The organism is Serratia sp. LACPHL-BACT-2024-00286 (assembly GCF_043109535.1).
GTDB classification, from domain to species: Bacteria; Pseudomonadota; Gammaproteobacteria; order Enterobacterales; family Enterobacteriaceae; genus Serratia; species Serratia sarumanii.
The window spans coordinates 114,517-171,835 of record NZ_JBICNA010000008.1; the positions used below are offsets into that span (position 1 = coordinate 114,517).

Below are 57,319 nucleotides of genomic sequence, written 5' to 3' on the forward strand. Positions count from 1 at the left end.
GGTGTTGGCCCGCTACGGGCTGGAGGCCGTGCCCCTGGAAGGGGATCAACGCGTCGTGCTGGCGACGGAGGCTACCATTTTAATCCGCAGCGATGACCGAAGCACCGGGAAACTGCTGGATACTTTTGTCGATACGCATCGGGTTCGCCAGCATCAGCGCGCCGTGGTGTCAGAAGAGATTGAGCCCAGCTATTGAAGGAGAGATTGTGGAAGAGAAGATGAAGCTGCTTTGCCAGGCCGGAGTGATAGATGAAGATATCTTCCGCGGCATGTTGCAAGTCATTGACGATCTGGAAACGCGCTGGGGGCGCCCGCTGCCCGAGGAACAGGGATGGATGGCCATCGCGCATATGGCGAACGCGCTGATGCGTTCACGGCGCGGCGAAATCATCGCACCGCTGGGCGAGGATTTTCTGCAGGAGATCGCCGCATCGGGTGAACTGCCCCACCTGCGGCGGCTGAATGATGGGCTGCTGGCAAAGTTCAGCGTACGGCTGCATCCCAACGAGGAAGGTTATCTCTTGGCCAACCTGTTCGGCTTGTCTCCCCAACAGCGGCATTGATTTTTTCGCAACAAATGTTCAAAAAAATGAATATTTAAACGACGGCCAATCTGATGTTCCGGAAACCGCTGTCTTAAGGAGTCGCCAACCCTATGTTTTTAGATGCGCTACGCAAACAAAATCAACCGCTGATTGACGCGTCGATCGGGCTGCTGCGCCAGCACAAACTCACGCCGGACACCTGGGTGATCGATGTGGATATGGTGAAACAGAATGCGCGCCGCATTCTGCAAACGGCGGAAGAATATCGTGTGACGCCGTATGTGATGAGCAAGCAGTTCGGCCGTAATCCCTGGCTAACCCAACAAATTATCGACCAGGGGTTCAGCGGAGCGGTGGCGGTGGATTTCCGCGAGGCGCGATGCCTGGCCAATAACGGCGTGCCGCTTCGCCATCTGGGGCATTTAGTGCAAATTCCGGACGGGGAAATCGAAAGCGCGCTGCGATGCCGGCCGGAAGTCATCACGGTTTTCTCATTTGAGAAAGCGCGCAGGATCGCCGAATGCGCCCGGCGTCTCGGCATGCGGCAACGCCTGCTGCTGAAAGTATGCCAGACCGGCGATATCGTCTACCCCGGTCAGGAAGGCGGCTTCCTGCCTGACGAGCTGGTCGATGTCGCGGCGCGCATCGCCGCGCTTGGCGGCGTGGAGATCGTCGGCGTCACGAATTTTCCTTGCGCCCTGGCGTCGGCAACGGCGGGCGAAAGCCTCACCACGCCGAACTTTACCACGCTGGTCAACGCGGCGAAAACGCTGCGCGCGGCGGGCTTTCCTATCGAGCAGGTTAACGCCCCGTCGGCCAATAGCTGCAACACCATCCCTGCGCTTGCCCGCGGCGGCGCGACGCATATTGAACCTGGCCACGCGTTTACCGGCACCATTCCGGCCAATGAATACGGCGATCAACCGGAACGCATCGCCATGCTGTATCTGTCGGAAGTGTCTCATAACGCAGGATCGAACAGCCTGTGCTTCGGCGGCGGCTATTACCGCCGCGGCCGCCTACGGAACGCGCTGGTTTTCGCCGGGGATACCCCCAGCGAGACGCGGACACTGCCGTTCAAATCGGACAATATCGATTACTACCTGGGGCTGGAGGGCAATTTCGCGGTTGGCAGCCCGGTAATCATGTGTTTCCGCACGCAGATCTTCGTCACCCGCAGCGACGTAGCGCTTATCCAGGGCATCAGCGCAGGCCGGCCAACGCTGGCCGGGCTCTACGACAGCCTGGGCAATCCCATCGTCTCGCGGCAATAGCCAAACGCCGTCGGCGTCTCAGCCGCCAATATCAGGGGGGAACACAGCATGAACAAATTTGTAGTCCTGGTGATCGACAGCTTTGGCGTCGGCGCCATGGAGGATGTGCCGCAAGTCAGGCCGAACGACGCAGGCGCCAATACCTGCGGCCATATCTTGCAGCAATGTCCCGACCTGCGCCTGCCCGCAATGGAAAGATTGGGCCTGATCAACGCGCTGGGATACCGGGCCAACGTGATGGAGCCCAATCCGCAGGCAAACGTCGGCAAAGCGGCTCTGCAACATGAAGGCGCCGACTCGTTCATGGGGCATCAGGAAATTATGGGAACTCAGCCCAAACAGCCCTTCAGAATGCCGTTCGGCGAAATCATGGATAAAACGGCTGGCGCCCTGCGGAAAGCGGGCTACCGGGTGCAGCGGCTCCCGGTGACGGCGAATACGGCATACCTTTGGGTCAACGACGCCGTGGCCGTCGGCGATAACCTTGAAACCGACCCCGGCCTGGTCTACAACGTGACCGCCAATCTGAACCTGATCGATTACGACACGGTCAGAAAAATCGGCGCCATCGTTAGGCGATGCGCGCCCGTGAGCCGCGTCATTGTCTTCGGCGGAGAAAGCACCAGCAACGAAGCCATCGCCGCAGCGGCGCAAAGCCGGCAAGACATGTACGCCGGCATCGATGCCCCGCGTTCGGGCGTCTACCGGCAAGGCTTCCGGGTCGTTCATTTGGGTTACGGCGTCGATGAGGCCGTACAGGTTCCCGCCTGTCTGCAACGTCAAGGCATCCCGACATCCCTGATAGGGAAAGTGGCGGATATCGTCGCCAATCCCGACGGCGATAACTTCGGCGGGATTGTCGATTCCGCGCAAATCATGGCGCTGACCCTGAGCGAAGCGCAACGACCGGGCCGGCGATTTATCTGCACCAACATTCAGGAAACCGATCTGGCCGGGCATGCGCAGGATGTGGCGCGTTATGCGGAGCGCCTGCAACTGGTGGACGGATATCTGGCGCATCTCATGTCGCTGCTGGATAAGGACGACGCGTTAGTGGTCATGGCCGATCATGGCAACGACCCGACGATCGGGCATTCACAGCACACGCGCGAGTGCGTGCCCCTGCTGGTCTGGCGCCCGGGCGTCACTGGCGTCCGGCTGGGAGATCGGGCCACGCTGTCCGACGTGGGCGCCTCCGTTTGCGACGCCTTCGGCGCTCCCGCACCGCAGAACGGCACCTCTTTTTTCTCATTATTGCAGGGGAATTCTCATGGCTGATCAGATTGAATGGCTCAACGCCGACGGCTACACCTATGCGCATGAACATCTGCACATCGATCTTTCACCGTTTAAGCATAACGATGACTGTCGCCTCGACAGCTATGCTCTGCTGCGCGATGAAATGGAGGCGTTGATGGCGCGGGGAGTCCGCAACATCGTCGAGGTAACGAACCGCTATATGGGGCGGGATGTCCACTTCATCGCGCGCCTGATGCGCGACACCGGTATCAACGTGCTGCTCTCCACCGGCTACTACCAACAGGATTTCTATCCCGAACACGTCGCCACCCGAGACGCGCAAACGCTGGCCGCCGAAATGATTGCCGAAATTGAATGCGGCATCGACGGCAGCGGCCTGTGCGCTGGCGTGATTGCCGAAATCGGCAGCAGCGAGGGCCGAATCACGCCCGACGAATCAAAAATGTTCCACGCCGCCGCCCTCGCTCACCACGCCACGGGGCGGCCAATCTCCACGCATACCAGCTTCAGCACCATGGGGCCGGAGCAGCTCGCCCTGCTGCAATCTTACGGCGTGCCGGCCGACCGCATCGTGATTGGCCACTGCGATCTGAAAGACAATCTGGAAACTGTCTTGCACCTGATCGATCGGGGAGCGTGGGTGCAGTTCGACACCATTGGCAAAAACAGCTACTACCCGGATGAAAAACGCGTGGCGATGCTGACCGCGCTGTCGCAACGCGGCCTGCTCGAGCGGGTGATGCTGTCGATGGACATCACGCGCCGTTCGCATCTGCGCGGCAACGGCGGCCCCGGCTTCAGCTACCTCATGGACAGTTTCGTTCCGCTGTTGCTGGAGGCGGGGATCGGTCAGCAAGCCGTGACCGCAATGCTGCAACACAACCCAAATCGGTTCTTCAAATAATAAGGTGATAGCCATGAAAAAAATCGGAATTGCAGGTTTACAGCGGGAACAGATCAAACAGGCCATCGAGAGCGCCGCCCCAGGCATTTTTGACGTCAGCATCTTAAGCGACATGGACGCCGCCGCCCGAGTCAAAAACGGCGAACTGGACTATTTCATCGGCGCCTGCAATACCGGCGCCGGCGCTGCGCTGTCCATCGCGATAGCCATCATCGGCTTCAACAAATGCTGCACGATCGCCAAGCCGGGCATTCGTGCGAAAGAAGAGCAAATAACGAAGTGGGTGGCGGAAGGAAAAGTCGCGTTTGGCCTTTCGGTCGAGCACGTCGAACATGCGATCCCGCTGTTGATTCGGCAACTGTCATAAGGAGGCGAAAATGGACCCTATCCTTTCCGTCATTCTGGTGTCCCTGTTGACGGGCATGACGGCGCTGTTATCTCACCGTTCGGCGGCAGTCTTTCATGACGGCATTCGCCCTATCCTTCCGCAACTGGTGGAAGGCCATATGAACCGTCGGGAAGCGGGCAGCATCGCTTTTGGCCTCAGCATAGGGTTCGTGGCCTCCGTCGGCATTTCATTTACCTTGTCCACCGGCTTGCTGAACAGCTGGCTGCTGTTTCTGCCTACCGACATCATCGGCGTGCTGGCCGTCAACGTGTGGCTGGCATTCATTCTCGGCGCCATCTGGGGCATTCTGGTCTTCACCAGCCTGCAGCCCATCAACCAACTCCTGACCTCGCTGCCGGTAGACATCATTGGCGCGCTGGGGGAACTGAGTAACCCGGTCGTGTCGGCCTTCGCGCTCTTTCCCCTGGTCGCCATTTTCTACCAGTTCGGCTGGAAACAGAGCGTGGTCGCGGCCCTGCTGGTGTTGCTGTCGCGCCTGATCGTCGTGCGTTATTTCCCGCATCTGTTCCCGGAGTCGATCGAAATCTTCGTCGGTATGGTTTTGCTGTTGGGCATCGCGATTTTCCGCGATCTGAGAGATCGGCGGACTTCCCCAACGGGTGAAGAGGCTTCGGCCCCGTCGATGTTTGAGGAGCGCACACAGCGCATTATCAACAACCTGCCGCTTATCGCCGTAACCGGCGCGCTGATTTCTGCCGTCGCCAGCATGAAGATCTTCGGAGGCTCCGAAGTCTCGATTTATACGCTGGCGAAAGCCTACGCGCCCGGCATCTCGCCCGAAGAATCAGACGCCCTTCTGCACCAGGCGGCGCTGGCCGAATTCATGCGCGGGCTTGGATTCATTCCGCTGATCGCCACTACCGCGCTGGCGACCGGGGTATATGCGGTGGCGGGCTTCACGTTCGTCTTTGTCGTCGGCTACCTTTCCCCCTCGCCCTGGCTTGCCGCACCGGCGGGCGCCATCGTCATCACGCTGGAAATCCTGCTGCTGCGCTATATCGGCAAATGGCTGGGCCGATATCCTTCGGTGCGCAATGCATCCGACAATATCCGCAACGCGATGAATATGCTGATGGAATTCGCCTTGTTGATCGGCTCCACTTTCGCGGCCATCAAAATGGCCGGGTACACGGGCTTCAGCATGGCGGCGGCGCTCTATTTCCTTAACGAAGCGCTCGGCCGCCCGGTGCTGAAAATCGCCGCGCCGGTGGTGGCGGTCATTATCACCGGCATTCTGCTCAATATTTTCGGCTGGATCGGCCTGTTTGTGCCGCAGTGATCAAACCGTCGTCATTACTGAAACAGCGTCATGCCAGGAAGGGAATATATAACGATGGCTATATTCACTCTGAACATAAAACGAAGCGCCGTTACAGGGCTCGCCCTGATTTGTCTGCAAAACGCGCCGGCGCATGCCGAGTCCATCGCGCCCAACAGCGATACCCGCGAGCGGTGGCGGGTAGACTATTCGGATATCGGCTATCCGAATGTAGGCTTTTCTCCCTACATAGAAGGCTGGATCAACGGTTATCTTACGCCCGCAGACTATCCGGACGGCGCGGCAATCCTGCCGGCCCCGCCGATTGAAGGCAGCGCGGCCTGGAAAGCCGACGAGGAAACCTTTTACCAGCTCCGCAAACTGCGCGATACGCCCCGGGGCAGGTTGGCGGTGGAGGATGCCAATCTGTCCTTCAATGCCATCGGTCGGGCTTTCTCCGCAGCGTTGGGGACGGAGATATCGCGCCAGCGCACGCCGCATACCCACCTTTTGCTGAGCCGCCTGCTCACGGACGCCGGCTATGCTTCCAACGGCGCGAAAAAGGCCCACGCCCGCATTCGCCCCTACTCCGCGCTGCGGGTGGAGAGCTGTACCCCGCAAGAGCACAGTGCGCTCAGCAACGATGGCGGTTCCTATCCCTCCGGGCATGCCGTAACCGGTTTCGTATGGGCGATGACGCTGACGGCCATGGTGCCGCAACGTGCGACGGAGCTCATGCGCAAGGGTTATGAGTTTGGCCGCAGCCGGCTGATTTGCGGCGTACACTGGGCCAGCGATGTCGAAGCCGGCCGCGTGTTGGCGGCCGGTGCCTTTGCTCGATTGCAAGCCAGCGCGGAATATCAGCAGCAATTTCGGGAAGCAAAACGAGAGATAGATCGGCTGTTGCAGCAGCAAACGGAAGAACGCTGACCCTTAGCCCGCGTCGATTCCCCCGCGCTTGCGCGCGGGGGAATCATGCCATTCCGCGGCGACTATGGAAGAGCATTAGGGGTTAAACGGTGTGTCATAGCCTGCGAACTGATAGACATACTGCAAAATCGCCGTGCCGTTTTCATCCGCCCGATTTTCACGATCGACCAGCAGGGCGGTAATGCCCTCCGCACCGCGCAGATGGGCGCCGCCGAGTAAACCCGACAGCGTGATTTCCACCGCATCCGGCACGCCCGGCGGCGGCGTCAACACGGGATGGCATTCAGACCAACGAATAGTGGTGCCCAAATAATCATTCAGGGTTTTGCCTCTCTCCGCCAGCAAACGCACCATGCCCTCGTACTTATCGACAAAATGATCTTTGGCGACATAGTCCTGTTTATCCGGATCGAGAACATCGTCAAAACTATTAATGCCGTGTTTGCCGGTAAAGGTCCCTTGCCAGGTATTCACATCCGTGACATGCACTTCGCCTTTGCCAGGCAGATTCATGACCTTATCCCGCACGCCGTTGGCCCAATTTGACACCGGCACGTCGGAATAATATTTAGGGAGATGGTTTTCATCATAATGCGTGTAATATCCCAGATCCCAGAAGTCTTGTTCGCTGAGCTGGTAACCGATAAAACCGAGATAGTTCATCGTCGCATACTGCATTTGCTTGAACATCTGAGGATCCGTTGAACCTTGAGTATAGTATTTGCCGATACCCAAACGCTCGAAATATTCTCTTATCGAGACATTGCTTTTGGTTGTCGTGCCATCCTGGGCCCGAATAACCCGGCCGGGATACTCCACATCCTGATAAGATGTCGCGGTTGGATTATCATAATTTTCCGCATAATATTGCGCTTTTTGCGGATCGATCGTGCTTTCGAAAGTGAGTATCGCATTTAAGAAATCATCATAAGTGCCGTTACGTTCATTTTTAATTTTCATCATTTTTCCTCTACCTCCAGGTATGAGATTGTTTTCTGCAATGGCATTCAGCGTGTCGAAAGCCCGTACGCGTGAGCTCGGACGCCCCTCTGTGGCGCGATTGGAAAACCAAAAAATAAACTGACGAAAGAAATTAAAAATATATTTAGCACGCAACCCACTGAGCGGCTATCGTCCAAGTCAAAAAATCAGCCACCGCTCTGGCACTCATTTCCGGACCGTTTTATTTACGTATTTCAGCCCGTCAATATTATTTGACCATCAGTTCACAGACGCCCTACCTGAAATTAACATCATGCAAACACAAACAATGGCATTGCCTTTGCAATTAATACGTTATCAGGAAATGATTTATTTATATAATAATTCTAAATCCTTTATTAAATCGCTCGATAAACAGACAGGCTGTAAATATTATTATCAATAATGTAAAGCCAGATTAATTTAATCGTTGCCGCTCTCATGTCAGGCGTATAAAAATCACACAGCGGCTCCAGAATTAACTTTCTTGCTCAAAAGAAGGCAAACACTTTTTGCAGCCTGGCGCGAAGGAAACGCCAGAAAACCGAGGAAATAACCGGGCCATAACAAGAAAACCAACCCGCACTCCAGGCTAAGCCTGAAGCACCAGGTTGGTCATATTGCGCCGCCAGCCGCATCAGCGGAAGGCAACAACTTGATATTTACCGCCTAATCACACCGACGGCAGATCGAACAGCAGGATTTCGCTCTCTTCGTCGGCCTGAATCGTCAGACCCGATTCATCCCACACCGCAAACGCGTCGCTGATGCCGGCGGCCTGGCCGTTGACCGAGACCTTGCCGCGCACCACCTGGATCCAAATGCGACGGCCGGCGGCGATCGGATACTCACCCTGCTCGCCTTTATTCAGCGCCCAACGCGACAACGTCATATCCTGGAACACCTTCAGCGAACCGTCGCGCGCATCCGGCGACAGCACCAGCTGACGGCCCTGCGGCGCGTCGAACATGCGCTGCTCGTAGCGCGGCTCCAGCCCGACCTGATCCGGAATGATCCAAATCTGGTACAGGTGCAGCGGACGATCCTGATTGGCGTTGTACTCGGAGTGACGTACCCCGGTGCCCGCGCTCATGATCTGGAATTCGCCGGCCTGGATCTGCTCCTTGTTGCCCATGCTGTCCTGATGCTCCACCGTGCCGCTCAGCACATAGGTCAGGATTTCCATGTCCTTATGCGGGTGGGTGCCGAAACCCTGCCCGGCGTCGATCACATCTTCGTTGATCACACGCAGCGCCGAGAACCCCATAAAGTTCGGATCGTAGTAGTCGGCAAATGAGAAGGTGTGCCAGCTATCCAGCCAGCCATGATTGGCGTGGCCGCGGTCTTCCGCTTTACGTACATAAATCATATTCAACTCTCCTCAATGTTTTTTTACAGTCTAGTCCTGCGGGCAGAATAAGAAAGCGTAAAAAACTCATGCCTCTGTTCAAAAATTTCGATGGAATGAAACGGCGGATGGGCAACGGATTTGTTGAAGGCGGAAGCGGTTGAAAAAGGGCAAAAAAAAAGCCAGCACCCGAGCTGGCTAAGTAAACACTGGAAGCAATGTGAGCAATGTCGTGCCTTCGCAGCGAGAGTATCAAGGGTTGATGCCCTCCCCGGAACGCATCGCAATAATAATCATTATCATTCGCACCTGTAAAGCGTTTTTTTTGACCCGTTGAAATAATATTGACTCAAGGCAGTAAACGGATAAATTCAGAGGTTATTCAACCGGTAAGCAACAGGAGCAGCGAGATGAGCGAGATCGTGATACGCCACGTGGAAACAACGGATGCGCAGGCCCTGCATCATCTTTATTCGCTGGCGCCCGTCTACCGCGATACGCTGCAGCTACCGCTACCATCCGTCGAGTCCTGGCAGAAGCGCCTCGCCAATCCCGAACCGGGCACGTATAACCTGGCGGCCGTTATCGACGGGCAGCTTGCCGGCCAGTTGGTTGTGATGCTGAATCAGCGCGTGCGCCGCCGCCACGTGGCCACCTTCGGCATCGGCGTCGATCCGCGCTACCACGGTAAAGGCGTCGGCAGCCGCCTGATGCAGGCGATGATCGACCTGTGCGACAACTGGGCGGCCATCGAACGCATCGAGCTGACGGTATTCACCGACAACCCGGCGGCCATCGCGCTGTACCGCAAATTCGGCTTCGAGATAGAGGGCACCAGCCGCGCCTATGCCATGCGCGACGGCGTACTGGTCGATGCCTACCATATGGCGCGTTTTCGCTCCGGGCAGCCGCGCGGCGATGCGTAATCTTCCCCACCCGCAGGGGCCGCTGCGCCGGCCCCTGAACATCAACCGCCGAACCTTTTTACAAGCGCTGGCCGGCCTGACCGCCGCCGTCGGCATATTCTCTCCTCTCACCCCATTAGGTGCCGCTATGCCAACTTCCGCCGCCGGACGCCCAGGCGCCCGCAACCTGATTACCGATGTGCCGGGCCTGAAGGTCGGCGTGGCGCAGGACAGCCGGGTGCGCACCGGCGCGACGGTTATCCTGCCGGACAGCTCGGCGATCGCCGCCGTGGACGTGCGCGGCGGCGGCCCCGCCACCCGGGAAACCGACGCGCTGGGCGAAGACAATTTGGTGCAGACCGTCGATGCGCTGACGTTCAGCGGCGGCTCGGTTTACGGCCTGGCGGCGGCGGACGGCGTCGCTGCCTGGCTGGGGCAACAGGGTAAAGGCTACGCGCTGCGCCCGGCGCCCGGCGTGCCGGTCTCCCCGATCGTGCCCACCGCCTGCCTGTACGATCTGGCCAACGGCGGCGACAAAAACTGGCAGCTCACGCCGCCGTATCGCCAGTTGGGCATCGATGCGGTCGGCAAGGCCGGGCTGAATTTTCCGCTCGGCACCGTCGGTGCCGGCTATGGCGCCATGACCGGCATGGGCAAGCTGAAAGGCGGCCTCGGCTCGGCATCTATCATTGCCGCCAACGGCGCTACCGTCGGCGCGCTGGTGGCGGTCAACAGTTTGGGTGCAGTGGTAGCGCCCGGCACCCGCGCCTTCTGGGCGACGCCCTATGAAATTGACGGTGAATTCGGCAACGGCGGCACGGCGGCGCTGGCGCAACTGCGCGCCCAGGGCGAAGATTGGATGGAACAAGAGCCGCAGGGCGGCAGAAAGAACACCACCCTGGCCTGCATCGCCACCGATCTGGCGCTGACGCGAGTGGAGTTGAAACGGGTGGCCATCATGGCGCAAGACGGCATGGCGCGCGCTATTCGCCCGCTGCACAGCCCGTTTGACGGCGACGTGGTGTTCGCCCTGTCCACCGGGCAGCGCGAGGTTCAGGGCAGCCGCGAACTGGCGGTGCTGCAAATCGGCGCGCTGGCGGCGGACACCCTGGCCCGGGCGATCGCCCGTGGCGTGCATGCCGCCACGCCGTGGCCAGGCAGCCAGGTCGCAACCTGGCAAACGCTCGGCGGCTAACACGCCGCCACCAAAAAAGGGGCGCTGGCGCCCCTTAATCATGATTAACCCTCGCCGCTTAAATGCCGGCGGTTTCCCGAATATAACGGCGCGCTTTTACCGCATACTCGAACGGGTTGGCCAGCGCCGGATCCTGCTCGGCCTCCACCACCATCCACCCTTTGTAACCGCGCTCGTCCAGCAGCTTGAACACCGGCCTGAAGTCGATCACGCCATCACCCGGCACGGTGAAGGTGCCCTTCTTCACGCCATCGAGGAAGCTCAGCTTGTTGGCCTTCACTTCCGCCACCACCTCATCGCGCACGTCCTTCAGATGGACGTGGTTGATGCGCGGCAGATACTTCTCCAGGATCGCCATCATCGCCTGCTGGCTGCCTTCCGAATAGTAGGCGTGGCCGGTATCGAACAGCAGGTAGACGTCGTCGTTGACCATGCTCATGTAGCGATCGATTTCGGCCGTGGTTTGAATGCCGGTGCCCATGTGGTGGTGCAGACATACCTGCATGCCTTTACCGGCGGCGATCTTCGCCAGCTCGTTGTAACCGTCGGCCACCCGCTGCCACTCTTCATCGCTGAAGTACGGTTTCTCTTCGAACACGCCTTTGGTGGTGCCCTGAATGCTCTTGCTCTGCTCGGAGCAGCCGATCACCCTGGCGCCCATGGCATGCAGGAAATTCATGTGGTTGATAAATTCATCGATGGTTTTGTCTTTCTGGCCGTCGGCGAAAAAGGTGCTGAACCAGGCGTTGCAGATCTGGATACCGCGAATGTCCAGCATCGGTTTCAGCACCGCCGGATCGCGCGGGTATTTGCTGCCCACTTCGCTGCCGGTGAAGCCGGCCAGCGCCATTTCGCTGACGCACTGCTGGAAGGTATTTTCCTTGCCCAGATCGGGCATGTCGTCGTTGGTCCAGCCGATCGGCGCAATGGCCAATTTCACGTTGTCTTTATTCATGGTCTGCCTCGGTGCTTGGAGGGCCGCCGGCGCAAACGCCGCCGGCGAGCCGAATAAGATTATTTGCCCAACAGCTCTCTTTCGATGCGCTCTCTGGTCGCCACCGCCTGGCTCGGCATCTTTTCCGGGTAGCCGAACAGCGAAGTGCAGATGATCGATTCGCCGCCGACCTTGAAGCTGCGGTTGGCAAACTCCATGTCGCGCAGCGTCTGAAACAGGGCGTCGAAATTCACCTCGCCTTCGCCGATGCCGACGTGCTGATGCACCGCTGCGTCTACCCCCGGCGGGTTGACGATATAGCGGCAATGCTTGGTGTGGTTCATGGTGTCGGCAATCAGCACGTGGGAAAGATCGTCCCCGGCGTACTGCAGCATGCCGGCCACGTCGCCCTGCCCCTTGTCGTAGTAGAAGGTGTGCGGCACGCTGTAGAGGTATTTGACGTGATCGCTGCGCAGCGATTTCACCAGATCGGCGGTTTCGTTGCTCAGTTCGCAGAAGTCCCACGGGTGCGACTGGATCTCCATACGGATACCCTCGCGCTCGACGATCGGCAGCAGCTCCTCCATCGAGCGATACCACAGCTCCTCGCAGATCTCCGGCTCGTTGGGGTTGCCCGCCAGTTCGGTGTTGATCACCTGCACGCCCATTTCCACCGCGATTTCGATCATCCGCCGCCAGTTTTTGACCGCCGCCTGGCGGCGATCCTCCCCCGGCCCGGACCAGCGGTACACCACGATAAATGAGGAGATCTCCACGCCGGTCGCTTTCAGGGCGTTTTTATACTCCGCCATGATTTCGCGGCTGGCCTTCGGATGCTTGTAAAACGGGTTGATCTGCGGGTGCGGCGACTGCTCGATGTATTTGTAGCCCCAGTCCGCCACCTGTTGAACCATTTTGGTGACGCCCAAATCCCGGATAACGTCAACATCAAAAGCGATCTTCATGGTCACTCCTCTGCAATCGTGGGTAGGTGGTGCAAGCCGGTTATTTGTTGTAAAACGCCGGGCGCGCCGGCAGGGTCACCGGCACGATTTCGCCGCTGAGCTGGGCCGCCACGCAGGCGTCGGCGGTCACCGCGGCGGCGTAGCCGTCCCAGGCGGAAGGCCCGGTCAACTTGCCCGCGGCCACGTCGTTGATGAAGCCCTGTAGCTCAACGTCATAGGCGTCGATAAAACGATCCTTCCAGTCGGTCAGGATTTCGGTCGACAGGCGGGCGCCGCTGCGCATCTGCACCGAAGACGGCTCCGGCAGTTTGGCGATGCCGGTTTCCCCTACCACTTCACACTGAATGTCGTAGCCGTACTGGCAGTTGACGAAGATTTCGACGTCAATGCGCGTGCCTTTGGCGGTTTCGAACAGCACAATCTGCGGATCTTTTAGGTGTGGGAACGCCTTCGGGCTCTTGCGCGGGAACACCACCTGCACCGACACATAGTCGTCGTCGAGCAGCCAGCGCAGCACGTCGATTTCGTGGATCAGGGTGTCGGTGATCGCCATATCGGTGGTGTAGGCTTCGCCGACCGTCGGGTTGCGGTGCGCGCAGTGCAGCATCAGCGGCTCGCCGATCTGGCCGCTGGTCAGCACCTGTTTCAGCGCGCGATAGCCCTGGTCATAGGGGCGCATAAAGCCGACCTGCACCAGCCGTTTGCCGTGCTTCGCTTCGGCATCGACGATGTTTTTGCAGCCCTGCGCGGTCACCGCCAGCGGCTTCTCGCAGAACACCGGTTTGCCGGCGGCGATGGCCGCCAGCACGAACTCTTCGTGGCTCGGCCCCCAGGAAGTCACCAGCACCGCCTGCACGTCGGCGGCCTTAATCAGATCGTGGCCGTTGTCATACACCCGCGCATCCAGCTGCAGATCGCTCACCACCTTGGCGGCGTTGTCGCGGTTGATGTCATTCACCGCCACCACCCGTGCGCCCTGCAACACTTTGCTGCAGCGACGGATATGATCGCGGCCGATGGCGCCGGTGCCGATAACCCCAATGTTCAATGTCATTTTCGCTACCCTCGAGATTTATGTATGAAAACGAATCAGTAATCGCGCGCCTTATCGATGTTTTCCTGCAGCTTGCGCGCCACTGCGACGATTTTCTCGCTGTCGGCCACCTGAGCGCCGCCCACGCGCCACCAGCTGAGATACTTGTGCACCATGGTCTTCGGCAGCACCTTGATGTCCAGCAGCGTGGACACGGTCTGCCTGCGGGCGTCGGCCAGCGCATCGAGCAGCTGCTGCTCGGTGGTGACGCGATAGGTTTTGCAACCGTAAGCCGCCGCCAGCATGGCGAAATCGACCGGCACCAGTTTGCCGTCGAGCTTGCCGCCCTGTGGATTACGGAAGCGGAATTCGGTGGTGTAGCTGTCCATGCCGTGTTCCATCTGCAGGTTGTTGATGCAGCCGTTGGTCATGTTGTCGAACAGCATCACGTTGATCTTGCAACCTTCCTGAATCGAAGTGACCAGTTCGGAATGCAGCATCATGAAGGCGCCGTCGCCCACCATCGCGTACACCTCGCGCTGCGGCTCGGCCAGCTTGACCCCCAATGCGGCGTTCACCTCATACCCCATGCAGGAGTAACCGTACTCCACGTGATAACCGTGCTCGCCGCGGTTGTGCCACACCCGCTGCAAATCGCCCGGCAGGCTGCCGGCGGCGGCGACGATCACGCTGTCCGCCGGCAGCTCGCGGTTCAGCACCCCCAGCACCCGGCTCTGGGTCAGCGCGGAATCGGTCTGGGCGATAAATTCGGCGAACACCCGCTCGCGATCGAGGTGATCGTCTATCTCCGGCACAAAGCCTGCGCCGCCGTATTCCACCGCGTAAACGCGCTCGGTCTCTTCACGCTGGGCGCTGCGCGCCGCGGCGATGGCGTCGCCCCAGCCGGCGCGGTACTCGGCCTGCGCCAGCAGCGCGCCCAGTTCGCTCAGGGCCTCGCGGGCGTCCGCCAGTACCTGCACGCCGTCGAGCTTGCCGGCGTCAAAGGCGCTGACGTTGATATTGAGGAAGCTGACGTCCGGATTTTGGAACAGCCATTTGGACGAGGTGGTGAAATCGGTGTAACGGGTGCCGACGCCGATCACCAGATCGGCCTGACGAGCCAGCGTATTGGCCGCCAGGCAGCCGGTTTCGCCAATGCCGCCGAGGTTGAATTCATGGTCGCTCGGCACCGTGCCTTTGCCGGCCTGGGTTTCGGCGAACGGAATGCCGAAGCGCTCGGCGAATTCGCGCAGCGCCCGCCCGGCCTGCGAGTATTTCACGCCGCCGCCGCACACCAGCAGCGGTTTGCGTTTGGCCGCCAGCAGCGCCAACGCGTCCGCCAACATGCCGTCGGTCGCCGGGCGGCGATCGAGCCGATGCACGCGTTTTTGGAAGAAATAGTCGGGATAGTCGTAGGCTTCACCCTGCACGTCCTGCGGCAGACACAGCGTCACCGCGCCGGTTTCCGCCGGATCGGTCAGCACGCGCATCGCGTTGATGCAGGCGCTCATCAGCTGTTCCGGCCGCACGATGCGGTCCCAGTATTTGCTCACCGCGCGGAACGCGTCGTTGGTGCTGATGCTGAGATCGTAAGACTGCTCGATTTGCTGCAGCACCGGATCCGGCTGGCGGGATGCGTAAACGTCGCCCGGCAGCAGTAATAAAGGAATGCGGTTGGCGGTGGCGGTGGCCGCGGCGGTGATCATATTGGCGGCGCCGGGGCCGACCGATGAGGTGCAGGCGTAGATCTGCCGGCGCAGCTTCTGTTTGGCGAAGCCGATCGCCGCATGGGCCATCCCCTGCTCGTTGCGGCCCTGATGCACCCGCAGATCGCCGCTATCCTGCTCCAGCGCTTGCCCCAGCCCCAGCACGTTGCCGTGGCCGAAAATCGCAAAAATGCCCGCGACGAATTTGGTTTCCACGCCGTCGGCCAGCAGATACTGGTTATCGAGGAATCTGACGAGCGCCTGCGCCATGGTTAGCCTGATCTTGCCCATTTACTCACCCTTTAGATTGAGGGCCGCCCCGGAAAGGGCTCGCGCCGAGCCGACAATTCCGTGTTTGTGTTACGCGGCGGCAGCTATTATCTTGAGCAGGCGATGCCCGCTGCTCACGAAGTCGACAACCTGAAACGTGAAGCGATTATAAACAAATATATTTTTCATAAAATCACATTACAGAAGAAACATTTCATTTTGCGATAAAGATCGCATAATGCATGAAAAGCCCGTTTCATCTCGTGATTCAGCCTTCACTGGCTTCGCGCCACGCACCGGCCAATAAAAGCCGTTGGCTCATGGGTTGACCGCCTTTTACCCTGTCATTTCCCCTCTTTTATGCGTGCCCCGGCCCCCCTCCCGTAGCCGTTTCACCGCCTTTTCCCACGCCTCTGTCGATGTTTTAAATGCATCACATTTTTGGGGTGTAAATTTCATTCTATATTGAAATTGAAATTTTCATTCCCCATACTGTCCACATGCTTCCTGCAGGGCGCCACGCTCGGGCCGCCGCCGGAGTTTTGCTTAAACAGAAGGAAACGGGTATGGCTACACAAGAAAAACAGCTTGATGTCATTTGTCTCGGGCGCATCGCCGTCGATTTCTATGCTCAGCAGATCGGCGCGCGGCTGGAAGACGCCGGCACATTCGCCAAGTACCTCGGCGGTTCTTCCGGCAACGTGGCCTACGGCACCGCCATTCAGGGGTTAAAATCCGGCATGCTGGCGCGCGTCGGCGACGAGCACATGGGCCGCTTTCTGCGCGAAGAACTGCAGCGCGTCGGGGCCGATACCCGCTGCCTGATCACCGACAAACAGCGATTAACCGGCCTGGTGATCCTCGGCATCAAGGACCAGGAAACCTTCCCGCTGATCTTCTACCGCGAAAACTGCGCGGACATGGCGCTGACGCCGGACGACATCGATGAGGCCTACATCGCCTCCTCGCGCGCGCTGGCCATCACCGGCACGCACCTGTCGCACCCGAACACCCGCGCCGCGGTGCTGAAGGCGCTGGAATACGCGCGCCGCCACGGCCTGCGCACCGCGCTGGACATCGATTACCGCCCGGTGCTGTGGGGGCTGACGTCGCTGGGCGACGGAGAAACCCGCTTTGTGGAATCGGACCAGGTCACGCGCGAGCTGCAGGAGGTGCTGCACCATTTCGATCTGATCGTCGGCACCGAAGAAGAGTTTCATATCGCCGGCGGCAGCACCGACACGCTGACGGCGCTGAAAAACGTGCGCCGGGCCACGGCGGCCACGCTGGTGTGCAAGCGCGGCGCGCAGGGTTGCTCGGTGTTCGAGGGCGAAATCGCCGATGGCTGGGAACAGGTGAAACTGCACGCCGGCGTGCGGGTTGAGGTGCTGAACGTGCTGGGGGCCGGCGACGCCTTTATGTCCGGCCTGCTGCGCGGCTACCTGAACGATGAGGGCTGGGATCAGGCCTGCCGCTACGCCAACGCCTGCGGCGCGTTGGTGGTCTCGCGCCACGGCTGCGCGCCGGCGATGCCGACCAAACGGGAGCTGGACGACTACCTGCTGCGTGAACGGCAGGTCACGCGCCCGGACCGCGATGCGCGCCTGAACCACCTGCACCGGGTCACCACCCGCAAGCAACAGTGGCCGGAACTGTGCGTCTTCGCCTTCGATCACCGCAAGCAGCTGGCGGACATGGCACGCGAAGCCGGCGTCGGCGAGGAGCGCATTCCGCGCCTGAAAACCCTGCTGCTGACCGCGGCGCAACAGGCCGCCGCGCAGGCCGGCCTCAACGGCAACAGCGGCATTCTGGCCGACACCACCTACGGGCAGGCGGCGCTGAACGAGATCACCGGCCAGGGATGGTGGATCGGCCGGCCGGTAGAGCTGCCCAGTTCGCGCCCGCTGCGCCTGGAGCACGGCAATATCGGCTCGCAATTGATCGACTGGCCGCAGGAGCACGTGGTGAAGTGCCTGGTGTTTTATCACCCGCACGACGCGGCGGAACTGCGTCGCGAGCAGGATGAGCTGATCGCCGACGTCTACCGCGGCTGCTGTAAGTCCGGCCACGAGCTGCTGCTGGAAGTGATCCTGCCGGACAACAACCCCGACAAGGACGAACGTTATTACCTGGAGATGATTGAGCACTTCTACCAGTCGGGCATTCAGCCGGACTGGTGGAAACTGCCGCCGCTGAGCGCGGAAAACTGGCGGCGGGTCGGTGCGCTGATCGATACCTACGATCCCTTCTGCCGCGGCGTGCTGATCCTGGGGCTCGACTCCCCGGAAGCGGTGCTGAAGGCGGGCTTTGCCGCCGCCGCGGATGCGCGCTGGGTGAAGGGTTTCGCCGTCGGCCGCACTATCTTCGGCCAACCTTCGCGCCGCTGGCTGCAGGGGGAAATCGACGACGCCGCCCTGATCGAGCAGGTGAAACAAAAATACCTGACGCTGATCGGTTTCTGGCGCCAGTACCGCCCGCAGGCGGGCGGCGCGCACTGACAGCGAGAGCAGGTTCACGTCCCCTTAAGGCCATTTCGCCGCTTTAAGGGGATTTTTTTGCCTATTTTCTGTGAAGTCGCGCAATGTGCGATCGAATAAATCGCTTTTTGAGGAAATGAAATTTCCGCTCCGTCTGTTAAAATACCCTGTCAATATTTCAGGCGTCAGGCCAATGCGCCTTCACCCCACTGCGAGCCGAATGGATGAACAACCCAACTCAACTTTCGCTGTTACAGGACGAGATCCGCCACCGTTATGAAACGCTGAGCAAGCGTTTGAAGCAGGTGGCGCGCTATATTTTGGATAACAGTAACAGCATCGCTTTCGATACCGTTGCCTCCATCGCCGCACAGGCCAGCGTGCCGCCTTCCACCCTGATCCGTTTCGCCAACGCCTTCGGCTTCAGCGGCTTCAACGAAATGAAGCAGGTGTTCCGTCAGCATCTGATGGAAGAGACGGTGAACTATACCGAGCGCGCGCGCCTGTTCCGCCAAACCTCCACCGACGACAACGTCGCGCCGGAGAAACCGGCGGAAATTCTCAACGTATTCACCATGGTCAACGCGCAGGCGCTGCAGCAGCTGGCGATGCAGATCGCCCCCGAGCAGCTGGATCGCGCCGTCGAACTGCTCAACAACGCCGAAAACATCTACGTGATCGGCCTGCGCCGTTCGTTCAGCGTCGCCTCCTATCTCACCTATGCGCTGCGCCATCTGGAGCGCCGCGCGTTTCTTATCGACGGCCTGGGCGGCATGTTCACCGAACAGCTGAGCATGGTGAAACCGAAAGACGTGGTGATCGCCATCAGCTATTCGCCGTACGCCCGCGAGGCGGTGGAACTGGTGGAATTGGGCGCCAAGCGCGGCGCGCAGCAGATCGCCATCACCGACAGCCAGGTCAGCCCGCTGGCCGCCTTCAGCGACGTCTGTTTCGTGGTGCGCGAAGCGCAGGTGGACGGGTTCCGTTCGCAGGTGGCCTCGATGTGCCTGGCGCAGACGCTGGCGGTTTCGCTGGCGCTGAATAACGCCCGGGACGAGTAAGGCTGACAAAAAAGCCCGGCAAGCCGGGCCTCAGGCGCCTATTGCGCGGCGGGATAGCCGTCGCCGTTAATCCAGGCGTGGTCTTTTTCCCAGGTGAATTTCCATTGCCGCACCGGCCCGGCCATCACGTTGAGATAATAGTTGTCGTAGCCCGCCAGGGTCGCCACCGGGTGATAACCGCGTGGCACTTTCACTACGTCCCGATTGTAGACCGGCATGCACTCGTCGAGCGTGCGATCGTCGGTATAGACACGCTGCATGCAGAACCCCTGCTCCGGCTGAATGCGGTGATAATACGTCTCTTCGAGATAGGTTTCGTCCGGCGAGTCTTCCCGATCGTGCTTGTGGCTCGGGTAGGAACTGGTGTTGCCCTCGTCGGTGTAAACCTCCACCACCAGCAGGCTGTCGGCCGGCTCGCTGTCCGGCAGAATGTTGTGCACCAACCGCTGGTTACGCCCCTTGCCGCGCCGCTCCACGCCGATATCCGCCGGCGTGATCAGCCGTGAAGGCAGGTGGCCGCTGCCGGGCGCGCTGCACACCGCCAGCTCCAGATCGGTTTCTGCCCGCACGTCGATGCGATCGTGGTGCGGCACATACACCGCGTAAGGCGGCGTGCGCTCGAACGGGCTCATGCGTTTGCCGATATGCGGGTATTCGGCGCGCAGCGTGGCGACGGAGGCGATACCGGCCACCAGCACCAGGCACAGCTCCTTGTCACCGCACTCCAGCTGCAGCGACTGCCCGGCGGCCAGGCGATAAACGTCGAAACCGACATAGCGCCACCCGGCATTTTCCGGCGTCACGTGCTGAATACGCCCCTCGGCGTTCGGCGTCTGACATTTGGCAAGCAGTGAAGACATCTCGATTCTCCTGTTAACTCCCCGTGCAAAGGCCGTTGCCCCGAAGGAGCAACGGCCCGCTCATACTTTGCGATCGCTTAACCCAGCGTCGGCATGCTGAATTCGGACACCGTCTGCTGCCCGGCCGGCCAGCGCGCGGTGGCGGTCTTCATGCGCGTGTAGAAGCGCACGCCGTCGGTGCCGTGCACGTTAAGCGCGCCGAACACCGAGCGCTTCCAGCCGCCGAAGCTGTGGAACGCCATCGGCACCGGCACCGGCACGTTGACGCCGACCATCCCGGCCTGCACTTCTTGCACGAACTGGCGCGCGTAGTGGCCGCTGCCGGTAAAGATGGCGCTGCCGTTGCCAAACTCGTGGCCGTTCACCGTGTCGATGGCGGTGCGGTAATCCGGCACCCGCACGATGCCCAGCACCGGCCCGAAGATCTCTTCACGGTAGATGCGCATGTTCGGCTTCACATGGTCGAACAGCGTGCCGCCGACGTAGTAGCCTTCAGGATAGCCCGGCACCTGATAATTGCGGCCGTCGGCCACCAGGGTGGCGCCTTCTTCCACGCCCAGATCGATGTAACCCAGCACCTTTTTCTGGTGGGCGGACGACACCAGCGGCCCCATTTCATTCTCTTCTCCGCCCTGCTGCAAGCCCGGCCCGACGCGCAGCTGCGCGATCAGCGGCTTCAGTTTGGCGATCAGTTTATCGGCGGTGTCGTCACCGACCACCACGGCGATCGGCAGCGCCATGCAGCGCTCGCCGGCGGAGCCGAAAGCGCCGCCCATCAGCGCGTTGACCGTGGCGTCCAGATCGGCGTCCGGCATGACGATCGCCTGGTTCTTCGCCGCGCCGAAGGCCTGCACCCGCTTGCCGTGCGCGCTGGCGGTGGTATAGATATGTTCCGCCACGGTGGAGGAGCCGACGAAGCTCACCGCTTGAATGCGCGGATCGGTGCACAGCTGCGCCGCGTCTTCATTGGCGCAGTGCACCACGTTGAACACGCCGTCCGGCAGGCCGGCTTCTTTCAGCAGTTCCGCCAGGCGCACCGAGGCGGAAGGCACCAGCGCCGGCGGCTTGAGGATGAAGGTGTTGCCGCAGGCCAGCGCGATAGGGAACATCCACATCGGCACCATCGCCGGGAAGTTGAACGGGGTAATGCCCGCCACCACGCCCAGCGGCTGCATCAGCGAGAAGCTGTCGACGCCGCTGCCGACGTCCGGCGAATACTCGCCCTTGATCAGATGCGGGATGCCGCAGGCGAATTCGACCACTTCCATGCCGCGCGTCAGTTCGCCCAGCGCATCCGAGTACACCTTGCCGTGCTCGCTGACGATAAGCTCGGCCAGCTCGTCGCGGTGCTGTTCCAGCAGCGCCTTGAAATTGAACATGATGCGCGCGCGGCGCAGCGGCGTGGTGCGCGACCAATCGGCAAACGCCCGATGGGCCACGTCGATGGCCTGCTTGACTTCGGCGGCGGTGCTCTGCGTGACGCGCCGCTCAACCTGCCCGCTGGCCGGGTTGTGCACGTCGACGGTTTGATTGCTGCTGCTCAGGCACACCTGCCCGTCAATAAAGTTACCCACGGTTTTCATGTCACGCCCTCTTTTCAAGTCCGCTGTCGCCTGGCCACTCGCCGGCGGCGCGGCGTTAATCGTCCCGCTCGCCAAACCCCGTCGGCAAGCCGGCTACATCCTGACCGGATGCAGCAAACTCTATTTCATTGAAAAAAAAGTTTCAAATAAATTGTTTTGAAAAATTTGTTTTTAGTGCGTGAGGTCGCAATTTTGCGGTGTCGATCGGGTTGGCGCTTTCATTACCGCGCCAGGGAAAGCGCAACGGCGCAGGAGAAACCAGGGGCAATACACACTGACTTTGCTACAGAAAACCCGCACCGCGCCTGCCCTGTCGCCGTTACCGCCCGCCCCCGAACGCCCAAGGCGCCCGGATCGCGCGTGACGGTTTTTTTTGAACTGGATCTAAAAATCAATATTCCATTATTCACTAATTATGAAATAAATGTTCTTGTTTGTTCCAGCATTTATCGACGACATCGCCTTGATGACAGGCACGGTTCACACCCTTCCGCTCGCCCTCTTCCCGATAACCCAACCGTGCGGACGGAAGCCAGGATAAAAATCGGAGCAACACATGTCATATCAGCGTAAGCACAATACCGGCTACATATTGCGAATTTGCGGCATCGCCGCCCTGGGCGGCATTCTGTTCGGCTACGATACCGCCGTGATCTCCGGCGCGATCGAAGCGCTGAAAACCTATTTCAATCTCAGCCCGGCCGAAACCGGTTGGGCGGTCTCCAACGTGGTGATCGGCTGCGTGGTCGGCGCCTTCGCCGCCGGGCCGCTGGCGGCGCGCTGGGGCCGTAAAAAGGCGCTGATGCTGGCGGCGCTGCTGTTCACCGTTTCCGCCGTCGGCGCAGCATTGGCCCCGACCTTCACCTGGTTCGTCATCTACCGCATCATCGGCGGGCTGGCGGTCGGCATCGCCGCCACCGTGTCGCCGATGTACATGTCGGAAGTGTCGCCAAAGGACATGCGCGGGCGCGCGCTCAGTATGCAGCAGTTCGCCATCGTGTTCGGTCAGATCGTGATTTTCTACGTCAACTTCAAAATCGCCAGCCTCGCCAGCGAAGCCTGGCTGGTGGAAATGGGCTGGCGCTGGATGTTCGCCTCGGGCGTCATCCCCTGCATTCTGTTCTGCATCCTGGTGTTCGTCATTCCTGAGTCGCCGCGCTGGAACGTGATGATGGGCCGCGACGATCAGGCGCTGGCGATGTTGACCAAGGTTTCCAACGCCGCCCACGCGCAGAATCTGCTGAAAGAAATCAAAGACTCGCTGCAGCAGGATCAACAGCAGCGGCATCGGAAGCTGAACTACGGCGATGTGCGGGTGCGTTTCATCCTGTTCGTCGGCTGCATGATCGCCATGCTGCAGCAGGTGACCGGCGTCAACGTAATGATGTATTACGCGCCGGTGGTGCTGAAAACCGTCACCGAAAACGCGCAGGAAGCGCTGTTTCAGACCATCTGGATCGGCGTGCTGCAGCTGGTCGGTTCGGTCATCGGCGCCATGCTGATGGATCGCATGGGCCGCATTCCGCTGATGCGTTACGGCACGCTGGGCGCCATCGCCGGCCTGCTGCTCACCTCGTACGCGCTCTACACCCAGGCCACCGGCTATTTCGCGCTGTTCGGCATGCTGTTCTTCATGGTGTTTTATGCGCTGTCCTGGGGCGTCGGCGCCTGGGTGCTGGTGTCGGAAATCTTCCCGAACCGCATGCGCGCGCAGGGGATGAGCATCGCCGTCGGCTGCATGTGGGTCGCCAACTTCGCGGTGTCGCAGTCGTTCCCGATGATCAACGACCACCCTTACCTGTTCTCGCATTTCCACGGCGCCTTCCCGATGTGGATCTTCGCCGCCTGCTGCCTGTTCAGCTACTGGTTCATCGGCCGCTATATTCCGGAAACCAAAGGCGTCTCGCTGGAAAAAATGGAGCAGGTGGTGCTGGCTAAACGCCACCGCCACCCCCTGCCCGACGGCAAGCCGCTGCCGCTGGAAAACGGCAAATCCTGATCTCTCAACCCTGACCGCTGGAGTAATGCCTCATGACCATTGCACTGGACCGCTTCTGCATTAACCGCAAGATCGCGCCGAATCTCGATCTGGACAGTTTTTTCCGCCTGGTGAAACGCTGCGGGCTCAGTAAGGTTGAGCTGCGCAACGATATGCCCAGCGGCAAGGTGACCGACGATCTGAGCGACGCGCAGCTCAATGCGCTCGCTGCGCAATACGGCATCGAGATCGTCACGATCAACGCCCTCGGCATGTTCAATCTGATGGACAACCCGGCGGCGCTGCAGCAGCGCGCCGAAGCGTTGCTGGCGCAGGCGCAGGCCATCCACAGCCGGGCGCTGGTGCTGTGCCCGCACTGCAGCGCCGATGACACGCGCGGCGAGCAGCAAAAACGCGACGACACCCTCGCCGCGCTGCGGCTGCTGGCGCCGCTGTTTGCCCGCTATGGCGTGCAGGGGTACGTCGAGCCGCTGGGCTTCGGCATCAGCTCGCTGCGATCGTCGCTGCTGACCCAGGCGCTCATCCGCGATTCGGGCGCGCCGTACCGCATCGTGCTCGATACTTTCCACCACTATTTAAGCGGTGTGGCGCAGGCCGACTTCGACGCGCAGATCCAGGTGGCGCAGATCGGCCTGGTGCATCTGTCCGGCGTGGAGGATGGGCGAGATAAAGGCGCGCTGAGCGACGAAGAGCGCATCATGTTGAGCGAGGGCGATCGGCTGGAGAGCCGCCGCCAGGTGCAAAACCTGGAACGCCTGGGCTACACCGGCGTCTATGCCTTCGAGCCCTTCTCTTCGCAGCTGGACGGCTGGAGCGAGGCGGATATCGAACGGGAAATCCGCCAGAGCATCGCCCTGCTGCAAGGGTAAAAAAAACGGCCTCCGCGGAGGCCGTTTTTCATGGCGTTACTTCAGGTTGCCGACCACCAGCTGGTGGCGCGCGTTGTAAAACTTACGGTAGGCCAGATAGCAGGCGATGATGGTCGACAAGCTGGCGGTGGAAAGCAGCATGAAGGTCACCATAATCTGGTATTTGATCGCTTTCACCGGATCGATGCCGGCGAAGATCAGCCCGGACATCATGCCCGGCAGGCTGACCAGCCCAACGGTTTTCGCCGAATCCACGGTCGGGATCAGCGAAGCGCGGATGCTGTCGCGGATCAGCGCCGCCGAAGCGAACTTGGGCGTCGCCCCCAGGCTGAGCATCTCCTGAATCTTCTGCTGTTCGCTTTTGAAACGTTGGCCGAGGTTGGTGTAGCACAATCCCACCGCCACCATGGCGTTACCGGCGATCATCCCGGAGATGGGGATTACCTGCATCGGCGTAAATTCGATGGAGCCAGTCAAGACCAGCACCGCCAGCGTCAGCACCGCGCCGGTGGTGATGGCGATAAACGACGTCACGAACGCGTGTTCGACGTACTTGCTGCGTTTCTTGGCGTTGTAGGCCGCGTTAAAGCAGATGAACAGCACCATCAACACGGTGAGCACCGCGTTATCCAGATCGAAAATGTACTTCAGCACGTAGCCGACGATGATCAGCTGCACCACCGCGCGGCAGATGCTCCAGATAATGTCCTTTTCCAGCGCCAGCTTTTCCCGGTGGCTGATCAGAATGGCGACCACCACCAGGATCATCGACAAGCCTAAGGATTCGTTGGTGATGTTATGCTGATTCATGCTGTTGCTCCTGTTGCTCGGCGCCGTGCGCGCGCAGGGTGATCACCTCGTCCGCATGCGCTATCTCTTCGGTATCGTGCGTCACCCACAGCACCGCCAGCCGGTGCTCCGCCACCAGCTGATGCACTATCTCATTGACGTTGCGCTTATTTTCCTCGTCCAGCGCGCTGGTGATCTCATCGAGCAACAGCACCCGGGGCATAAACTGCAGGTTGCGGATCAGGGACACGCGCTGCTTCTCCCCGCCGGACAGCTCATTGATGCTTTTGGTCAGCATCGCCTCCGGCAGCCCGAAACGCGCCAGATCGGCCTGCATTTTTCGTTCATCCGGCGACTGTTGACGGATCTGGTAGGGCAGCGCCAGATTGTCGTAAACCGTATTGCCGAACAGCGCCGGCGTCTGGAAGCAGTAAGAAACCTGTTTGCGATACGCCTCCGGCGACATCTCGGCGATCGCTCGTCCGTCGAAATAGAGGTTTCCGCTGGTCGGATCCATTAAGGAAGAGATGATTTTCAGCAGGGTGCTTTTCCCGCAGCCGGAAGGCCCGGTGATCAGTTTGAACTCGCCTTCACCCAGCGTGAAAGAGACGGAGTCCAGGATCACCTGGTTGTCTATTTGATAATGAATATCATCCAATCTCAGTATGTCTTTCTTTTCCTTCATTACGATGCCGGCTCCCTACACCTGTTCCCGTCTGAGCGATAAGTATATGGCCGCAAAAAACATATTAGCAATGCCTGTGCGGATGGCAGCGAGCGGAGAGGAGGATTGACGGAGCAAAACGCCCCGTCAAATAATAAATTTTACTAATGATTAGCTGTAGGAATAGTCAAAAGCGACCGCCAGGGTCGAATCACTCTTTTTTTATCGCTGCCTGTTCGTCGCAGCTGTACCAGCGTAGAGAATTGTTGATGCTGCGGTGGGTGCAGCGGACCTTGCCCTCCTTTTCCAGCGCCAGCAGCAGGGTGCGGGTGGTATAAATGTTTTCGCCGCATTTATCCGCCAGCTCGCGCGTCTTCGGCCACTGCTCCGGCGGGGGATGCAGGCCCCCGGCCCCTTCCACAAGATCCCGGCACAATCCCCGCAACACATCCAGCATCAGCGATTTTCTACTTTCAAACGTTTTCGGCACCTTGGCCATAGCATTCCTCCTGAGTGGTTACTGCTGAGCCCCCGTTCATGACTGCACGTCAGTGATGCGCAGGGGCATAAATCACGGCGGCGTCCGCGCAAACGACGTTGTTCCGATAAAATAGACCTGGCGCTGCCTATCACCGCGCGAATGAATATTTATTAATGAATCCAACCTTTGCCGATAAAATGTCATGCATTGTTCCTCGGATTTTTCACTAGGATTTTTCTGTGCAATTTTTTTCATGGTTATCATGATATGAAGATGTTTAAACAATCCCATAACGAACCGCGAATACATAATTACCAACATTGTCAACGCATGCGCCTTACATCTGTTAAATGCATTAATCTCAGTAATCATTCCATCGTTCATCCTTTGATTATCACTTAGGTCATTATTATGTAATGCCTACGGCATCACCTGCCCTTTTCTGGTTAATCACAATGGGTTAAATAACATAAGCGCGTCCAAAAAATAGCATCTGATAAGAATAATCTTCCCTCTGCCTTGTTGTTATTTTTTTGTTAACACCCCTTCGACAACCCAGGAATAGGCGGTGGAACGCCATAGGGACAACTAACCACACAAAATCATACAAAACAAATGCTTATGTTTTTCATTTTGTTTCATAAAGAAAATTCTTCAATGTTCGTCAAAGCGTAATATTAGCAAAGCGATATTGCGCATTGTAGGGCAACAGCTATTACAGTCGATCTAATATCTCGCATAACCTTATTTATGCAGTCATTTATTCTGGATAATATTTACATACGATCTATTGGTTTTTGATCTTATATTTAACTTTTTCCTTTTGGTTTTATATTCTGAATTTGAGTTATTTCAACAAAATCTATTTCCAAGTAATGCTATTGTTTGCAAGAATATTCCCAGCAAAACGCCATACTGATATTCGGGTTTTAAAATCAAATAAAACCGACCAAACATCACATAACCATTTCGTTATTAAAAGCAAATAACGAAAAGTGTGCGTATTGCCCAAAGCAAAAGGATCTGGCTCCCATCGCAGTGCGGCTAACAGGGCGTTGCTGCTCTGCGGGGATTTAGGTGTGCTTTTCTTTTTATTTAAATACTCTCTACAGGAACCTGAGAAATGAAACTGAATAAATTAATGCTGGCGACCGCCATTGCTTTTTCTACCGCCTCCGTTGCACATGCGGCGCCGACCCCGAACCAGGGCAGCGGCACCGTGACCTTTAGCGGTGAAATTATCGATGCGCCTTGCAGCATCACGCCGGACTCCGTCGATCAAACCGTCCCGATGGGCCAGATCAGCAGCCGCATCCTGGCCAAAGAAGGCAAATCCAGCGCCGAACCCTTCAGCATTGAGCTGAAAGACTGCGCGCTCAACACCATGAAAAACGTCAAGGTGACCTTCACCGGCACGCCGGATGCCGTCAACAGCAAATTGCTGGCGCTGAGCGGTTCCGCCAGCGGCGCGGGCATCGTGATTTACGACCAGCTGCACGCCAAGGAAGTTGAGCTGGGCACCGCAACGGACGGCCAGGGCCTGAACGAAGGCAACAACGCCCTGAAATTCGCCGCATACCTGCAAGGTAACAGCGCTTCCGGCGCCGTCGTGCCGGGCCAGTTCACCAGCGTGGCGAACTTTACCCTGGCTTATCAGTAAGCCTCGTTGGGGATGCCGGCGCGGGCATCCCCATGCTTAACGACGCCGGCTCCGGCAAAGGAACCGATCTCGACAGGGAGAAGCCAGCATGACCATCCATTGGCGAGGCGCATTGCTGATCGCGCTCAGCATCGGCAGCGCTAGCGCCACGGCGAAAACTCAGGGCCACGGCAAAGTCAGCCTGGGCGGCGAAATCGTCGAAACGCCGTGCAACATCGCCGGCGACAGTTTGGATCAAACCGTTGATTTCGGGCTGGTTTCAATGAGCGACGCCGGGCGAGATGCCCAGCCGAGCCTCATCGGCAGCCGCCGCCACTTCGCCATCAGGTTGGTGAACTGCGAACTGGCCAGCCAGATAAAGCCCGATTTTATTTATCGCGCGGCCAACCTCACCTTCAGCGGCATCGCGGATAGCCAAGATCCGCAATGGCTCGCCGTCCATGGCGAGGCGCGCGGCATGGCTATCGAGTTGCTGACCGACGCCGGCACCCCGATCCCGCTCGGCAGCACGACGGCGGATTATCTGATCGTTGCCGGCGATAACACGCTGCGCTTTGGCGCCCAGCTGCGCATTCACCCCGACAGGGCACGGGCGGGCGGTTTCAGCTCATTGGCCAAATTCACCCTGTCTTATCTGTAGCCGGTTTTCGTTAGGAACGCTGTACAGCATTACGTATTCAGGTCTTACGGGATGACCTGCTATTAGGCGCGGATTTGCCATGAGTGATCATTCTATGACGTCTTTACTGACAATAAAAAAAACGCCCATCATCGTCATTCTCTCTGTTCTCTGGGCAAAACCGGTCTTTTCCGCCACGGAATTCAATACCGACGTGTTGGATATTGGCGAACGCAGCAAAGTGGACTTATCCCGCTTTTCCGACGCCGATTACGTCATGCCGGGCACCTATCTGCTGGATATCAAAATCAACCAGAAAACGCTGCCCCAGCGCAGCATTCAGTATTTCCCGTCGCCGGATAACAAGAGCGGCAGCCAGGTGTGCCTGCCGCCTGACCTGGTGGAAAAAATGGCGCTGAAAGAAGAAGCGGCCAAAAAAGTCACCCTGTGGCGCGACAACCAGTGTGCCGACATTCGCGGCATCAAAGGCGCAACGGTTTCCGATCGCATCAGCGGCGGCGTGCTGGCGATCACCATTCCGCAGGCCTGGATGAAATACTCCGATCCCGACTGGACGCCGCCCGAGCAGTGGGACGATGGCATCCCCGGCGTGCTGCTGGATTACAATCTCAGCGGCCAAATCGGTAAACAGCACCACGACAACGGCACCGCCGAAAACCTCAGCAGCTACGGTACGTTGGGCGCCAACCTGGGCGCCTGGCGCCTGCGCGCCGATTACCAGACCGATTTCAACCAACAATACGGCCGGCGCGACAGCAATTTCGACTGGAATCAGATCTACGCATACCGCGCGCTGCCGATGCAGGCCGCCAGGCTGACGCTGGGTGAAACCTACCTGAATTCGCCGGTGTTCGACGCCTACCGTTTTACCGGCCTCAACCTCGCCAGCGACGAGCGCATGCTGCCGCCCAACCTGCAGGGTTACGCGCCAGAAGTACGCGGCATCGCCAAAAGCAACGCGCGGATCACCGTCTCTCAGGAAGGCCGCACGCTGTATCAAACCACGGTGCCCGCCGGGCCGTTCGCCATTCAGGATCTCAGCAGCTCGGTACGCGGCAAACTGGATGTGAAAGTGGAAGAACAAGACGGCAGCGTTTCCACTTTTCAGGTAGATACCGCCAGCATTCCTTATCTGACCCGCCCCGGCTACGTGCGCTATAACGTGGCGCTGGGCAAGCCGTCTGCCTACGATCACCGCACGCAAGGGCCGGTGTTCTCCGCCGGCGATTTCTCCTGGGGCTTGAGCAACGCCTGGTCGCTGTACGGCGGCGCGCTGCTCGGCGGCGATTACAACGCCTGGGCTCTCGGCCTGGGGCGCGACCTGAACCTGTTCGGCGCCCTGTCGGTGGACGCCACGCAGTCGATCGCGCGCCTGCCCGATGAACCCAGCGCCAAAGGCATGTCATTCAAGGTCAACTACGCCAAACGTTTCGACGAGCTCAACGGCCAAATCACCTTTGCCGGCTACCGCTTTTCGCAGCGCAAATTTATGACCATGTCGCAGTACCTGCAGGCGCGCTACGGCGACATTGACGATCGCTACAGCGGCCGACAAAAAGAGTTGTATACCGTCACCGCCAGCAAAACCTTTATGGCGGAGGACAGCGCTCAGGCGATCACCGCTTATCTGACCTACTCACACCAGACTTACTGGGACGCAGGCGCGCAAAACCGCTACGGCATGTCGACCAGCAAGCTGTTCGACTTCGGCGGGATCAGCAACATCACCGCCTCGTTGGCGGCCTATCGCACTCACTATCGGGGCCGCACCGACGATAGCGCGATGCTCAATTTCACCGTGCCTATCGGCGAGCACAACCGTCTGGGCTACGCGCTGCAGGTCAATAACCGCGACGTGACCCAAACGGCGACCTACACCGACAACAGCGACATCAACAATACCTGGCAGGTCGGCAGCGGCGTCACCCAGTCCGGCAAACCGACGGCGAGCGGTTACTACACCCATAACGCGTCGTTCGGCACGCTCAACGCCAACGCGTCTTATCAGCAGGGCAGTTACTCCTCGATAGGCGGAACTTTCCGCGGCGGCCTGACCGCTACCCGGCACGGCGTCGCCGCGCACCAGAACGCCGGCAACGGCGGCAGCCGCATGATGCTGGATACCAACGGCGTCGCCGGCGTGCCGATCAACAACGGCCGCGCTTACAGCAACCGCTTCGGATTGGCGGTGATCTCGGACATCACCAGCTACTACAACACCGATACGCGCATCGACGTCAACAAGCTGGCGGACGACGTTGAAGCCACGCGCGCGGTGGTGCAAGGCACGCTGACGGAAGGCGCCATCGGTTATCGCCACTTCGAGGTGGTGAAAGGCAGCAAGCTGTTAGCCACCATCAAACTGGCGGACGGTAGCGAACCGCCGTTCGGCGCCACGGTGCTGAGTGCAACCGGACGGGAGATCGCGGTGGTGAACGACGGCGGCTCGGTGTATCTGACCGGCGTCCAACCGGAAGAGCGGTTGGACGTCGCCTGGGAAGGCCGCCGTCAGTGCCGCATCGCCATCCCAGGCGCCGCCAAACCGCTGGACCGGCTGCTGTTGCCGTGTGCCAAACCGTAATCCGCAACACATTGAGAGTAGACGCATAACATGAACAAACATTCGATAGCAGTAACCGCGGGCAGCCTGGCGTTGATGACGCTGGCTTCGACGGCCGACGCGGCGATCGCGTTGGATCGCACGCGCGCCATCTATGTGAGCGACGCCAAATCGATCAGCCTTAACATAACCAATGAGAACAAAGAGTTGCCTTTCCTTGCTCAGGCCTGGATCGAGAATGCGCAACATCAAAAGATCGTTTCGCCGCTGGTGGTATTGCCGCCGTTGCAACGGGTGGAAGCCGGAGAACGCAGCGTCGTGCGCATTACCAAAACGCCGGAAGCCGAGCTATTGCCGCAAGATCGCGAATCGGTGTTTTATTTCAATTTGCGCGAAATTCCGCCCAAAAGCAGCAAAGCCAACGTGATGCAGCTGGCGCTGCAAACGCAGATCAAACTGTTCTTCCGCCCGAAGGCCATCGTCGCACCGCAGGGTGAGATATGGCAAGAACAGCTGGTGTTCCACAAAACCGCCGACGGTTTCACCATCGAAAATCCGACGCCGTTCCACATCACGCTGACCGGCATCGCCCGTCAGACGCAGAAACAAGGCGGTGGCGCGATCGGCGATTTTCAGCCGGTGATGCTGTCCCCCAAATCCAGCGAAAAAGTGCGTTTGCGCGACCATGGGTTCGACGCCTTCGTCGTCACCTATATCAATGATTTCGGCGGCCACCCCGAGCTGCGCTTCACCTGCAGCGCTAGCCTCTGCACCGCCGCACCCGGAAAAAAATAAGGAGATACGGCATGGCTGACTTCACCGGCCGCCTGCGGCCTCTGCTGATCGGCGCCTTGCTGCTCGGCAACGGCGCCGCAATGGCCTCTCCGCCGGGAGAGGTTCAGGGCACCAGCGGCACCGTCGGTTTTCAGGGCGCTCTGCTGAGCTCTCCCTGCAGCCTGGCGCCGGACAGCCGCGATCAGTCGGTCGATCTCGGTGAGATCGGCACGCTCGCCTTCCGGCGTGTCGGCGATCAAAGCGCGCCGGTACGTTTTCGTCTCGCCTTTACCCATTGCCTGCTGGGCGCCAAGGCGCTGGCAGACAATCCGGCCGGCATGCGCAACGGCGACGCCGGCAGGCTTTACCTGCGGGGGGAGCAGGCCGCCACGCTGGTGTTCCTCGGTGAAAGCGATCCCGACAATCCGCAGTTGCTGAAGCTGCACGGCGGCGTACAAGGCGTTGGCCTGCGGCTGAAAGATCAACGGGGCCGCGCGCTGTCCCTCAACCAACCCGGCGCCCCCTATGTCTTGCAGCCCGGCGGCAATACGTTGTGGTTCAGCGCTCAATTGGAATCAACCCGTCCGTTCATCGAAGCAAACCAATTCAAAGGAGTGGTGCATGTCCAGCTGGTCTATTTATAAACGCCTGGCGTTGCTGGGTTGCCTGGCGACGCCATTCGGCGCTCAGGCGCTGGAATGCCATCTGAATACCGAGAACGGCATTACCGAAGAGAGCGAGGATATCGGCCGGTTGACCATACCGGCCACCTTACCGGTCGGCAGCCGGCTTTGGACCTCCAAACCGATGAGCCGCGACGTTATGTGCTGGGCGCACGCCAGCAAACCCAAGGGGGAATGGGTTTACTTCTATCCCAATCCGGACAACCGGCAGTTCGCCGCCGGCATCGCCATGGGGGTGATTTATAACGGCCGGGATCTCGGCTTGATCAACTCCCGAGTACAAACCGATATGTTTCGTACCCCCAAGCAACGGGAGCTCGGTCATGTCAACTATCAGGTTTATTTGCAAAAAACCGGAGAAATCACCGCAGGGGGCGCCAGTCAGATCGCCGTTTTTCAGCTCGATGGCGTAGGCGGCATCAACGTCCACCCGGGAAAAAATTACCGTTTCACCCTAACCGGGCTGGATAAAATCAAGGTGATCCAGTGCGCCGCTTCGGTGGAGCTTTCAACCCCGGAAGGCGTTGACTTCGGTGAGATCCCGACCTGGAAACCCAATGCGGGCACCGTAGCGAGCAAGGATTTCAGCATCTTGATCCGCAAAAACGGCTGCAGCGACAGCTTCGCGCTGGAGGCCAATTTCATGGTGAAAAACGGCACGCTGACCGACGCTACCGGCTTGAATATGGACAATGGTTCAACCTTGCGCATCCACGATAATTCCAACCCCAAATGGATTAAATACAATCAGTTCGACAGCTTTGCCGACATGAGTGGCCGCGATCAGGTGCAAAAATCCTACAGCGCCTCATTGCAGGCCAGCGGGGAAGGACAGGAAGGCAATTTCCGCAAGACCGTAATCTTGCTGATTAATTATATTTAATGGTGGTGATGATGAAGAGCTATCGGACAATCACCGCTCTGTGCGGCATCGGTTTTCTATTTTCCTCCGCAGTCGCGGCGGAAAATAAGGAAATAGACTTTTTCGGCTCCGTGGTAAGCAGACCCTGCAATATCGACCCGCAGTCTCTTCACCAGACCGTCGAGATGGATACGGTGTTGATCAAAACCTTGTACCGCTACGGCCATACCAACCCCGTGTCATTTTCCATTCGCTTAACCGACTGTAAAACCGCCGTTTTCAAATCGGTCACCGCCACCTTTACCGGCACCGAAGATGCCGAACTGCCGGGCAAGCTGGCGATCAACAATGGCGCCAACGGCGCCGCCATCGCGCTGTTCGACGGTGCTGGCAAAGCGATTGATCTGGGCACGCCGGCCGATGCGGTGACATTGCAAGACGGCCCCAACGCCCTGAGGTTCAGCGCCTATGTCCAGGCCCGGCCGAGCGCGATGAAAGATAAAAGCCTTACCGAAGGCGAATTCAGTTCCGTCGCCAATTTTGTGCTGGCGTACCAATAAGCCCCGCACCGCCTCAGGGAAATCAGGAAAACGACCGGCGCGCAAACGCCGGCGATTGGCCGTCACCGTTCGCTCCGGCGCGGCGCCGCGGCCTTTTAAGGAGCCACCCATGCCAGATATTCGCTTCACGCTGTTCGACAGCGATAACTTCTACCAGCAGGGGCTGCGTCTGCTGCTGCAGGACTATCTGCACTCCCTGAACGAATGCCAGCGCCTGTACCCGCAGTTCTCGCCGCTGGCGCTGCAGGCGTTGGATAACATCGAAATCGTGTTCCGCACGCCGGAAGAGCGCTGGGGCTGCGCCTGCTGCTACCGGAGCCCCTACGGCATCCCGCGCCAGCGGCAGCTGACCTTGCTGATCCTCGACGACACGGCCCAGCAACAGGTGAAAAACCTGTCTCCGCTGTTCAGCATCCACCGGCGCGACTCGGTTTACGCCATTCGCCTCAAGCTGCAGATGGCGCTGGAAAAATTCATTCAGCAGCCGTGGATGGCGCTGCACGCCGCCGACATATGGAAATGCCAGGCCTGCCGCCTCGCCGCGCTGAGCCACTGTGAGAAAAAGGTGCTGGGCCTGATGAGCAGCGGCATGTCCGCCTGTAGCATCGCCGGCCTGCTGCAGCGCAGCCAGAAAACCATCAGCGCCCACAAACGTTCGGCGATGCGCAAGCTGAACGTGCGCAAAAACAGCGAGTTGAATCGGGTGCTGCTGAATCAGCGGGAGCTGAACTGAACGACAACAGGCTCGCGAGTGACGCCAGAGTGGTTTACTCTGAATACTCATTTTCGTACTGCAAAGCGAGCCGTAATGCATGCCCAGAACAGCCAAAGCCGTTGACGTCCCCGCCCTCGGCGAGCTCGATCGTCAGGCGGGTCAACTTAGCCACCAGCTGGCGCAGGCCCTGCGCCAGGCCATCCACCGGGGCGATCTGAAAGCGGGCGATCTGCTGCCCTCGACGCGCCGGCTGTCGGCGGCGTTGAATCTGGCGCGCGGCACGGTATTGGAGGCGTTCGCTCAGCTAACGGCGGAAGGTTTTCTCGAACCGCAGCCCGGCTCCGGCACCCGGGTCGCCCACTATCAGGCGTCGCGTCGCACGCCACACGCCACGGTGCAGGCCGCTCCGTCCACAGCCGTGCCGCTTTCCGCACAGGCGCAGCATCTGGCGCGCTTTGCCGCCCAGGCGCGGGCGTTGCCGCCGGTGCCGTTCACCGTCTCGGTGCCGATCGGCGATACCGCGCCCGACGATATCTGGCGGCGGCTCGGCAACCGCATCCGGGCGCGCGGCCCCGGCGCCCCGTCAGGCTACGGCGATCCGCTGGGCGCGTTGCCGCTGCGCGAAGCCATCTGCGACTATGTGCGCCGTTCCCGCTCGGTAAACTGCACGCCGCAGCAAATCCTCATCACCTCCGGCACGCAACAAGGGCTCTATTTGGCCGCCCAGATCCTGCTGGACGCCGGCGACAGCGCCTGGGTGGAAGACCCCGCCTACGCCGGCATCACCGCTATTTTCGACAGCCTGTTTCGCGATCGGCGCATGATTAGGGTGCCCGTCGCCGCCGACGGCATCGACGTCGCCGCCGGTATCCGCCTGGCCGCCGACGCCCGCGCCGCCTTTGTCACGCCGTCCCATCAATATCCGCTGGGCATGCCGATGAGCATGGTGAAAAGAAGCGCCCTGTTGGGCTGGGCCAAAGAGCGGCAGGCCTGGATCGTGGAAGACGACTACGACAGCGAGATGCGCTACGCCGGCCACCCGTTCCCTTCGCTGCAGGGGCTGGCGCCCGAGCGAACGCTCTATCTCGGCACCTTCAGCAAGGTGCTGTTCCCTTCGCTGCGGCTGGGTTACGCCATCGTGCCGCCACCGCTGGTCGACGCCTTTTGCGGCGCCAGGATCCTGATGGATCGCCATCCGCCCAGCGCGGATCAACACGTGCTGGCCGCCTTTATCGCCGAAGGGTATCTCGACCGGCATATCCGCAAAATGCGCGGCGTCTACGCCGAGAAACGCCGGGTGCTGATCGAGGCGATCAACACGCACATCCCCGCCGATTTGGCGATAGTGCAGCCCTGCGATCAGGGCATGCACATGGTGCTGTGGCTGAGGAAAGATCTCGATGACGTGCGGGTCGCCCAATGCGCCAACGAAGCCGGATTGGCGCTGCGGGCGGTGTCGCCGATGTATGCGCCCGGCCACGGTGAGCCGGGTCTGGTGCTGGGATTGGGCGGTTACGCCGACCGCCAGGTGCAACAGGCGGTGGAACGGCTCGGACAGGTGATCCTGGCCTGCGCCGGCAGCGGCGCCTAGCGGGAAAAGCGCTTGGCACCGAACACGCAAACCACCACGCCGGCCATCACGGCGATCATCATCGGCTGGACGGTTTCCTGCAGCAGCCAGCCCGCCAGCGCCAGGCCAAAGAACGGCTGCAGCAGCTGCAACTGCCCGACGGCGGCGATGCCGCCCTGCGCCAGGCCGCGATACCAGAAAATAAACCCAATCCACATGCTGAACACCGAGACGTAAACCAGCGACAGCCAGGCGGCGCCGCTGACGGCAGGCCAACCGGCCGGCGCCGCCAGCCAAGTGGCCGCCAGCGTCAACGGCAACGCCGCCACCAGCGCCCAGGAGATCACCTGCCAGCCGCCGATCCGGCGCGACAGCACCGCCCCTTCGGCATAACCCAGGCCGCACAGCAGCACCGCACCGATCATCAGCGCATCCCCCTGCCAGGCTCCGCCGCTCCCCTGGCTTAGCGCGAAAGCGCCCACCAGCACGGCGCCGACGCCTGAAAAAGCCCAAAAAGCGGGCTTGGGCCGCTCTCCGCCGCGCAAAACGCCAAAACCGGCGGTCGCCAACGGCAGCAGGCCGATATACACCAGCGAATGCGCCGAGGTGGTGTGCTGCAGCGCCAGCGCCGTCAGCAGCGGAAAACCGATGACCACGCCGAGCGCCACAAACAGCAGCGGCGGCAAATCGGCCCGCGTCGGCCGCGCCTGGCGGGTGATCAGCAGCGCACACAGCGCCAGCAAGGCGGCGATCGCCGCCCTGACCGCCGTCAGAAACAGCGGATCGAGCTCCAGCACCGCCACCCGCGTGGCGGGCAGCGAGCCGCTGAAAATAATCATGCCGAGGAAGCCGTTCATCCAGCCCTGGGGCGAATGCCCGGCGGCGGGATGCGCAGGGGGAACAACGAGAGTTTTTTCAGACTGACTGTCCGTCATGTGAACGCTCCGCACGCCTGAGGCATACCGAAATCGGCAACCCGCGAGGCGATGTCATAGTGAAAGAGAACATCGTTCCCCGGCGTCACTTGCCGGGGCCTGGTTCTATTTTTCAGATAAAGCGGTTCACGGACAGGTCCGGATAGCGAGATTTTCACTGTGCCGGTTCCGCTAACGCCAAAGAAGGGCGTTTTTCGGGCTGTCCTTGGCCGTTTGGCGGCTCTGCCTGCGGGGTATCATGGACTTTTATGCGTTTTTGCAGAACAGGACAAGGTGCGGTGCCGTGGTGAAACCCTTCTTACGCAGTGGCAGTTTGGATGATGTGCTGGCTTTAGGCGAAAACGGGCAACCGATCTACGCCTGCGCGCAGCAGCTGCGGGAAACCCTGCGTCTTCGCCGGCAGCAGCAGGCCGCCGACTGTCTGGCGATCCCCCAGCCGAACGAAAGCGGCACCCGCATCGACTGGTATGCGCCCTTCCCCGGCAAGGTCACCTCCTGGCTGGCGGCGAGCGATGCCCAGCGCGCGCAGGCGGTGCGCCACCTGGAACACTGCCTGACGACCTTCCGCAGCCTGACGGAACAGGCCCAGGCGACCGATCACCCCAGCCATCGCCTGTTCGGCGCGCTGCTGGCCAAAGCGATGCAGATGCCCGACCCCAACCACGTTTACCTGGTGGACGATCGGCCGGTGCTGACCTTCTGGGGCTTTATCAAGCCGCAGGCGCAGAGCCCGGACGATCCGCTAGCCTGCCTGCGCCCGCTCGAATCGGAAGTGGAAAAACCGGCGCCGATCGCCGCCGCACCGCGCAAGACGGCCGTTGTCGAACCGGTAAAACCGGCCCCGGCCGCCGAGCCTGAACCGGCGCCCGCCCCGGCAGCGCCTATCGAATCCTCTGCCGTCGTTCGCCCGCGCCGGCGCTACGCTCTCTGGCTGTTGCCCGTACTGTTGCTGGGCAGTGCGGCGCTGGCCGCCTGGCTGCACCGCTCACCGCCGCCGCAACCGGCGATGCCGGCGGAGCTCCGGCATCCGGCGCCGCCGGAAAAAACCGCCGCGCCGTTGCCCAAGCTGCGCTTACCGCTGGCGCACGCGACGCTGATGCCGCCGCCCCCGGCGCCGGTCATCCCGCCGCCGCTGGACAAAAATGCGCTGGTGCTGCCGCCCGAGGCGGTGAAGGCCGGCTCCACCCGTTTCCTTAATGGCAAATGGCGCGCCACGGTGGCGCTGAAAGACCCGATTACCGGCAAGCGGCCCAGCCTGCAATATCGTCTGAACGGCGGTAAAGGCATCGCCGTCATCGCCTACGGCGACGGCGTCAGCTGCCGGGTGGCGGTCGAAGCCGGGCTGATGCAGTCCGGCAATCTGGTGATCAACAGCCGCACCAAGGCGCGCTGCAGCGACGGCAGCCGCTACCAGATCCCGGAGATCGTCTGCCGCCAGGGCGACACCGGCGCGGCGGAGTGCACCGGCCGCTACGATGCGGACACCACCTATCCCATGACGTTCAAGCGCGAGAGTAAATGATGCTGGCACCCCTTACGGACTACAAACACGGCATTACGCTGATTCAGGACAGCGGCATTCAGTTTCTGGACTTTGCCCTGACGCCGCTGCTGGACGCCGAGTTTCCCGGCAAATTCGTGCGCAAGACCGCCAGCGGCCCGTTGCTGCGCCTGCAATGGGAGGCCGAGAGCGGCAAATACCAGCTGCCGGCCGTGGGCGACCAGGCCGCCGAAGTGGTGCGGCCGGAGTTCAGCTATCCGCTGCAGCAGTCGCTGCACCTGCTGGATAAGCTCTGGTTGCCGCTGCCCTGCTTGCGCCACACCCCGGCGGGCCTGTTCTTGTCGGGCCCGGACAACTGGGCGCGCCTGCAGGTGGTGCAGTTGGATGAACCGGATCAGGACGGCAACCTGCTGCGCGTGGTGCTGGCCTTCGACACCCGCGCTGCGGCGCCCGGCCAGGAGGCGCTGGCGCCGGGCGAAAGCGATCTCGGCACCGATCTCCGTTTCGCATTGGCGCACCGCAACCACGAGCTGGGCGAGTTCCTCGATCTGACCTGGGTGGACGGCTGGCTGCGCGAGGCGTTCAGCCAGCGCGCCGCCGAGCGGGAGCAGCGTGCCGAAGTGGAGATCAACGCCGGGCTGAAAACCTTCGAGTATCAGGCGCACTACCTCAATCTGTTGCACATGCTTGGCCATCAGCTGGCGGTGCCGCAGATAAAGATGGTGGCGGCGACGCTGCAGCAACCGGCGATCGACGTCGATCTGGTGCTGGACGTCGGCAACTCCCACACCTGCGGCGTGCTGGTCGAGGATCATCCGGAGGAGAGCAACGGCCTGAAGCAAACCTACGAGCTGCAGCTGCGTTCGCTGTCCGAACCGCACCGCGTCTACAACGAACTGTTCGAGAGCCGGGTGGAGTTTTCTCGGGCCGGCTTCGGCAAGCCGCATCTGTCGTTCCAGAGCGGGCGCGACGACGCCTTCCAGTGGCCGTCCATCACCCGCGTCGGCCGCGAAGCCGCACAGCTGGCGCAGCGGCGAACGGGCCATGAAGGCACTACCGGCATTTCCAGCCCGCGCCGCTACCTGTGGGACGAGGAGCGCTATGCGCCCGGCTGGCGCTTCAACGAGCGGCACGAGCCGATGGCCGCCGCCGCGCCGTTGACCACCCTGATCAACGACGAAGGCGTGCCGCTGTCCGCCCTGCCGACGGCGCAACGGCTGCCGGTGTTCGCCGCCCATTACAGCCGCAGCGCGGTGATGACGCTGATGCTGAGCGAGCTGCTGGCGCAGGCGCTGATGCAGATCAACAGCATCGCCCAGCGCAGCCGCATGCCGAACGCCGCCGCGCCGCGCCGTTTGCGCGCCATCATTCTGACGCTGCCTTCGGCGATGCCGAAACCGGAGCGCGAGATCTTCCGCCGCCGCATGCAGGAGGCGATCGGGCTGGTGTGGAAGGCCCTCGACTGGCACCCGCAGGATGCGCCGTTCGACGGCGCGCACGCCCGCTTCCCGGCGCCGCAGGTGCAGATGGAGTGGGACGAGGCCACCTGCGGCCAGATGGTCTATCTGTACAATGAAACCCAGGTGAACTTCGCCGGCCGCACCGACGCCTTTTTCGCCGCCATGGCCCGGCCCGACCGGCCGCTGGCGCCGGATGAGCAGGCGGGCAAAACGCTGCGCATCGCCTCCATCGACATCGGCGGCGGCACCACCGATCTGGCGATCACGCACTATTCGCTCGACGACGGCGTGGGCAACAACATCAAAATCAACCCGCGCCTGCTGTTCCGCGAGGGCTTTAAAGTCGCCGGCGACGATATCCTGCTGGACGCCATCCAGCAGTTTATCCTGCCCGCCGTGCAGCAGGCGTTCGAAGCCGCCGGCGTAAGCGCCGCCCCGGCGTTGATGGACAGGCTGTTCGGCAACGAAGGGCGTATGGACGGGATTTCCACCCTGCGCCAGCAGGCCGCGCTGCAGATTTTCATGCCCGCCGGGCGCGCGCTGCTCGGCGCCTATGAAGAATACGACCCGCTGGACAGCCGGGCGGAAATCGCCGCCAGCCTGGGCGATTTGCTGCCGCAGCCGCCGACGCCGCAGGTGCTGGCGTTTATCAACGGCGAGGTGCAGCGCGAAGCCGACAGCGACGCCTTCGAGATTCTGCACACCCCGCTGGTGATCCGCCTGGCCGATCTGCACGCCGCCTTCTTGTCCGATCGCATCGGCATCGGCCGCTGCCTGCGCCTGCTGGCCGAGGTGGTGGCGCTGTATACCTGCGACGTGCTGCTGTTGACCGGCCGCCCGGCGCGTTTCCCCGGCGTGCAGGCGCTGCTGCGCCATCTGCAGCCGCTGCCCGCCAGCCGCATTCTGCCGCTCGAGGGCTACCACACCCGCAGCTGGTACCCGTTCAACAAGCGCGGCCGCATCGACAACCCGAAATCCACCGCCGCGGTGGGCGCCATGTTGTGCCTGCTGGCGATCGACCTGCGGCTGGAGAGCTTTTACTTCAACGTCGGCGATTTCCAGCCTTACTCCACCATTCGCCACCTGGGCATGCTGGACGGCAACAACATGCTGGCGGACGATAACGTCTATTACCGCGACATCGATCTGGATCGCGCCGACTTCGCGCTCGACCCCGCCGGCAGCTTCCAGCTGCGCGGCCCGCTGCGCCTGGGCTTCCGCCAACTGGACAACGAACGCTGGCCGGCCTCGCCGCTCTATACGCTGACCATCAATGACGCCCAGCTGGCGCGCAAACTGGCCGGCGACGCGGTGATCACCCTGCGGCTGGCCATTACCGCCAGTGCCGAACAGGGCGCGGAAAGCGTCAGGATCGCGCAGGCGTTGCTGGCCGACGGCAGCCCCGTCCCGGCGCACCATCTGCAACTGAAACTCAATACCCTGGCTGCCAGCGCCTCCGGCGCGACCCACTACTGGATAGACAGCGGGAGCATTTACCCACGATGAAAGCTATCACTACCGCCCAATCGGCCCCGAACCACGCACTCAGCGCCGGCATTCTGCAGGCGATCGCGTGGGTGGACACCGCGCGCCGGCAGTCCACCCGTTTGGAACGGGAAGCCGATCGCCTGACGCTGCGCCTGCGCCGTTGCCATAACCGCGCACTGCAATTGGCGAAGGCACAACCTGCGCAGGTCGCTATCGGCCTGTACGGCCACAACGCCGCCGCCAAGGCCCACCTGCTGGCGGCGCTGGCCCCCGGCGCAGAAAGGCTGCACGGCGACGCCGCGCTGGCGGTGCGTTACTGCGCCACCGCGCCGACGCCGTCCACCGAGTATCCTCTCGCCCTCGCGCTGCTCGATGAAGCGCAGTGGCTGGCCATCACGCTCGATGCCGCCGCGATGGGCGGCTTCCGGCTGGACTGGGACGCCCGCGCGATCGCCGGCCATCTGCAAGCGTTGGCGCGTCACCGCCAAGCCGTCGCCCTCGACGGCCTCAGCGACAGCGATGTGCTGGCGCTGTGGGATAGCCAACGCCGCCACGGCGACAAGGGGCAACAGACGCTGGACAGGCATTTCTGGCCGCAGGCCGTGGCGCTGGCGCCGCAGCTGAGCATCGACGATCGCGCGCGCCTGTTTGCGCCGCTGTGGGGAGAGGAAACGACGCTGACGGCGCATTATCGCCAGCTGGCGCACACGCTGCATGCCCTCGGCGGCAGCCGACAGGTTCATGCTCCGCACCGCGCCTTACCGCTGCTGACCGCGAGCGCCGCAGCGGAAAACGCCGCGATCGTCGTGATGGCCGAACACGGCGGTGAACGGAAGATCGCGTTGAGCGATCTGACCTGGCTGACCGCCGAAGTCACCACCGTTCTGCCGCAGACGGCGCAGGCGGGCCTGCCCGCCGACGTGGCGCTGATCGACCTGCCCGGCAGCCGCGCCTGCCCGCAGGCGGAACCGACGCAGCGGCTGCAACAGGCGAAACGCGCCCATTTGCTGACCCGCTGCGCAGACGGCCTGCACGCCAACCTGCTGCTGGTGGCCGATGCCGCCGCCACGCCGCAGGACGCCGCCCGCGTCGGCCAGGCGCTCGCCAACTGGGTCAATCAGACTCAGGGAGAAACCCCGGCGCTGCGCCAGCGCCGCAAACCCGGCCTGATCTGGGCGATCACGCCGTTCGATCAACGCGGGGAAGGCAAAGCGCGCCCCGACGACGCCGTACAGCGCCAGGTCGGCGAGCCCGGCGACAGCTGGGCCACGCTGCTGGCGCTGGATGAACAGGATTGCCGCCGCATGGTAAGTTACCTGGCCACCCAGGCGCGCCCGGCCCAGAAGCAAGCGAGCCTGCTCGAACAGCGCGAAGAGTTGCAGCGTGAGCTGACGGAAAGCCTGCTCGGCAACTGGCTCACCGCCGCCGATCCGCACGCGGCGCAGCAACGCGGCCAACAGCTGCTGCGCGCGCTGCAGGCGCAGGCCGGCCGCCACGGCGAACTGCTGGAACGGCTGTTGCCGCAGCGCGATACGTTGCGCCAGCTTTATCAGCAACAGCAGCACGCCGCGCCGGCCCCGACGACGACGCCTGTACCGTTCGGGCTCGACATCGATCTGTTCGGCGCGCCGCAAACCCCGGCATCCGGCGAGCCCCCCGCGTCATCCTTTGCCGCGCGGGTATTCGCGGATTGGATCAACCATCTGCGCAGCCTGCCGGACAGCCGCCGGTTGCTGGAGCTGCTCGGCGTCGAAAAGCCGCACCTGGAACTGCTGGTCGATGCGCTGATCGGCGCCGCCTGTCGCCTGCGGCTCGATGATGAGCTGGAACGCGCGCTGTGCGCCGGGGGCCTGCCGGAACAGAGTGAAGATCGGCAAATCAGCCAGGCGCTGGCGCTACTGGGCGACTTCGTCGCCTGGCTCGGCTTCCAGCGGCGCGATGCGGCAACGCGCCCCGAGAGCCGCGTCAACCCCGGCCAGCCGATCTTTACCCCGCCGCAGCAGCCGGCGGTGGACTGGAGCAGCCAGCAGCGGTTAACCCGGCTGGCGCCGACGCCGACCAAAAACACCGCGTTTTATATCTATGACTGGCTGATCGGCCTGCAAACCCTGCTGGCGGAGAATGCGGCGACGGAAAGCGCGCTCGGCGAGGCGCAGCGCGCGGCGTTGGAAGAGATCGTGGCGACTCTGCGATAAGCGGCGGCTCTGGCAGCAATAGGGGGCGAAAACAGGATAAATCGGGCGTTGCCGATTATGCTGATGAGTAACGCAGCGATTCTGGGAGAAAATCATGCCCCCTTTCAGCCTGAAGACTATCGATCATGTGGTTCTGCGCGTGCGCGATGCGGAAAAAAGCCTGCGGTTCTATACCCAGACGCTGGGTTGCGACATCGCCAAACGGCGGCCCGATTTGGGGCTGGTGCACCTGCGCGCCGGAACGGCCATGATTGATCTGGTCGACGTGAACGGCCAGCTTGGAAAAAAAGGCGGCGACGCGCCCGATCCTCACCGGCAAAATGTCGATCACCTCTGCCTGCGCATCGATCCTTTCAACGAAGACGAACTGCTGGCCTATCTGCGATCGCAGGGGATCGCCGTCGACCCTGCTGAATCGCGCTACGGCGCGGAAGGCGACGGGCCATCGATTTACTTCAGCGATCCGGACGGCAATCGCATAGAGCTTAAGGGGCCGGCGGCCGATTAAATCACGGTGTGTTCCGGATGTCGGATAACCATAAAATAGCCTTCTAAATCGGCCTAGCCCCTTCACGCTGCTGAACGTTAACGCCCCTGCGCCGCCAACGCCTGGGCGCAGGCCCAGGCCGAGCTCCACGCCCACTGGAAGTTGTAGCCGCCCAACCACCCGGTCACGTCCACCACTTCGCCGATAAAATAGAGCCCCGGCGCCTTGTGGGCTTCCATCGTCTTGGAGGAAAGTTCGTTGGTGTCGACGCCGCCGAGCGTCACTTCTGCCGTGCGGTAGCCTTCGGTGCCGTTCGGCTGCACGCGCCAGTTCTGCAACAGCTCCACCAGCGCCGCCTGCTGCGGCGCATTCAGCTGCTTCAGCGTGGCCTCCGGCAGTTGTCCCAGGGTTTGCAAGCACTCCACCAACCGCTTCGGCAATTGCAGCGCCAGGGTGTTTTTCAGGCTTTGGTTCGGGTGCTGGCGGCGTTGATCATCCAGGAAGGCCGCCAAATCCAGCTCAGGAAGTAAGTTAATGCTCACATACTCACCCGGTTGCCAGTAGCTGGACAGCTGCAGCACCGCCGGGCCGGACAGGCCGCGATGGGTAAACAGGATGCTTTCACGGAAGCTGACGCCGTTCTCGGCGGTGATCACCGCCGGCACCGAGACGCCGGACAGCGTCTGCACATGCTCCAGCAGCGGCTTATGCAGGGTAAAAGGCACCAGCCCGGCGCGCGTCGGCAGCACCCTGAGGCCGAACTGCTCCGCCAGCTTGTAACCGAACGGCGAAGCGCCCAGCCCCGGCATGGACAAACCGCCGCTGGCCACCACAAGTGAGCGAGCACTCACTTTTTCACCATTCAGCGCCAGCGCGTAACCATGTTCGGTTTTCTCCACGCCCAGCACTTCGCTGCGCAGGCGCATCGTCACCTGGCCCAGCTCGCACTCTTTGACCAGCAGATCCACCACCTGCTGCGCCGAGTCGTCGCAGAACAGCTGCCCCAGCGTTTTTTCATGGTAGGCGATGCCGTAGCGGTTGATCAGATCGATGAAGTCCCACTGGGTGTAGCGCGCCAGCGCCGACTTGCAAAAGTGCGGGTTGTTCGACAGGTAGGCCGCCGGTTCGGCGTACATGTTGGTAAAGTTGCAGCGCCCGCCGCCGGACATCAGGATCTTGCGGCCCGGTTTTTTGCCGTTGTCGAGCAGCAACACGCGGCAACCGAGTTGCCCCGCCTGCGCGGCGCAAAACATGCCGGCGGCGCCCGCCCCAATCACTACGACATCAAACTGTTCCACCTGAGCCTCACTTATCAAAACCACAATCGCGACAAAAGAGCGCCATATTACGCCGTTTCGCCGCCGGTCACCGCCAAATTCACGGCGGCAGATTGTAAAGCCCCGGCGGCGCCAACGCCATAGTAAGAAAATATTACAGAGGTCAGAGGAGATTAACGCATTGATATTCCATATTTTTGTTATAGGCGCGTCATCGTTTCGTCATGTCCAAATCAAAAAAACGTCATATTTTCCTTTTCCCCGGCCCCGGTTGTCACTGATAATGCGCGGCGTTCATGTCCACAAACTGGCGTAACGCTTATGCTGCATTTGTTCGCTGGCCTGGATTTCCATACCGGCCTGATGTTAATTCTCGCATTGTTGTTCGTGTTGTTTTATGAAGCCATCAACGGTTTTCATGATACGGCCAATGCGGTCGCTACAGTTATTTATACCCGCGCCATGCGCTCGCAACTTGCGGTCGTGATGGCAGGTTTGTTCAACTTTCTTGGCGTAATGCTCGGCGGTTTGAGTGTTGCTTACGCCATCGTCCACTTGCTGCCTACCGATCTGTTGTTGAACGTCAGTTCAGCACACGGATTAGCCATGGTCTTCTCCATGCTGTTGGCGGCAATCATCTGGAACCTCGGCACCTGGTATTTCGGTCTGCCGGCCTCCAGTTCCCATACGCTGATAGGCGCAATCATCGGTGTCGGTTTAACCAACGCCCTGATGACCCACACTTCGGTGGTGGATGCGCTTAACGTCCCGAAAATGATTGGTATTTTCCTTTCTCTGCTGTTCTCGCCGCTGGTCGGCATGATGGTGGCGGGAGTGATGGTGTTCGCCTTGCGCCGCTATTGGAGTGGCACCAAGAAACGCCAGCGTATCCACATGACCCCAGCGGAACGTGAAAAGGTCGACGGCAAACGCAAGCCGCCGTTCTGGACCCGTATCGCGCTGATCCTGTCAGCGATTGGCGTCAGCTTCTCGCACGGCGCCAACGACGGCCAGAAAGGCATCGGCCTCATCATGCTGGTGCTGATCGGCGTTGCGCCGGCCGGCTTCGTGGTCAATATGAATGCAACCGGTTATGACATCACCCGTACGCGTGACGCCGTGACCCACCTGCAGCAATATTACCAGCAGCACGGCGACGCGCTGTCGCATGCGGTGTCGTTGACGCCGCTGGTGCCAAGCCCGGATGACGAAGCTGCGCCGAACAAGCCGGCCGAGTTCCACTGCGACAGTTCGCGCGCCATGCCGGCGATCGAGCTGGCTCAGGGCATGCTGACCAACCTGCAAAGCTACGATCAGCTGACGGTTGAGCAGCGCAGCCACCTGCGCCGCCTGCTGATGTGCGTGACCGACACGGCGGATAAAGTCGCCAAGCTGCCGGAAACCTCATCCGCCGACCAGCGCTTCCTGAAGAACCTGCGTCAGGATCTGCTGCAGACCGTCGAGTACGCGCCGATGTGGATCATCGTCGCCGTCGCGCTGGCGCTGTCGCTCGGCACCATGGTGGGCTGGAAACGCGTGGCCACCACCATCGGCGAGAAGATCGGCAAGAAAGGCATGACCTACGCCCAGGGCGTATCGGCCCAGATGACCGCGGCGCTGTCTATCGGCGTGGCGAGTTATACCGGCATGCCGGTCTCCACCACCCACGTCCTCTCTTCGGCGGTTGCCGGGACGATGATCGTGGACGGCGGCGGCGTGCAGAGCAAAACCGTGAAGAACATCCTGTTGGCCTGGGTACTGACCCTGCCAATCTCGATTCTGCTTTCCGGTGCGCTGTATTGGGTTGCGTTGAAGCTGATCTAAGCGATAAGCATCATGAGGAAGGCGGCCGCAGGGCCGCCTTTTTTTTGCCTGCATCAAGGGAAACAGAAAGGCATTAATACCAGATCATCAGCGCTATCAGGCTGATGACCACCAGGCCGCACAGGGCCGAGGTCAGCATAAACTGCCCGCGCACCCGCTCGCAGCGGCGAATAAACTCCGGATCGTGGTGCTCGACATAGCGCTGCGCGAAGATATAGCGCACCAGCCTCAGCTGCTTGCTGGGTTGCCCGTGGGCGGTGAAGAAACCGCCGCCATCGACGTATTGGTACAGCAACGGGTCACAGCCGCGCAATACCACCAGCAGCGCGCGCAGAGAAGAGTAATACCGCACCATGTTAACCACACACACCACACATAAGGCCCAAAACAGCGCGACGGTACTGATCATGATTACCCCCTCAAGGCGTTGTTATCCGCGGCCATCCGCCGGGTCCAACCGCCCTACCTCATTACCCGATACTCTGCTGGAGCTTACCGCTCTCATCCCCTTTTTTGCCTGCACGGGCCATGCCCATAACCCACCGCCTCCAGAGACGTTACCGCACCGCACAGAGAGATTTGCACGGCGTGATTCCACTCAGAGGGGAAATGGTGAGGCCCATATTCATCATTGTAGGTTAATGAAACGCAAACTGGCCTGATCAGTGGATAAAATTTACCGCCACGCGCCGAAACGCCCCCGCGGGGGCGTTATAAGTGATAACCGTTCGTCTGCAATTAGTCGTTTTTCCTGGATAGTCTATCCCGCCCCACGCCGCTGATCTTTCCCCCCACGCTGGCTAGACTCAGGTTTCCGTTACGCTCATCCAAGGAAACTGTTATGGCAAACCATTCAATCAAGGGAAAAACCGTCCTGATCGCCGGCGGCGCCAAGAATCTCGGCGGGCTGATCGCGCGCGATTTGGCTGAACAAGGCGCCAAAGCGGTAGTGATCCACTACAACAGCGCCGCCTCCAAAGCCGAAGCGGATAAGACCGTCGCCGCCATCCAGGCCGCCGGGGCGCAAGGCGTCGCGCTGCAGGCCGATTTGACCACCGCGGGCGCGGTCGAGAAGCTGTTCGCCGATGCGGTCGCCGCCGTCGGCAAGCCGGATATCGCCATCAATACCGTCGGCAAAGTGCTGAAAAAGCCGATGGTCGACATCAGCGAAGCCGAGTACGACGAGATGACCGCGGTCAACGCCAAAACCGCGTTCTTCTTCCTGAAAGAGGCGGGCAAACACCTCAACGACAACGGTAAAATCTGCACGCTGGTCACCTCGCTGCTCGGCGCCTTCACGCCGTTCTATGCCGCTTACGCCGGCACCAAGGCGCCGGTGGAGCACTTCACCCGCGCCGCCGCCAAGGAGTTCGGCGAACGCGGTATCTCCGTGACGGCGGTCGGCCCCGGCCCGATGGACACCCCGTTCTTCTATCCGGCCGAAGGCGCCGATGCGGTGGCGTATCACCAAAGCGCGGCGGCGCTGTCGCCGTTCAGCAAAACCGGCCTCACCGATATCGAAGACGTGGTGCCGTTTATCCGCCACCTGGTCAGCGACGGCTGGTGGGTTACCGGCCAAACCATCCTGATCAACGGCGGCTATACTACCAAGTAACGCCGCATGGGGGGCGCGCGTCTGGCGTCCGCCCCCGCCAGGAGGCGCAGCGTAGAGGATATTGCAATGCACATGCTGATGGTCATTGGCGGAGGCGTGGTTCTCCTGGGTTTGTTTGTGCTGTTCGGCTGGCTCTGGGGCGCCAGCGCGGCGGGCATGGCGCTGGCGGCAAAAATTTTCGTCCCGGCCTGGTTGCTGATCGCGGCGGTCAATATGTGGGTGGGCGTCGCCCACGCGGGCTACAGCCTGCGGGCGGAGTTGCCGATCCTGCTGCTGGTGTTCGCGATCCCCGCCGCCATCGCCGCGTTCGTATTCTGGCGCCTCGCCCATGTCTGAAAGCGCCGGCGACCTGCTCAACGTGGTGACGCTACTGGGCGCCGCCGTGGTGGCCGTGCCGCTGTTCAAGCGCTTGGGGCTGGGCTCGGTGCTGGGTTATCTGGCCGCCGGTTTGGCGATTGGGCCGTTCGGCTTTGGTTTGTTCAACGATGCGCAGACCATCCTGCACATCGCTGAACTTGGGGTGGTGATGTTTCTCTTCGTCATCGGCCTGGAGATGCGGCCTTCTCATCTGTGGAACATGCGGCGCGATATTTTCGGCCTGGGCAGCCTGCAGGTATTGAGCTGCGGGCTGCTGCTCACCGCCATCGGCATGGCCTTCGGCTTTTCATTGGCCATCTCCTTCATCTGCGGCATGGGATTCGTGCTGACGTCTACCGCCATCGTCATGCAACTGTTGGGCGAGCGCGGCGACATCGCCAGCCCGCGCGGTCAGAAAATCGTCGCCGTATTGCTGTTTGAAGATCTGATGATTGTCCCGCTGCTGGCGCTGGTGGCGTTCATCGCGCCGGCCGGTTCATCGACGCCGGTATCCGGTTCCGCCTGGGGCGGCATCGCCATCGCCGCCGGTGCGCTGGCCGCGCTGGTGGCGGCCGGCATCTGGCTGCTGAACCCGCTGTTTCGCATTCTGGCGCACGCCAAAGCGCGCGAAGTGATGACCGCAGCCGCGCTGCTGGTGGTGCTCGGCGCCGCTTTGCTGATGCAGCTGGGTGGCCTCTCCATGGCCATGGGCGCCTTTTTGGCCGGCGTGCTGCTGTCGGAATCGACGTTCCGCCATCAGCTCGAAGCCGACATCGAGCCCTTTCGCGGTCTGCTTTTGGGGCTGTTCTTCCTCGGCGTCGGCATGTCTCTCGATCTGGCCGTGGTGGCGCGCAACTGGCCGCTGATCGTCAGCGGCGTGCTGGCGATGATGTTCATCAAAGGCCTGTGTATTTACTGCGTGGCCCGGTTGACGAAAAGCTCGCACGGTGATGCTCTCGACCGCGCCGTACTCATGGCGCAAGGGGGAGAATTTGCGTTTGTGCTGTTCGCCGCTGCGCTGGCCAATCAGGTGCTGCCTGCGGAAGCCAACGCCAACATGACCGCCGTCGTGGTGCTGTCGATGGCTTTGACACCGCTGGCGGTGTTGATCCACCAACGCCTGCGCGCCTCGTCCGACGCCTCGTTGGACGGCACGGAACAGCCCACCGGCTTGACCAACAGCGTGCTGATCGTCGGGTTCGGCCGTTTTGGTCAGATCGTCAGCCAGCACGTTTTGGCGATGGGCGCCGATATCGCCATTATCGACCGCGAACCCCAGGTTGCCCGCGACGCGCAAGACTTCGGCTTCAAAGTTTACTATGGCGACGGTGCGCGCATGGATGTGCTGCATGCGGCGGGCGCCGGCCACGCCCGCGCCATCTTGGTCTGCATTGACGATCCGCAAGCCGCCACGCAGATTGTCGAACACGCCAAAACCCACTTCCCGCAGGCCCGCGTGCTGGCTCGCGCTCATGACCGCGAACATGCCATCGCGCTGATCAAGGCCAATGTGGATTACCAAATTCGCGTCACCTTAGAGTCCGCCATGTCTTTCGGGCATGAAGCTATGTTGGCGTTGGGCTCCGATCCGGAAACCGCGGCGGATTTGATGGCCGAGCTGCGGCGCAAGGATGCCGAACGGTTGGCGATGGAGGTGTCCGGCGGCATTTACGCCGGTACATCGATGATTTTGGGCAATGCGCCGACCAAGGCGAAGAAGGAATGACGGGCATGCCGACCCTTTTCCGCCGGCGCAGCGATGCGCTCGCGGCCGATAATCAAACGGCCGATGAGGTGGTGCGGTTTTGGCGAGACGCCGGCGCAGAGCAATGGTTCCGGCAGGATCCGCGCTTCGACCAACGCTTTCGCGCGCGCTTTTTGGGCCTGCATCTGGCGGCGGCCCGGCGTGAACGCGACGACTGGCTTAAGACGCCGGAAAGCGCGCTGGCGCTGATGATCCTGCTCGACCAATTTCCGCGCAACGCTTTTCGCAACACCGCCCACATGTACGCCACCGATCCGCTGGCGCGCCGCTTCGCCCGCATCGCCATTGCGGCGAACTACATGCAGGCCGTCGAGCCTTCGCTGCGCCTGTTTTTTTGCCTGCCGTTCGCCCACTCGGAAAATCTCGCCGATCAGGATCTTTCCGTGGCGCTAAACGCTCAACTGGGGCCGGCTGAACGCGCGCACGCCGAGGGACACCGCGATATCATCCGCCGTTTCGGTCGTTTCCCACATCGCAATCAGCTGCTGTTGCGCGATACTACCACGCAGGAGCAAGCCTTCCTGGAGCAAGGAGGGTTTGCCGGATAACGCCGCAGAATGCTTTAAGCGGCAATAATAAGGACAATAACGGGCGCATCGATGGACAGATTCAATCAATACCGCGTATTCGTGCAGGTGGCGGAGATGGGCAGCTTTATCCGCGCAGCCCATGTGCTGGAGGTGCCGCGCGCCTCGGTGTCCGCCGCCGTGCAACAGCTGGAAACGCAGCTGGGCGTGCGCCTGCTGCACCGCACCACGCGGCAGGTGCGGCTGACCGCCGACGGCGAACAGCTGCTCGAGCGGCTGCGCCCGCTGCTGGCCGAGGTGGAGGATATCGATCAGTCGTTTCAGGCCAGCCAGCGCCAGGCCTCCGGGCGGCTCAGCGTCGACGTGCCGAGCCGCATCGCCCGCCGGCTGATCGCGCCGGCGCTGCCCAGCCTGCTGCGGCGCCATCCCCACCTGCAGCTGGTGCTCGGCTCCGCCGATCGCGCCATCGATCTGGTGCAGGAAGGGGTCGACTGCGCGGTGCGCGTCGGCGATCTGCACGACAGCAGCCTGGTGATGCGCCCGCTCGGCCATATCGCGCTGATCAACTGCGCCAGCCCCGCCTACCTGAGCGAATTCGGCCATCCGCTTCAGCCCGCCGATCTTGCCGAGGGGCACAGGAGCATCGGTTACGCCTCGCCCAAAACCGGCCGCGAATCCCCCTGGGAATACCTGACCGACGACGGCCATACCCAGCGGCTCGAACTGCCCAGCCGGGTGGTGGTCAACAACGCCGAGAGCTATATCGCCTGCTGCCGCGCCGGGCTGGGGCTGATGCAAATCCCGCGCTACGACGTGCAACACCTGCTCGACGCCGGTGAACTGGTGGAAGTCCTGTCCGCTTACCGCGCCGCCTCCATGCCGATCGCCCTGATCTATCCCCATCGTCGCCAGCGCTCACGCCGCCTGGCGGTGTTTCACGAATGGTTTGAAAGCCTGCTGCAGCCGCATCTGGAGCGCTGATTGCGCATTTAGCGCTATACTTTGTTTAATAACGCTTATAATTCAAGCGGTCAGACCGGCAGCATCCGCATAATCAATAGGCTTTTACGCCGCGCGGGTGTACAACGAAAGGTATCGGGCGGAGAGATTTTCGATGCGGCGCAGTGTGATCGCCCCAACATATCATTGCGTTATCCGAATGATACTATGGAACCAAAAGCGCAAGGCGGGTAAACGGAACGCCTGCTAACCCTTTTAATCGGCATGTTTATGGAAGGAGTATTCTTATGGCTTACAAACACATACTGATCGCGGTGGACCTATCCCCGGAAAGCAAGATCCTGGTAGAAAAAGCCGTCTCGATGGCGCGGCCGTACAACGCTAAAGTTTCTCTGATCCACGTCGATGTCAACTATTCCGACCTCTATACCGGCCTGATCGACGTCAATCTCGGCGACATGCAAAAACGCATCTCCGAGGAAACCCATCAGGCGCTGACCGAGCTGTCGCAAAACGCCGGCTACCCGATCACCGAGACCCTGAGCGGCAGCGGCGATCTGGCGCAGGTATTGGTCGATGCCATCAAGAAATATGACATGGATCTGGTACTGTGCGGCCACCACCAGGATTTCTGGAGCAAGCTGATGTCTTCCGCTCGCCAGCTGATCAATACCGTGCACATCGATATGCTGATCGTGCCGCTGCGTGATGAAGAAGATGAATAAAGTAAGCACTCGCTAACTTAACTGCCCAACGCCCGCGCCCTGCGGGCGTTTTTCATGCCGCTACGCCGATTAATCGCTTGATAATCAACCGCCCTCCGATGATATAGTCGCTAAAGACACAACATCCTCCCCCGGGCATCGCCTATACCCATATCTATAAGAAATAGCGGGGGAAAACTTAATGCTAAAAGGAGTTATCCATGGAATATGCCGTATCGGTAGAGTCTTTCCTGTCCTCGTTACAGCGCCATAACCCCCACCAGCCGGAATATCTGCAGGCGGTGCGCGAAGTCTTCACCTCGCTGTGGCCGTTTATCGAACGCAACCCGCGCTATCGCGAACAGGCCCTGCTGGAGCGCCTGGTGGAGCCCGAGCGCGTCATTCAGTTCCGCGTCAGCTGGGTGGACGATCGCGGCCAGGTGCAGGTCAACCGCGCCTTCCGCGTGCAGTTCAACTCGGCCATCGGCCCCTACAAGGGCGGCATGCGCTTCCATCCGTCGGTAAACCTGTCGATCCTGAAGTTCCTCGGTTTTGAGCAGACCTTCAAGAACGCGTTGACCACCCTGCCGATGGGCGGCGGCAAAGGCGGCTCCGATTTCGATCCCAAGGGCAAAAGCCAGGGCGAGATCATGCGCTTCTGCCAGGCGCTGATGACCGAGCTGTATCGCCACCTGGGGCCGGACACCGACGTGCCGGCCGGCGACATCGGCGTCGGCGGCCGTGAAGTCGGCTTTATGGCCGGCATGATGAAGAAACTGTCCAACAACACCGCCTGCGTGTTTACCGGCAAGGGTCTCTCCTTCGGCGGCAGCCTGATCCGCCCCGAGGCGACCGGCTACGGCCTGGTGTACTTCACCGACGCCATGCTGCAGCGCCACGGCCTGGGCTTTGAAGGCATGCGGGTGGCGGTGTCCGGCTCCGGCAATGTGGCGCAGTACACCATCGAGAAAGCGCTGGAGCTGGACGCGCGCGTGATCACCGTGTCGGATTCCGGCGGCACCCTGGTGGACGAGGACGGCTTCACCACCGAGAAGCTGGCGCACCTGGCGGAGATCAAAAACCAACGCTACGGCCGGGTGGCGGACTATGCCCGCGAACGCGGCCTGACCTATCTGGCCGGCCAGCAGCCGTGGAACGTGCCGGTGGATATCGCCCTGCCGTGCGCCACGCAGAACGAACTGGATCTCGAGGCGGCGCAGACGCTGATCCGCAACGGGGTGAAGGCGGTAGCGGAAGGCGCCAACATGCCGACCACCATCCAGGCCACCGACGCCTTCCTCGACGCCGGCGTGCTGTTCGCGCCGGGCAAGGCGGCCAACGCCGGCGGCGTGGCCACCTCGGGGCTGGAGATGGCGCAAAACGCCGCGCGCATCGGCTGGCGGGCAGAGAAAGTGGATGTACGTTTACAACATATCATGGCCGATATTCACCACGCCTGCGTGGAATACGGCGGCGAAGGCAAGCAAACCCACTACGTGCACGGCGCAAATATCGCCGGTTTCGTCAAGGTCGCGGACGCCATGCTGGCGCAGGGCGTGCTGTAATCCGCCTTAAAGGTGATCTTGTTCACACATCGATTAAATGCTTCAATGCCGGCCTCTGCGCCGGCATTTTTTTATGCTTTCTCGCCATCCAAATGATACTAATTTGTTAAATAAAAGTTAATGCATGGTTATTTATTGCTTCTTAATCGGTAGTAAATTTACCACCACCAAATAACTAAACATTTATTTAACACTAAATACGCCATTATTTTACTTAACTGTGCGCAGATCACATTTCGTTAACTTCAGCTACGCCCCCTCTTCCATTCCTTTGTAATCTGCAGCGGTGGAAAAACCGCCACCCCTACAGATAAAAAAAGGTACAGCTAATGAAATTTAACCTCGCATTATTAAATGCATGTGTGGTTTCTGCGTGCATGTTATCGACAACACCTGTGTTCGCCGCTGATAAATATGAGATTGCCGTGGTCGCCAAAGTAACCGGCATTCCGTGGTTCAACCGCATGGAAGTGGGCGTCAACGAAGCGGCGAAAAAACTCGACGTCAACGCCTACCAGACCGGCCCTTCTACCCCGGATCCGGCCGCGCAGGTCAAGGTGATTGAGGATCTGATCGCCAAGAACGTCAACGCCATCATCGTGGTGCCGAACGACGCCAAGGTGCTGGAGCCGGTGCTGAAAAAAGCGCGCGACAAAGGCATCGTGGTGCTGACCCATGAATCCCCGGACCAGCAGATCGGCCAGTGGGACATCGAGACCATCGACAGCGAGAAATACGCGCAGGCCAACGTCGATGAGCTGGCGAAAGACATGGGCGGCAAAGGCGGCTACGCGATCTACGTCGGCTCGCTGACCGTGCCGTTGCACAACGCCTGGGCCGATTCCGCCATCAAATACCAGAAAGAAAAATACCCGGACATGTTTGAAGTCACCTCGCGCCTGCCGGTGGCGGAAAGCATCGACAAATCCTACGCCACCACGCTGGATCTGATGAAAACCTATCCGCAGATGAAGGGCATCATCGGCTTCGGCTCGCTCGGCCCGATCGGCGCCGGCCAGGCGGTGGCCAAGAAACGCGCCAAGGACAAAATCGCGGTGGTGGGCATCGCCATGCCGGCGCAGGCCGCCCCTTACCTGATGCGCGGCGACATCAAAAAAGCGCTGCTGTGGGATCCGAAAGACGCCGGCTATGCGCTGGTGACGGTGGCCGACCAGCTGCTGCAGGGCAAGGAAGTGAACAAGGATCTGGCGATCGAGGGCCTCGGCAAGGCCGACGTCGACATGGAACACAAAGTGATTCGGTTTAACAAGATTTTGGAAGTCACCAAAGACAACGCCCAATCGCTTGGATTCTGATTTTTCGCGTAATTTCGCTACACCGGGAAAGTAGTTAAACCCTCGTAGGGGCGCAGCTTGCTGCGCCCAGGGCTTCGGCCGCTACGCAAGCACAGGTTAACGTTATGACAGCCTCCCCCGCATTTATCACCCTGGAGAATATCAGCAAGCGATTCCCAGGCGTGCTGGCATTAGACCAGATCAACCTGACGCTCAATATTGGCGAAGTGCACTGCCTGGCCGGGCAAAACGGCTGCGGCAAAAGCACCATCATTAAAATCATCTCCGGCGTCTATCAGCCGGAAAAAGGCGCCAACATTTCGCTGGAAGGCAAACTCTTCCACGCCCTGACGCCGCAGCTGTCCGGTTATTACGGCATACAGGTGATCTACCAGGACCTGTCGCTGTTCCCCAATCTGACGGTGGCGGAGAACATCGCCATCCACCGTTACCTGCCCGGCGGCCATTTCTGGGTGCGCAAGCGGGTGATGCGCCAGACGGCGCTCGACGCCATGGCGCGGGTCGGCATACGCATCGATCCCGATAAAAAGGTGGAAAAACTGTCGATCGCCGATCGGCAACTGGTGGCGATTTGCCGCGCCATCGCCGCCGAGGCGCGGTTGGTTATCATGGACGAACC

Annotated in this window: 51 protein-coding genes (2 of these 51 running past the window's edge); 37 read left to right on the plus strand and 14 right to left on the minus strand. The window is 60.8% G+C overall.

Annotated features, from left to right (window positions below; translation table 11 throughout):
• From yhfZ to ACF8MC_RS21700, 8 genes are all read left to right on the plus strand, one after another.
• A protein-coding gene (gene yhfZ, locus ACF8MC_RS21665) for a GntR family transcriptional regulator YhfZ (protein ID WP_164105581.1) crosses the window boundary here: on the plus strand, positions 1–196 show its final stretch. The gene continues 716 nt to the left of window position 1, outside the view; 196 of the gene's 912 nt are visible here — the last part of the coding sequence; its start codon lies off the left edge, out of view; it ends in the stop codon at positions 194–196.
• Positions 197–206: 10 nt separating this feature from the next.
• Complete coding sequence (locus ACF8MC_RS21670) at positions 207–563, plus strand: hypothetical protein (RefSeq protein WP_060423607.1); 357 nt, start codon at positions 207–209, stop codon at positions 561–563.
• 92 nt (positions 564–655) lie between these two features.
• A complete protein-coding gene (locus ACF8MC_RS21675) occupies positions 656–1,819 on the plus strand; it encodes a YhfX family PLP-dependent enzyme (RefSeq protein WP_047570188.1) in 1,164 nt (387 codons plus the stop codon).
• A 48-nt stretch (positions 1,820–1,867) separates the two neighbouring features.
• On the plus strand, positions 1,868–3,097 hold the full coding sequence (locus ACF8MC_RS21680) for a phosphopentomutase (protein ID WP_047570186.1): 1,230 nt from the start codon (positions 1,868–1,870) through the stop codon (positions 3,095–3,097).
• Positions 3,090–3,983, plus strand: coding sequence for a phosphotriesterase-related protein (locus ACF8MC_RS21685; protein ID WP_033654454.1), 894 nt, complete (start codon positions 3,090–3,092; stop codon positions 3,981–3,983). The genes ACF8MC_RS21680 and ACF8MC_RS21685 overlap by 8 nt, the downstream gene beginning before the upstream one ends.
• Before the next feature lie 13 nt (positions 3,984–3,996).
• A complete protein-coding gene (locus tag ACF8MC_RS21690) occupies positions 3,997–4,350 on the plus strand; it encodes a DUF2620 domain-containing protein (RefSeq protein WP_033654455.1) in 354 nt (117 codons plus the stop codon).
• Between the two features lie 10 nt (positions 4,351–4,360).
• Positions 4,361–5,671 carry a YhfT family protein gene (locus tag ACF8MC_RS21695; RefSeq protein ID WP_047570181.1) on the plus strand — a complete coding sequence of 437 codons (1,311 nt, stop codon included), beginning with the start codon at positions 4,361–4,363 and terminating at the stop codon, positions 5,669–5,671.
• A gap of 54 nt (positions 5,672–5,725) precedes the next feature.
• On the plus strand, positions 5,726–6,580 hold the full coding sequence (locus ACF8MC_RS21700) for a phosphatase PAP2 family protein (protein ID WP_164105584.1): 855 nt from the start codon (positions 5,726–5,728) through the stop codon (positions 6,578–6,580).
• 75 nt (positions 6,581–6,655) lie between these two features.
• On the opposite strand, the gene ACF8MC_RS21705 is transcribed toward ACF8MC_RS21700, so the two are convergent.
• The gene (locus ACF8MC_RS21705) at positions 6,656–7,543 is read right to left on the minus strand and encodes a hypothetical protein (RefSeq protein ID WP_041037055.1); all 888 of its coding nucleotides are present in this window, start codon (positions 7,541–7,543) and stop codon (positions 6,656–6,658) included.
• 691 nt (positions 7,544–8,234) lie between these two features.
• The gene (locus ACF8MC_RS21710; protein WP_164105586.1) at positions 8,235–8,930 is read right to left on the minus strand and encodes a pirin family protein; all 696 of its coding nucleotides are present in this window, start codon (positions 8,928–8,930) and stop codon (positions 8,235–8,237) included.
• A gap of 389 nt (positions 8,931–9,319) precedes the next feature.
• Here ACF8MC_RS21710 and ACF8MC_RS21715 point away from each other — a divergent pair, with 389 nt between their 5' ends.
• On the plus strand, positions 9,320–9,835 hold the full coding sequence (locus ACF8MC_RS21715; RefSeq protein ID WP_164105588.1) for a GNAT family N-acetyltransferase: 516 nt from the start codon (positions 9,320–9,322) through the stop codon (positions 9,833–9,835).
• Positions 9,828–11,009 (plus strand): P1 family peptidase, encoded by a 1,182-nt coding sequence (locus tag ACF8MC_RS21720; protein ID WP_164105590.1) that lies wholly within the window; start codon positions 9,828–9,830, stop codon positions 11,007–11,009. Before ACF8MC_RS21715 ends, ACF8MC_RS21720 begins: the two co-directional genes overlap by 8 nt.
• Positions 11,010–11,067: 58 nt before the next feature.
• Here the strand turns inward: ACF8MC_RS21720 and iolE are convergent, their stop codons facing one another.
• From iolE to iolD, 4 genes are read right to left on the minus strand one after another with little or no spacing between them, the layout of a single operon-like run.
• Positions 11,068–11,964 carry a myo-inosose-2 dehydratase gene (gene iolE / locus ACF8MC_RS21725; RefSeq protein ID WP_019455194.1) on the minus strand — a complete coding sequence of 299 codons (897 nt, stop codon included), beginning with the start codon at positions 11,962–11,964 and terminating at the stop codon, positions 11,068–11,070.
• Positions 11,965–12,023: 59 nt separating this feature from the next.
• Positions 12,024–12,908 (minus strand): sugar phosphate isomerase/epimerase family protein, encoded by an 885-nt coding sequence (locus ACF8MC_RS21730; RefSeq protein ID WP_004930845.1) that lies wholly within the window; start codon positions 12,906–12,908, stop codon positions 12,024–12,026.
• 40 nt (positions 12,909–12,948) lie between these two features.
• Entirely contained in the window at positions 12,949–13,962 is a 1,014-nt protein-coding gene (locus ACF8MC_RS21735) for a Gfo/Idh/MocA family protein (protein ID WP_033649354.1), read from the minus strand.
• Positions 13,963–13,997: 35 nt separating this feature from the next.
• Positions 13,998–15,938 (minus strand): 3D-(3,5/4)-trihydroxycyclohexane-1,2-dione acylhydrolase (decyclizing), encoded by a 1,941-nt coding sequence (iolD, locus tag ACF8MC_RS21740; protein ID WP_033649355.1) that lies wholly within the window; start codon positions 15,936–15,938, stop codon positions 13,998–14,000.
• Between the two features lie 545 nt (positions 15,939–16,483).
• Here iolD and iolC point away from each other — a divergent pair.
• Both iolC and ACF8MC_RS21750 read left to right on the plus strand, forming a co-directional pair.
• Positions 16,484–18,415: a 5-dehydro-2-deoxygluconokinase gene (gene iolC / locus ACF8MC_RS21745; protein WP_060438261.1), complete on the plus strand. Its 1,932-nt coding sequence runs from the start codon at positions 16,484–16,486 to the stop codon at positions 18,413–18,415.
• A gap of 203 nt (positions 18,416–18,618) precedes the next feature.
• Complete coding sequence (locus tag ACF8MC_RS21750) at positions 18,619–19,455, plus strand: MurR/RpiR family transcriptional regulator (protein ID WP_004930856.1); 837 nt, start codon at positions 18,619–18,621, stop codon at positions 19,453–19,455.
• A gap of 38 nt (positions 19,456–19,493) precedes the next feature.
• On the opposite strand, the gene iolB is transcribed toward ACF8MC_RS21750, so the two are convergent.
• Both iolB and ACF8MC_RS21760 read right to left on the minus strand, forming a co-directional pair.
• Positions 19,494–20,315, minus strand: coding sequence for a 5-deoxy-glucuronate isomerase (gene iolB / locus ACF8MC_RS21755; protein WP_033636349.1), 822 nt, complete (start codon positions 20,313–20,315; stop codon positions 19,494–19,496).
• 77 nt (positions 20,316–20,392) lie between these two features.
• Positions 20,393–21,898 carry a CoA-acylating methylmalonate-semialdehyde dehydrogenase gene (locus tag ACF8MC_RS21760; RefSeq protein ID WP_015379335.1) on the minus strand — a complete coding sequence of 502 codons (1,506 nt, stop codon included), beginning with the start codon at positions 21,896–21,898 and terminating at the stop codon, positions 20,393–20,395.
• 556 nt (positions 21,899–22,454) lie between these two features.
• Here ACF8MC_RS21760 and ACF8MC_RS21765 point away from each other — a divergent pair.
• Entirely contained in the window at positions 22,455–23,897 is a 1,443-nt protein-coding gene (locus ACF8MC_RS21765; RefSeq protein WP_033636350.1) for a sugar porter family MFS transporter, read from the plus strand.
• A gap of 32 nt (positions 23,898–23,929) precedes the next feature.
• Positions 23,930–24,766 (plus strand): TIM barrel protein, encoded by an 837-nt coding sequence (locus tag ACF8MC_RS21770; RefSeq protein ID WP_060423586.1) that lies wholly within the window; start codon positions 23,930–23,932, stop codon positions 24,764–24,766.
• A 36-nt stretch (positions 24,767–24,802) separates the two neighbouring features.
• On the opposite strand, the gene fetB is transcribed toward ACF8MC_RS21770, so the two are convergent.
• From fetB to ACF8MC_RS21785, 3 genes are all read right to left on the minus strand, one after another.
• Entirely contained in the window at positions 24,803–25,576 is a 774-nt protein-coding gene (gene fetB / locus ACF8MC_RS21775; RefSeq protein ID WP_033636352.1) for an iron efflux ABC transporter permease subunit FetB, read from the minus strand.
• Positions 25,563–26,240, minus strand: a complete 678-nt coding sequence (gene fetA, locus ACF8MC_RS21780; protein ID WP_033636353.1) for an iron efflux ABC transporter ATP-binding subunit FetA — start codon at positions 26,238–26,240, stop codon at positions 25,563–25,565. The genes fetB and fetA overlap by 14 nt, the downstream gene beginning before the upstream one ends.
• Positions 26,241–26,430: 190 nt before the next feature.
• A complete protein-coding gene (locus tag ACF8MC_RS21785) occupies positions 26,431–26,718 on the minus strand; it encodes a FaeA/PapI family transcriptional regulator (RefSeq protein ID WP_033649362.1) in 288 nt (95 codons plus the stop codon).
• Positions 26,719–27,823: 1,105 nt separating this feature from the next.
• On the opposite strand from ACF8MC_RS21785, the gene ACF8MC_RS21790 reads away from it, so the two are divergent.
• The 9 genes from ACF8MC_RS21790 (at position 27,824) to ACF8MC_RS21830 (ending at position 36,745) form a co-directional block, all read left to right on the plus strand.
• The gene (locus ACF8MC_RS21790; protein WP_033636355.1) at positions 27,824–28,360 is read left to right on the plus strand and encodes a fimbrial protein; all 537 of its coding nucleotides are present in this window, start codon (positions 27,824–27,826) and stop codon (positions 28,358–28,360) included.
• Between the two features lie 88 nt (positions 28,361–28,448).
• Complete coding sequence (locus ACF8MC_RS21795) at positions 28,449–29,000, plus strand: fimbrial protein (RefSeq protein ID WP_033649363.1); 552 nt, start codon at positions 28,449–28,451, stop codon at positions 28,998–29,000.
• Positions 29,001–29,079: 79 nt separating this feature from the next.
• On the plus strand, positions 29,080–31,581 hold the full coding sequence (locus tag ACF8MC_RS21800; protein WP_164105592.1) for a fimbria/pilus outer membrane usher protein: 2,502 nt from the start codon (positions 29,080–29,082) through the stop codon (positions 31,579–31,581).
• Positions 31,582–31,611: 30 nt separating this feature from the next.
• Positions 31,612–32,355 (plus strand): molecular chaperone, encoded by a 744-nt coding sequence (locus ACF8MC_RS21805; RefSeq protein WP_033654467.1) that lies wholly within the window; start codon positions 31,612–31,614, stop codon positions 32,353–32,355.
• An 11-nt stretch (positions 32,356–32,366) separates the two neighbouring features.
• The gene (locus ACF8MC_RS21810; RefSeq protein WP_033636359.1) at positions 32,367–32,978 is read left to right on the plus strand and encodes a fimbrial protein; all 612 of its coding nucleotides are present in this window, start codon (positions 32,367–32,369) and stop codon (positions 32,976–32,978) included.
• The gene (locus ACF8MC_RS21815; protein WP_060446112.1) at positions 32,956–33,900 is read left to right on the plus strand and encodes a fimbrial protein; all 945 of its coding nucleotides are present in this window, start codon (positions 32,956–32,958) and stop codon (positions 33,898–33,900) included. The genes ACF8MC_RS21810 and ACF8MC_RS21815 overlap by 23 nt, the downstream gene beginning before the upstream one ends.
• A gap of 8 nt (positions 33,901–33,908) precedes the next feature.
• Positions 33,909–34,439 (plus strand): fimbrial protein, encoded by a 531-nt coding sequence (locus tag ACF8MC_RS21820; protein ID WP_226911557.1) that lies wholly within the window; start codon positions 33,909–33,911, stop codon positions 34,437–34,439.
• A gap of 109 nt (positions 34,440–34,548) precedes the next feature.
• Positions 34,549–35,172 carry a LuxR family transcriptional regulator gene (locus ACF8MC_RS21825; RefSeq protein ID WP_033649366.1) on the plus strand — a complete coding sequence of 208 codons (624 nt, stop codon included), beginning with the start codon at positions 34,549–34,551 and terminating at the stop codon, positions 35,170–35,172.
• 79 nt (positions 35,173–35,251) lie between these two features.
• A complete protein-coding gene (locus tag ACF8MC_RS21830) occupies positions 35,252–36,745 on the plus strand; it encodes a PLP-dependent aminotransferase family protein (protein WP_164105595.1) in 1,494 nt (497 codons plus the stop codon).
• Here ACF8MC_RS21830 and ACF8MC_RS21835 read toward each other — a convergent pair.
• Entirely contained in the window at positions 36,742–37,659 is a 918-nt protein-coding gene (locus ACF8MC_RS21835; protein WP_033654470.1) for a DMT family transporter, read from the minus strand. The genes ACF8MC_RS21830 and ACF8MC_RS21835 overlap by 4 nt on opposite strands.
• Positions 37,660–37,942: 283 nt before the next feature.
• Here ACF8MC_RS21835 and ACF8MC_RS21840 point away from each other — a divergent pair, with 283 nt between their 5' ends.
• From ACF8MC_RS21840 to ACF8MC_RS21855, 4 genes are all read left to right on the plus strand, one after another.
• Positions 37,943–39,181: an SrfA family protein gene (locus ACF8MC_RS21840; RefSeq protein WP_164105597.1), complete on the plus strand. Its 1,239-nt coding sequence runs from the start codon at positions 37,943–37,945 to the stop codon at positions 39,179–39,181.
• Positions 39,181–42,126 carry a virulence factor SrfB gene (locus tag ACF8MC_RS21845; protein ID WP_204350897.1) on the plus strand — a complete coding sequence of 982 codons (2,946 nt, stop codon included), beginning with the start codon at positions 39,181–39,183 and terminating at the stop codon, positions 42,124–42,126. The genes ACF8MC_RS21840 and ACF8MC_RS21845 overlap by 1 nt, the downstream gene beginning before the upstream one ends.
• Positions 42,123–44,303 (plus strand): virulence factor SrfC family protein, encoded by a 2,181-nt coding sequence (locus ACF8MC_RS21850; RefSeq protein ID WP_164105601.1) that lies wholly within the window; start codon positions 42,123–42,125, stop codon positions 44,301–44,303. The genes ACF8MC_RS21845 and ACF8MC_RS21850 overlap by 4 nt, the downstream gene beginning before the upstream one ends.
• Positions 44,304–44,397: 94 nt before the next feature.
• On the plus strand, positions 44,398–44,811 hold the full coding sequence (locus ACF8MC_RS21855) for a VOC family protein (RefSeq protein WP_060706893.1): 414 nt from the start codon (positions 44,398–44,400) through the stop codon (positions 44,809–44,811).
• A 77-nt stretch (positions 44,812–44,888) separates the two neighbouring features.
• Here the strand turns inward: ACF8MC_RS21855 and ACF8MC_RS21860 are convergent, their stop codons facing one another.
• Positions 44,889–46,088 (minus strand): NAD(P)/FAD-dependent oxidoreductase, encoded by a 1,200-nt coding sequence (locus tag ACF8MC_RS21860; RefSeq protein ID WP_047570131.1) that lies wholly within the window; start codon positions 46,086–46,088, stop codon positions 44,889–44,891.
• A 300-nt stretch (positions 46,089–46,388) separates the two neighbouring features.
• Between ACF8MC_RS21860 and pitA the strand changes: the two genes are divergently transcribed.
• A complete protein-coding gene (pitA, locus tag ACF8MC_RS21865; protein WP_033636373.1) occupies positions 46,389–47,891 on the plus strand; it encodes an inorganic phosphate transporter PitA in 1,503 nt (500 codons plus the stop codon).
• Between the two features lie 73 nt (positions 47,892–47,964).
• Here pitA and uspB read toward each other — a convergent pair whose 3' ends face one another.
• On the minus strand, positions 47,965–48,300 hold the full coding sequence (uspB, locus tag ACF8MC_RS21870) for a universal stress protein UspB (protein ID WP_016930435.1): 336 nt from the start codon (positions 48,298–48,300) through the stop codon (positions 47,965–47,967).
• Between the two features lie 432 nt (positions 48,301–48,732).
• On the opposite strand from uspB, the gene ACF8MC_RS21875 reads away from it, so the two are divergent.
• From ACF8MC_RS21875 to ACF8MC_RS21915, 9 genes are all read left to right on the plus strand, one after another.
• Entirely contained in the window at positions 48,733–49,506 is a 774-nt protein-coding gene (locus ACF8MC_RS21875; RefSeq protein ID WP_033636374.1) for an SDR family oxidoreductase, read from the plus strand.
• Positions 49,507–49,572: 66 nt separating this feature from the next.
• Positions 49,573–49,842, plus strand: a complete 270-nt coding sequence (locus ACF8MC_RS21880; protein WP_033636375.1) for a hypothetical protein — start codon at positions 49,573–49,575, stop codon at positions 49,840–49,842.
• A complete protein-coding gene (locus ACF8MC_RS21885) occupies positions 49,835–51,589 on the plus strand; it encodes a monovalent cation:proton antiporter-2 (CPA2) family protein (protein ID WP_060443817.1) in 1,755 nt (584 codons plus the stop codon). The genes ACF8MC_RS21880 and ACF8MC_RS21885 overlap by 8 nt, the downstream gene beginning before the upstream one ends.
• Positions 51,590–51,594: 5 nt before the next feature.
• Positions 51,595–52,176: a DUF924 family protein gene (locus tag ACF8MC_RS21890; RefSeq protein WP_049195636.1), complete on the plus strand. Its 582-nt coding sequence runs from the start codon at positions 51,595–51,597 to the stop codon at positions 52,174–52,176.
• A 51-nt stretch (positions 52,177–52,227) separates the two neighbouring features.
• The gene (locus tag ACF8MC_RS21895; RefSeq protein WP_164105603.1) at positions 52,228–53,136 is read left to right on the plus strand and encodes a LysR family transcriptional regulator; all 909 of its coding nucleotides are present in this window, start codon (positions 52,228–52,230) and stop codon (positions 53,134–53,136) included.
• A 266-nt stretch (positions 53,137–53,402) separates the two neighbouring features.
• Complete coding sequence (uspA, locus tag ACF8MC_RS21900) at positions 53,403–53,840, plus strand: universal stress protein UspA (protein ID WP_004930988.1); 438 nt, start codon at positions 53,403–53,405, stop codon at positions 53,838–53,840.
• 200 nt (positions 53,841–54,040) lie between these two features.
• The gene (gdhA, locus tag ACF8MC_RS21905; RefSeq protein WP_033649380.1) at positions 54,041–55,384 is read left to right on the plus strand and encodes an NADP-specific glutamate dehydrogenase; all 1,344 of its coding nucleotides are present in this window, start codon (positions 54,041–54,043) and stop codon (positions 55,382–55,384) included.
• A gap of 329 nt (positions 55,385–55,713) precedes the next feature.
• On the plus strand, positions 55,714–56,700 hold the full coding sequence (locus tag ACF8MC_RS21910) for an autoinducer 2 ABC transporter substrate-binding protein (protein ID WP_033649381.1): 987 nt from the start codon (positions 55,714–55,716) through the stop codon (positions 56,698–56,700).
• Positions 56,701–56,804: 104 nt separating this feature from the next.
• Positions 56,805–57,319: the start of a sugar ABC transporter ATP-binding protein gene (locus ACF8MC_RS21915; RefSeq protein WP_121535930.1), read on the plus strand. It continues 985 nt past the right edge of the window; only the first 515 of its 1,500 coding nucleotides appear in the window; the start codon lies at positions 56,805–56,807; its stop codon lies beyond the right edge, outside the window.

Excerpts from the sequence above, each read along its gene's own strand:
- ACF8MC_RS21675 (WP_047570188.1), top strand. The coding sequence starts at position 656 with ATGTTTTTAGATGCGCTACGCAAACAAAATCAACCGCTGATTGACGCG.
- ACF8MC_RS21680 (WP_047570186.1), top strand. The coding sequence starts at position 1,868 with ATGAACAAATTTGTAGTCCTGGTGATCGACAGCTTTGGCGTCGGCGCC.
- ACF8MC_RS21685 (WP_033654454.1), top strand. The coding sequence starts at position 3,090 with ATGGCTGATCAGATTGAATGGCTCAACGCCGACGGCTACACCTATGCG.
- ACF8MC_RS21690 (WP_033654455.1), top strand. The coding sequence starts at position 3,997 with ATGAAAAAAATCGGAATTGCAGGTTTACAGCGGGAACAGATCAAACAG.
- ACF8MC_RS21695 (WP_047570181.1), top strand. The coding sequence starts at position 4,361 with ATGGACCCTATCCTTTCCGTCATTCTGGTGTCCCTGTTGACGGGCATG.
- ACF8MC_RS21700 (WP_164105584.1), top strand. The coding sequence starts at position 5,726 with ATGGCTATATTCACTCTGAACATAAAACGAAGCGCCGTTACAGGGCTC.
- ACF8MC_RS21705 (WP_041037055.1), bottom strand. The coding sequence starts at position 7,543 with ATGATGAAAATTAAAAATGAACGTAACGGCACTTATGATGATTTCTTA.
- ACF8MC_RS21710 (WP_164105586.1), bottom strand. The coding sequence starts at position 8,930 with ATGATTTATGTACGTAAAGCGGAAGACCGCGGCCACGCCAATCATGGC.
- ACF8MC_RS21715 (WP_164105588.1), top strand. The coding sequence starts at position 9,320 with ATGAGCGAGATCGTGATACGCCACGTGGAAACAACGGATGCGCAGGCC.
- ACF8MC_RS21720 (WP_164105590.1), top strand. The coding sequence starts at position 9,828 with ATGCGTAATCTTCCCCACCCGCAGGGGCCGCTGCGCCGGCCCCTGAAC.
- iolE (WP_019455194.1), bottom strand. The coding sequence starts at position 11,964 with ATGAATAAAGACAACGTGAAATTGGCCATTGCGCCGATCGGCTGGACC.
- ACF8MC_RS21730 (WP_004930845.1), bottom strand. The coding sequence starts at position 12,908 with ATGAAGATCGCTTTTGATGTTGACGTTATCCGGGATTTGGGCGTCACC.
- ACF8MC_RS21735 (WP_033649354.1), bottom strand. The coding sequence starts at position 13,962 with ATGACATTGAACATTGGGGTTATCGGCACCGGCGCCATCGGCCGCGAT.
- iolD (WP_033649355.1), bottom strand. The coding sequence starts at position 15,938 with ATGGGCAAGATCAGGCTAACCATGGCGCAGGCGCTCGTCAGATTCCTC.
- iolC (WP_060438261.1), top strand. The coding sequence starts at position 16,484 with ATGGCTACACAAGAAAAACAGCTTGATGTCATTTGTCTCGGGCGCATC.
- ACF8MC_RS21750 (WP_004930856.1), top strand. The coding sequence starts at position 18,619 with ATGAACAACCCAACTCAACTTTCGCTGTTACAGGACGAGATCCGCCAC.
- iolB (WP_033636349.1), bottom strand. The coding sequence starts at position 20,315 with ATGTCTTCACTGCTTGCCAAATGTCAGACGCCGAACGCCGAGGGGCGT.
- ACF8MC_RS21760 (WP_015379335.1), bottom strand. The coding sequence starts at position 21,898 with ATGAAAACCGTGGGTAACTTTATTGACGGGCAGGTGTGCCTGAGCAGC.
- ACF8MC_RS21765 (WP_033636350.1), top strand. The coding sequence starts at position 22,455 with ATGTCATATCAGCGTAAGCACAATACCGGCTACATATTGCGAATTTGC.
- ACF8MC_RS21770 (WP_060423586.1), top strand. The coding sequence starts at position 23,930 with ATGACCATTGCACTGGACCGCTTCTGCATTAACCGCAAGATCGCGCCG.
- fetB (WP_033636352.1), bottom strand. The coding sequence starts at position 25,576 with ATGAATCAGCATAACATCACCAACGAATCCTTAGGCTTGTCGATGATC.
- fetA (WP_033636353.1), bottom strand. The coding sequence starts at position 26,240 with ATGAAGGAAAAGAAAGACATACTGAGATTGGATGATATTCATTATCAA.
- ACF8MC_RS21785 (WP_033649362.1), bottom strand. The coding sequence starts at position 26,718 with ATGGCCAAGGTGCCGAAAACGTTTGAAAGTAGAAAATCGCTGATGCTG.
- ACF8MC_RS21790 (WP_033636355.1), top strand. The coding sequence starts at position 27,824 with ATGAAACTGAATAAATTAATGCTGGCGACCGCCATTGCTTTTTCTACC.
- ACF8MC_RS21795 (WP_033649363.1), top strand. The coding sequence starts at position 28,449 with ATGACCATCCATTGGCGAGGCGCATTGCTGATCGCGCTCAGCATCGGC.
- ACF8MC_RS21800 (WP_164105592.1), top strand. The coding sequence starts at position 29,080 with ATGAGTGATCATTCTATGACGTCTTTACTGACAATAAAAAAAACGCCC.
- ACF8MC_RS21805 (WP_033654467.1), top strand. The coding sequence starts at position 31,612 with ATGAACAAACATTCGATAGCAGTAACCGCGGGCAGCCTGGCGTTGATG.
- ACF8MC_RS21810 (WP_033636359.1), top strand. The coding sequence starts at position 32,367 with ATGGCTGACTTCACCGGCCGCCTGCGGCCTCTGCTGATCGGCGCCTTG.
- ACF8MC_RS21815 (WP_060446112.1), top strand. The coding sequence starts at position 32,956 with ATGTCCAGCTGGTCTATTTATAAACGCCTGGCGTTGCTGGGTTGCCTG.
- ACF8MC_RS21820 (WP_226911557.1), top strand. The coding sequence starts at position 33,909 with ATGATGAAGAGCTATCGGACAATCACCGCTCTGTGCGGCATCGGTTTT.
- ACF8MC_RS21825 (WP_033649366.1), top strand. The coding sequence starts at position 34,549 with ATGCCAGATATTCGCTTCACGCTGTTCGACAGCGATAACTTCTACCAG.
- ACF8MC_RS21830 (WP_164105595.1), top strand. The coding sequence starts at position 35,252 with ATGCCCAGAACAGCCAAAGCCGTTGACGTCCCCGCCCTCGGCGAGCTC.
- ACF8MC_RS21835 (WP_033654470.1), bottom strand. The coding sequence starts at position 37,659 with ATGACGGACAGTCAGTCTGAAAAAACTCTCGTTGTTCCCCCTGCGCAT.
- ACF8MC_RS21845 (WP_204350897.1), top strand. The coding sequence starts at position 39,181 with ATGCTGGCACCCCTTACGGACTACAAACACGGCATTACGCTGATTCAG.
- ACF8MC_RS21850 (WP_164105601.1), top strand. The coding sequence starts at position 42,123 with ATGAAAGCTATCACTACCGCCCAATCGGCCCCGAACCACGCACTCAGC.
- ACF8MC_RS21855 (WP_060706893.1), top strand. The coding sequence starts at position 44,398 with ATGCCCCCTTTCAGCCTGAAGACTATCGATCATGTGGTTCTGCGCGTG.
- pitA (WP_033636373.1), top strand. The coding sequence starts at position 46,389 with ATGCTGCATTTGTTCGCTGGCCTGGATTTCCATACCGGCCTGATGTTA.
- uspB (WP_016930435.1), bottom strand. The coding sequence starts at position 48,300 with ATGATCAGTACCGTCGCGCTGTTTTGGGCCTTATGTGTGGTGTGTGTG.
- ACF8MC_RS21875 (WP_033636374.1), top strand. The coding sequence starts at position 48,733 with ATGGCAAACCATTCAATCAAGGGAAAAACCGTCCTGATCGCCGGCGGC.
- ACF8MC_RS21880 (WP_033636375.1), top strand. The coding sequence starts at position 49,573 with ATGCACATGCTGATGGTCATTGGCGGAGGCGTGGTTCTCCTGGGTTTG.
- ACF8MC_RS21885 (WP_060443817.1), top strand. The coding sequence starts at position 49,835 with ATGTCTGAAAGCGCCGGCGACCTGCTCAACGTGGTGACGCTACTGGGC.
- ACF8MC_RS21890 (WP_049195636.1), top strand. The coding sequence starts at position 51,595 with ATGCCGACCCTTTTCCGCCGGCGCAGCGATGCGCTCGCGGCCGATAAT.
- ACF8MC_RS21895 (WP_164105603.1), top strand. The coding sequence starts at position 52,228 with ATGGACAGATTCAATCAATACCGCGTATTCGTGCAGGTGGCGGAGATG.
- uspA (WP_004930988.1), top strand. The coding sequence starts at position 53,403 with ATGGCTTACAAACACATACTGATCGCGGTGGACCTATCCCCGGAAAGC.
- gdhA (WP_033649380.1), top strand. The coding sequence starts at position 54,041 with ATGGAATATGCCGTATCGGTAGAGTCTTTCCTGTCCTCGTTACAGCGC.
- ACF8MC_RS21910 (WP_033649381.1), top strand. The coding sequence starts at position 55,714 with ATGAAATTTAACCTCGCATTATTAAATGCATGTGTGGTTTCTGCGTGC.